This is a genomic window from Clostridium budayi (assembly GCF_055396605.1).
On record NZ_AP042456.1, the window covers coordinates 355,001 to 412,671 of the forward strand.

At 30.9% G+C, this 57,671-nt stretch carries 47 protein-coding genes, 5 tRNA genes and 6 rRNA genes (2 of these 58 running past the window's edge); 51 read left to right on the forward strand and 7 right to left on the reverse strand.

All coding sequences use genetic code 11. The features are described 5' to 3' along the window. From ACZ5TJ_RS01660 to ACZ5TJ_RS01700, 9 genes are all read left to right on the forward strand, one after another. Window positions 1-2,295, forward strand: a 23S ribosomal RNA gene (locus tag ACZ5TJ_RS01660); it begins 614 nt to the left of the window's first position. Between the two features lie 55 nt (window positions 2,296-2,350). Continuing rightward, a 5S ribosomal RNA gene (gene rrf / locus ACZ5TJ_RS01665) occupies window positions 2,351-2,467 on the forward strand. Window positions 2,468-2,474: 7 nt separating this feature from the next. After that, window positions 2,475-2,551: transfer RNA gene (locus ACZ5TJ_RS01670), tRNA-Ile, on the forward strand. 5 nt (window positions 2,552-2,556) lie between these two features. Further along, a tRNA-Ala gene (locus ACZ5TJ_RS01675) sits at window positions 2,557-2,632 on the forward strand. A gap of 115 nt (window positions 2,633-2,747) precedes the next feature. Then, window positions 2,748-2,975 (forward strand): DUF1659 domain-containing protein, encoded by a 228-nt coding sequence (locus tag ACZ5TJ_RS01680; protein ID WP_045725346.1) that lies wholly within the window; start codon window positions 2,748-2,750, stop codon window positions 2,973-2,975. A gap of 47 nt (window positions 2,976-3,022) precedes the next feature. Beyond that, entirely contained in the window at window positions 3,023-3,244 is a 222-nt protein-coding gene (locus ACZ5TJ_RS01685; RefSeq protein ID WP_464200880.1) for a DUF2922 domain-containing protein, read from the forward strand. A gap of 352 nt (window positions 3,245-3,596) precedes the next feature. Continuing rightward, the gene (locus ACZ5TJ_RS01690) at window positions 3,597-3,740 is read left to right on the forward strand and encodes a hypothetical protein (protein WP_464200881.1); all 144 of its coding nucleotides are present in this window, start codon (window positions 3,597-3,599) and stop codon (window positions 3,738-3,740) included. A gap of 160 nt (window positions 3,741-3,900) precedes the next feature. Next, on the forward strand, window positions 3,901-4,347 hold the full coding sequence (locus tag ACZ5TJ_RS01695) for a hypothetical protein (protein WP_464200882.1): 447 nt from the start codon (window positions 3,901-3,903) through the stop codon (window positions 4,345-4,347). A 75-nt stretch (window positions 4,348-4,422) separates the two neighbouring features. Continuing rightward, window positions 4,423-4,878 carry a VanZ family protein gene (locus ACZ5TJ_RS01700; RefSeq protein ID WP_464200883.1) on the forward strand — a complete coding sequence of 152 codons (456 nt, stop codon included), beginning with the start codon at window positions 4,423-4,425 and terminating at the stop codon, window positions 4,876-4,878. Window positions 4,879-4,912: 34 nt separating this feature from the next. Here ACZ5TJ_RS01700 and ACZ5TJ_RS01705 read toward each other — a convergent pair whose 3' ends face one another. Next, window positions 4,913-6,286, reverse strand: coding sequence for a DUF2334 domain-containing protein (locus ACZ5TJ_RS01705; RefSeq protein ID WP_464200884.1), 1,374 nt, complete (start codon window positions 6,284-6,286; stop codon window positions 4,913-4,915). A 271-nt stretch (window positions 6,287-6,557) separates the two neighbouring features. Between ACZ5TJ_RS01705 and ACZ5TJ_RS01710 the strand changes: the two genes are divergently transcribed. The 13 genes from ACZ5TJ_RS01710 to ACZ5TJ_RS01770 all read left to right on the forward strand — a co-directional run bounded on the left by ACZ5TJ_RS01710 (window position 6,558) and on the right by ACZ5TJ_RS01770 (window position 23,833). Beyond that, entirely contained in the window at window positions 6,558-8,093 is a 1,536-nt protein-coding gene (locus ACZ5TJ_RS01710; protein WP_464200885.1) for an AbgT family transporter, read from the forward strand. A 197-nt stretch (window positions 8,094-8,290) separates the two neighbouring features. Beyond that, the gene (gene tnpA, locus ACZ5TJ_RS01715) at window positions 8,291-8,746 is read left to right on the forward strand and encodes an IS200/IS605 family transposase (protein ID WP_464198428.1); all 456 of its coding nucleotides are present in this window, start codon (window positions 8,291-8,293) and stop codon (window positions 8,744-8,746) included. A 282-nt stretch (window positions 8,747-9,028) separates the two neighbouring features. Next, entirely contained in the window at window positions 9,029-10,468 is a 1,440-nt protein-coding gene (locus ACZ5TJ_RS01720) for a glycosyltransferase family 39 protein (protein WP_464200887.1), read from the forward strand. A gap of 129 nt (window positions 10,469-10,597) precedes the next feature. Then, the gene (locus ACZ5TJ_RS01725) at window positions 10,598-12,424 is read left to right on the forward strand and encodes an LTA synthase family protein (protein ID WP_464200889.1); all 1,827 of its coding nucleotides are present in this window, start codon (window positions 10,598-10,600) and stop codon (window positions 12,422-12,424) included. A 21-nt stretch (window positions 12,425-12,445) separates the two neighbouring features. Beyond that, complete coding sequence (locus ACZ5TJ_RS01730; RefSeq protein ID WP_464200891.1) at window positions 12,446-14,287, forward strand: LTA synthase family protein; 1,842 nt, start codon at window positions 12,446-12,448, stop codon at window positions 14,285-14,287. A gap of 475 nt (window positions 14,288-14,762) precedes the next feature. Then, entirely contained in the window at window positions 14,763-15,839 is a 1,077-nt protein-coding gene (locus tag ACZ5TJ_RS01735) for a phosphodiester glycosidase family protein (RefSeq protein ID WP_464200893.1), read from the forward strand. A gap of 14 nt (window positions 15,840-15,853) precedes the next feature. Beyond that, window positions 15,854-16,861, forward strand: a complete 1,008-nt coding sequence (locus ACZ5TJ_RS01740) for a hypothetical protein (RefSeq protein ID WP_464200895.1) — start codon at window positions 15,854-15,856, stop codon at window positions 16,859-16,861. Window positions 16,862-16,995: 134 nt separating this feature from the next. Further along, complete coding sequence (locus ACZ5TJ_RS01745) at window positions 16,996-17,721, forward strand: glycerophosphodiester phosphodiesterase (RefSeq protein WP_464200896.1); 726 nt, start codon at window positions 16,996-16,998, stop codon at window positions 17,719-17,721. 134 nt (window positions 17,722-17,855) lie between these two features. Continuing rightward, window positions 17,856-19,934 (forward strand): elongation factor G, encoded by a 2,079-nt coding sequence (gene fusA, locus ACZ5TJ_RS01750; protein WP_464200897.1) that lies wholly within the window; start codon window positions 17,856-17,858, stop codon window positions 19,932-19,934. Window positions 19,935-20,088: 154 nt separating this feature from the next. Next, window positions 20,089-20,325, forward strand: a complete 237-nt coding sequence (locus tag ACZ5TJ_RS01755) for a hypothetical protein (protein ID WP_464200898.1) — start codon at window positions 20,089-20,091, stop codon at window positions 20,323-20,325. Between the two features lie 126 nt (window positions 20,326-20,451). Then, window positions 20,452-21,402, forward strand: a complete 951-nt coding sequence (locus ACZ5TJ_RS01760) for an ROK family protein (RefSeq protein WP_464200899.1) — start codon at window positions 20,452-20,454, stop codon at window positions 21,400-21,402. Window positions 21,403-21,608: 206 nt separating this feature from the next. Continuing rightward, window positions 21,609-22,232, forward strand: a complete 624-nt coding sequence (locus tag ACZ5TJ_RS01765) for a histidine phosphatase family protein (RefSeq protein ID WP_464200901.1) — start codon at window positions 21,609-21,611, stop codon at window positions 22,230-22,232. A 371-nt stretch (window positions 22,233-22,603) separates the two neighbouring features. Next, window positions 22,604-23,833, forward strand: coding sequence for a competence/damage-inducible protein A (locus tag ACZ5TJ_RS01770; RefSeq protein WP_464200902.1), 1,230 nt, complete (start codon window positions 22,604-22,606; stop codon window positions 23,831-23,833). A gap of 304 nt (window positions 23,834-24,137) precedes the next feature. On the opposite strand, the gene ACZ5TJ_RS01775 is transcribed toward ACZ5TJ_RS01770, so the two are convergent. Next, window positions 24,138-25,160 carry an IS6 family transposase gene (locus ACZ5TJ_RS01775; protein ID WP_464198879.1) on the reverse strand — a complete coding sequence of 341 codons (1,023 nt, stop codon included), beginning with the start codon at window positions 25,158-25,160 and terminating at the stop codon, window positions 24,138-24,140. 122 nt (window positions 25,161-25,282) lie between these two features. On the opposite strand from ACZ5TJ_RS01775, the gene ACZ5TJ_RS01780 reads away from it, so the two are divergent. The 7 genes from ACZ5TJ_RS01780 (at window position 25,283) to pyk (ending at window position 33,244) form a co-directional block, all read left to right on the forward strand. Continuing rightward, window positions 25,283-26,224: a CPBP family intramembrane glutamic endopeptidase gene (locus ACZ5TJ_RS01780; protein ID WP_464200903.1), complete on the forward strand. Its 942-nt coding sequence runs from the start codon at window positions 25,283-25,285 to the stop codon at window positions 26,222-26,224. A 240-nt stretch (window positions 26,225-26,464) separates the two neighbouring features. Continuing rightward, window positions 26,465-27,136 carry a response regulator transcription factor gene (locus ACZ5TJ_RS01785; RefSeq protein ID WP_464200904.1) on the forward strand — a complete coding sequence of 224 codons (672 nt, stop codon included), beginning with the start codon at window positions 26,465-26,467 and terminating at the stop codon, window positions 27,134-27,136. Then, on the forward strand, window positions 27,126-28,541 hold the full coding sequence (locus ACZ5TJ_RS01790; RefSeq protein ID WP_464200905.1) for a histidine kinase dimerization/phospho-acceptor domain-containing protein: 1,416 nt from the start codon (window positions 27,126-27,128) through the stop codon (window positions 28,539-28,541). The genes ACZ5TJ_RS01785 and ACZ5TJ_RS01790 overlap by 11 nt, the downstream gene beginning before the upstream one ends. Beyond that, window positions 28,531-29,301, forward strand: a complete 771-nt coding sequence (locus tag ACZ5TJ_RS01795) for a DUF3919 family protein (RefSeq protein ID WP_464200906.1) — start codon at window positions 28,531-28,533, stop codon at window positions 29,299-29,301. The genes ACZ5TJ_RS01790 and ACZ5TJ_RS01795 overlap by 11 nt, the downstream gene beginning before the upstream one ends. Then, entirely contained in the window at window positions 29,291-30,259 is a 969-nt protein-coding gene (locus tag ACZ5TJ_RS01800) for an extracellular solute-binding protein (protein ID WP_464200907.1), read from the forward strand. The genes ACZ5TJ_RS01795 and ACZ5TJ_RS01800 overlap by 11 nt, the downstream gene beginning before the upstream one ends. A 119-nt stretch (window positions 30,260-30,378) precedes the next feature. Continuing rightward, a complete protein-coding gene (pgtP, locus tag ACZ5TJ_RS01805; RefSeq protein WP_464200909.1) occupies window positions 30,379-31,704 on the forward strand; it encodes a phosphoglycerate transporter protein PgtP in 1,326 nt (441 codons plus the stop codon). Between the two features lie 124 nt (window positions 31,705-31,828). Next, window positions 31,829-33,244: a pyruvate kinase gene (gene pyk, locus ACZ5TJ_RS01810; RefSeq protein ID WP_464200910.1), complete on the forward strand. Its 1,416-nt coding sequence runs from the start codon at window positions 31,829-31,831 to the stop codon at window positions 33,242-33,244. A gap of 265 nt (window positions 33,245-33,509) precedes the next feature. Here pyk and ACZ5TJ_RS01815 read toward each other — a convergent pair whose 3' ends face one another. Together ACZ5TJ_RS01815 and ACZ5TJ_RS01820 are read right to left on the reverse strand one after the other, a co-directional pair. Further along, on the reverse strand, window positions 33,510-33,950 hold the full coding sequence (locus ACZ5TJ_RS01815; protein WP_464200911.1) for a hypothetical protein: 441 nt from the start codon (window positions 33,948-33,950) through the stop codon (window positions 33,510-33,512). Window positions 33,951-34,005: 55 nt separating this feature from the next. Beyond that, window positions 34,006-34,737, reverse strand: coding sequence for an NAD-dependent protein deacylase (locus tag ACZ5TJ_RS01820; protein WP_464200912.1), 732 nt, complete (start codon window positions 34,735-34,737; stop codon window positions 34,006-34,008). 508 nt (window positions 34,738-35,245) lie between these two features. Between ACZ5TJ_RS01820 and ACZ5TJ_RS01825 the strand changes: the two genes are divergently transcribed. The 7 genes from ACZ5TJ_RS01825 (at window position 35,246) to ACZ5TJ_RS01855 (ending at window position 38,073) form a co-directional block, all read left to right on the forward strand. Continuing rightward, window positions 35,246-35,779: a flavodoxin domain-containing protein gene (locus ACZ5TJ_RS01825; protein ID WP_464200914.1), complete on the forward strand. Its 534-nt coding sequence runs from the start codon at window positions 35,246-35,248 to the stop codon at window positions 35,777-35,779. A 143-nt stretch (window positions 35,780-35,922) separates the two neighbouring features. Further along, window positions 35,923-36,417 carry a hypothetical protein gene (locus tag ACZ5TJ_RS01830; RefSeq protein ID WP_464200915.1) on the forward strand — a complete coding sequence of 165 codons (495 nt, stop codon included), beginning with the start codon at window positions 35,923-35,925 and terminating at the stop codon, window positions 36,415-36,417. 176 nt (window positions 36,418-36,593) lie between these two features. Continuing rightward, window positions 36,594-36,710, forward strand: a 5S ribosomal RNA gene (rrf, locus tag ACZ5TJ_RS01835). Between the two features lie 6 nt (window positions 36,711-36,716). Continuing rightward, window positions 36,717-36,792 (forward strand) — tRNA-Phe (locus tag ACZ5TJ_RS01840). A 56-nt stretch (window positions 36,793-36,848) separates the two neighbouring features. Beyond that, entirely contained in the window at window positions 36,849-37,463 is a 615-nt protein-coding gene (locus tag ACZ5TJ_RS01845) for a copper homeostasis protein CutC (protein ID WP_464202251.1), read from the forward strand. 140 nt (window positions 37,464-37,603) lie between these two features. Beyond that, window positions 37,604-37,801, forward strand: coding sequence for a hypothetical protein (locus tag ACZ5TJ_RS01850; RefSeq protein ID WP_464200916.1), 198 nt, complete (start codon window positions 37,604-37,606; stop codon window positions 37,799-37,801). 71 nt (window positions 37,802-37,872) lie between these two features. Continuing rightward, a complete protein-coding gene (locus tag ACZ5TJ_RS01855; RefSeq protein WP_464200917.1) occupies window positions 37,873-38,073 on the forward strand; it encodes a hypothetical protein in 201 nt (66 codons plus the stop codon). Window positions 38,074-38,166: 93 nt separating this feature from the next. Here ACZ5TJ_RS01855 and ACZ5TJ_RS01860 read toward each other — a convergent pair whose 3' ends face one another. Beyond that, the gene (locus tag ACZ5TJ_RS01860) at window positions 38,167-38,844 is read right to left on the reverse strand and encodes a uracil-DNA glycosylase (protein ID WP_045725367.1); all 678 of its coding nucleotides are present in this window, start codon (window positions 38,842-38,844) and stop codon (window positions 38,167-38,169) included. Between the two features lie 513 nt (window positions 38,845-39,357). Between ACZ5TJ_RS01860 and ACZ5TJ_RS01865 the strand changes: the two genes are divergently transcribed. The 6 genes from ACZ5TJ_RS01865 to ACZ5TJ_RS01890 all read left to right on the forward strand — a co-directional run bounded on the left by ACZ5TJ_RS01865 (window position 39,358) and on the right by ACZ5TJ_RS01890 (window position 45,389). Further along, window positions 39,358-40,872: ribosomal RNA gene (locus ACZ5TJ_RS01865) — 16S ribosomal RNA — on the forward strand. Window positions 40,873-41,124: 252 nt separating this feature from the next. Next, window positions 41,125-44,033 (forward strand): 23S ribosomal RNA (locus tag ACZ5TJ_RS01870). 55 nt (window positions 44,034-44,088) lie between these two features. After that, window positions 44,089-44,205 (forward strand): 5S ribosomal RNA (gene rrf, locus ACZ5TJ_RS01875). The 16S, 23S and 5S rRNA genes sit together here with 2 tRNA genes alongside, the layout of an rRNA operon. Window positions 44,206-44,211: 6 nt before the next feature. Next, a tRNA-Phe gene (locus ACZ5TJ_RS01880) sits at window positions 44,212-44,287 on the forward strand. 5 nt (window positions 44,288-44,292) lie between these two features. Beyond that, window positions 44,293-44,368 (forward strand) — tRNA-Ala (locus tag ACZ5TJ_RS01885). Between the two features lie 274 nt (window positions 44,369-44,642). Further along, window positions 44,643-45,389 (forward strand): peptidylprolyl isomerase, encoded by a 747-nt coding sequence (locus tag ACZ5TJ_RS01890; protein ID WP_464200919.1) that lies wholly within the window; start codon window positions 44,643-44,645, stop codon window positions 45,387-45,389. Between the two features lie 53 nt (window positions 45,390-45,442). Here ACZ5TJ_RS01890 and ACZ5TJ_RS01895 read toward each other — a convergent pair whose 3' ends face one another. Then, entirely contained in the window at window positions 45,443-46,108 is a 666-nt protein-coding gene (locus ACZ5TJ_RS01895; protein ID WP_464200921.1) for an HAD family hydrolase, read from the reverse strand. A gap of 74 nt (window positions 46,109-46,182) precedes the next feature. After that, a complete protein-coding gene (locus ACZ5TJ_RS01900) occupies window positions 46,183-47,529 on the reverse strand; it encodes a [Fe-Fe] hydrogenase large subunit C-terminal domain-containing protein (RefSeq protein WP_464200922.1) in 1,347 nt (448 codons plus the stop codon). A gap of 552 nt (window positions 47,530-48,081) precedes the next feature. Here ACZ5TJ_RS01900 and ACZ5TJ_RS01905 point away from each other — a divergent pair. The 9 genes from ACZ5TJ_RS01905 to cutD all read left to right on the forward strand — a co-directional run. Continuing rightward, entirely contained in the window at window positions 48,082-49,227 is a 1,146-nt protein-coding gene (locus ACZ5TJ_RS01905; RefSeq protein WP_464200923.1) for a 1-propanol dehydrogenase PduQ, read from the forward strand. A 192-nt stretch (window positions 49,228-49,419) separates the two neighbouring features. After that, complete coding sequence (locus ACZ5TJ_RS01910) at window positions 49,420-50,244, forward strand: MerR family transcriptional regulator (RefSeq protein WP_464200925.1); 825 nt, start codon at window positions 49,420-49,422, stop codon at window positions 50,242-50,244. A 446-nt stretch (window positions 50,245-50,690) separates the two neighbouring features. After that, window positions 50,691-51,743, forward strand: coding sequence for a hypothetical protein (locus ACZ5TJ_RS01915; RefSeq protein ID WP_464202253.1), 1,053 nt, complete (start codon window positions 50,691-50,693; stop codon window positions 51,741-51,743). A 5-nt stretch (window positions 51,744-51,748) separates the two neighbouring features. Beyond that, window positions 51,749-52,015 (forward strand): hypothetical protein, encoded by a 267-nt coding sequence (locus ACZ5TJ_RS01920; protein ID WP_464200927.1) that lies wholly within the window; start codon window positions 51,749-51,751, stop codon window positions 52,013-52,015. A 22-nt stretch (window positions 52,016-52,037) separates the two neighbouring features. Then, the gene (locus tag ACZ5TJ_RS01925) at window positions 52,038-52,334 is read left to right on the forward strand and encodes a BMC domain-containing protein (RefSeq protein WP_039311910.1); all 297 of its coding nucleotides are present in this window, start codon (window positions 52,038-52,040) and stop codon (window positions 52,332-52,334) included. 16 nt (window positions 52,335-52,350) lie between these two features. Beyond that, on the forward strand, window positions 52,351-52,650 hold the full coding sequence (locus ACZ5TJ_RS01930; RefSeq protein WP_045725032.1) for a BMC domain-containing protein: 300 nt from the start codon (window positions 52,351-52,353) through the stop codon (window positions 52,648-52,650). Between the two features lie 27 nt (window positions 52,651-52,677). Then, window positions 52,678-54,165 (forward strand): aldehyde dehydrogenase family protein, encoded by a 1,488-nt coding sequence (locus tag ACZ5TJ_RS01935; protein ID WP_464200930.1) that lies wholly within the window; start codon window positions 52,678-52,680, stop codon window positions 54,163-54,165. Window positions 54,166-54,184: 19 nt separating this feature from the next. Beyond that, window positions 54,185-56,731 carry a choline trimethylamine-lyase gene (cutC, locus tag ACZ5TJ_RS01940; protein ID WP_464200931.1) on the forward strand — a complete coding sequence of 849 codons (2,547 nt, stop codon included), beginning with the start codon at window positions 54,185-54,187 and terminating at the stop codon, window positions 56,729-56,731. A 65-nt stretch (window positions 56,732-56,796) separates the two neighbouring features. Continuing rightward, window positions 56,797-57,671, forward strand: partial view of a choline TMA-lyase-activating enzyme gene (gene cutD, locus ACZ5TJ_RS01945; protein ID WP_464200933.1) — the 5' portion only. The gene runs 79 nt beyond the window's last position; 875 of the gene's 954 nt are visible here — the first part of the coding sequence; the start codon lies at window positions 56,797-56,799; the stop codon falls past the right edge of the window.

The window sequence follows — 57,671 nt, forward strand, 5'->3', positions numbered from 1 at the left end:
CCAACGAGTTACGGTATGTAGCAAGGTTAAGTACTTAAGGTACGGAGCCGAAGGGAAACCAAGTCTTAATAGGGCGACTAGTTGCATGCCGTAGACCCGAAACCGGGTGACCTATCCATGGCCAGGTTGAAGCGAGGGTAAAACCTCGTGGAGGACCGAACCACGTTGCTGTTGAAAAAGCATGGGATGAGCTGTGGATAGCGGAGAAATTCCAATCGAACTCGGAGATAGCTGGTTCTCCTCGAAATAGCTTTAGGGCTAGCGTCGGACATGTGAGTAGTGGAGGTAGAGCACTGAATGGGCTAGGGGGCATAGCGCTTACCGAACCTTATCAAACTCCGAATGCCACATACTTTTAATCCGGCAGTCAGACTGTGAGTGATAAGATCCATGGTCAAAAGGGAAACAGCCCAGATCGTCAGCTAAGGTCCCAAAGTGTAAGTTAAGTGGGAAAGGATGTGGGATTTCTAAGACAACTAGGATGTTGGCTTAGAAGCAGCCACTCATTGAAAGAGTGCGTAATAGCTCACTAGTCGAGAGATCCTGCGCCGAAAATGTAACGGGGCTAAACTTACCACCGAAGCTACGGGTTCACACTTAGTGTGAGCGGTAGAGGAGCGTTGTAATCGGGCTGAAGTCGTACCGTAAGGAGCGGTGGACTGATTACAAGTGAGAATGTTGGCATCAGTAGCGAGATGTAGGTGAGAATCCTACAGGCCGAATATCTAAGGTTTCCTCAGGAAGGTTCGTCCGCTGAGGGTTAGTCGGGACCTAAGCCGAGGCCGAAAGGCGTAGGTGATGGACAATCGGTTGATATTCCGATACCACTATAATCGTTATTATCGATGGTGTGACGGAGAAGGATAGGATGTGCTAACTATTGGATGTTAGTCTAAGCGTTTAGGGAGTTAGAGTAGGCAAATCCGCTTTAACAATCCTGAGGCGTGATGGGGAAGGTTCCACGGAACCGAAGTATCTGATTCCATGCTTCCAAGAAAAGCATCTAGAGAGAGAAGTAGTGCCCGTACCGCAAACCGACACAGGTAGATGAGGAGAGAATCCTAAGGCCGGCGGAAGAATTGCAGTTAAGGAACTAGGCAAATTGACCCCGTAACTTCGGGAGAAGGGGTGCCTACGAGAGTAGGTCGCAGAGAATAGGCCCAAGCAACTGTTTAGCAAAAACACAGGTCTCTGCTAAAGCGAAAGCTGATGTATAGGGGCTGACGCCTGCCCGGTGCTGGAAGGTTAAGGGGAACACTTAGCGTAAGCGAAGGTGTGAACTTAAGCCCCAGTAAACGGCGGCCGTAACTATAACGGTCCTAAGGTAGCGAAATTCCTTGTCAGGTAAGTTCTGACCCGCACGAATGGCGTAATGACTTGGGCACTGTCTCAACTGCAAATCCGGCGAAGTTGTAGTGCGAGTGAAGATGCTCGCTACCCGCGATTGGACGGAAAGACCCCGTAGAGCTTTACTGTAGCTTAGCATTGAATTTCGGTATTATCTGTACAGGATAGGTGGGAGACTGGGAAATTAGGACGTCAGTCCTAATGGAGTCGTCCTTGGGATACCACCCTGATATTACTGGAATTCTAACTGGACGCCATGAATCTGGTGACAGGACATTGTTAGGTGGGCAGTTTGACTGGGGCGGTCGCCTCCTAAAAAGTAACGGAGGCGCCCAAAGGTTCCCTCAGAACGGTCGGAAATCGTTCGTAGAGTGCAAAGGCAGAAGGGAGCCTGACTGCGACACCCACAAGTGGAGCAGGGACGAAAGTCGGGCTTAGTGATCCGGTGGTACCTCGTGGGAGGGCCATCGCTCAACGGATAAAAGCTACCTCGGGGATAACAGGCTGATCTCCCCCAAGAGTTCACATCGACGGGGAGGTTTGGCACCTCGATGTCGGCTCGTCGCATCCTGGGGCTGAAGTAGGTCCCAAGGGTTGGGCTGTTCGCCCATTAAAGCGGCACGCGAGCTGGGTTCAGAACGTCGTGAGACAGTTCGGTCCCTATCCGTCGCGGGCGTAGGAAATTTGAGAGGAGCTGTCCTTAGTACGAGAGGACCGGGATGGACTGACCTCTGGTGTACCAGTTGTTCTGCCAAGAGCATAGCTGGGTAGCTAAGTCGGGAAGGGATAAACGCTGAAAGCATCTAAGCGTGAAGCCCACCTCAAGATGAGATTTCCCATAGCATAAGCTAGTAAGACCCCTTGAAGAACACAAGGTTGATAGGTCAGAGGTGTAAGCATGGTAACATGTTCAGCTGACTGATACTAATAGGTCGAGGGCTTGACCAATAAAAACAGACGATCAACAAAAATTCATATGCAATTTTCAGAGAACACTCTGATATCTGGTGATGATGGCATAGAGGAAACACTCCTTCCCATTCCGAACAGGAAAGTTAAGCTCTATAGCGCTGATGGTACTTCATGGGTGACCGTGCGGGAGAGTAAGACGTTGCCAGGTCCAATGAGGATCTTTAGCTCAGTTGGTTAGAGCAACCGGCTCATAACCGGTAGGTCCGGGGTTCGAGTCCCTGAAGGTCCACCATTTTTGGGGGTATAGCTCAGTTGGGAGAGCACCTGCCTTGCACGCAGGGGGTCAAGAGTTCGAATCTCTTTATCTCCACCATATTGAAAGCTATGAACATTAGTTCATAGCTTTTTTTGTATTATTAGATATATGTAAATTAAATTTTCACTTTTTTTGCTTAATGCATATATGTTAAGTGAAAGGGGATGATAAGATGATTACAAAAACAGTCAATGAGGTGAATTTAAGTATTACTTATAATAAAGGAAAGGATGATAAAGGAAAAGACATTATTAAGAGCCAAAGATTTAAAAATGTTAATTTAAACTTAGGAGAAGATGTTTTATATGAGATGGGAAAATCTTTATCAGATCTTATAAATTATGGAGTAATATCTATTGATAAAGAAGAAAATAGCATTCTTTCAAAAGATAGCGAATAATATTTAAATTTGTGTATGGGGAATAAATAAAAAGGGGGAATTAGTTTATGATAGAAAAGTCATTAGTAATGAGTTTTGCAAATGAATTAGATAAGAAGTTTACTATTACAGTTAAAGATATTAAAGAAAATGTGGAGGAATCTACTATAAATTCTATAATGGAATATATAATATCAAATAATATATTTACTACAAGTGGTGGATCATTAGTTAGCAAAGTATCTGCTAATATAATTAGTAAGGAAGTTACTAATTTTGAAGTAAAATAATAAAATATAAATTTAAGGAGCTACTATAAAAGTAGCTCCTTTTAAGCATAAAATTAATAGAGCTTAACAATCTATTTAAAATATATAGTATTATTTAAAAAGAATAAAAAATATATAGAAATAAGAAACTTGATGCCTATAAAATGTAATAAAATGAAAAAATATTACTAAAGTTAATAGTATACAAGCCATTAATTATTATTATATAATTAATATATGTACAAATAATCGAAAGTGATGTTTACGTTTTCTATGGCAGAACATAAAAGACTATTCATACATATAATATAGATATCAAAACGTTAAAACAAAACATTAGTACCTTTAAAGAATAAGATAGGGAGTGTTTTTTGTGACCAAAATAGAAGAATTAAATGAATACCTTAAGCGTTTAAAACTTGAGAAACGAGAACTTATTTTAGCAGGAAAGAAGACATCAATTATAGATATTAAAATAAAAGAAGTTGAAGATGAAATAAAGACTATTCAGATTTAAATATGGCTTATATAAATTTAATATATGAACATTAAATAGGAATCTAATATATGGAGTTAGATTTCTATTTTTTATATAAGCATTTTATTATTTCCTTACGAATATATATTATATATGTAGAATATATTTTATTTAGTAATATACTTAGGGGGCTGATAAAATGATTAGAACTGTTGTGTGTCATAAAGAAGGATGTAGTGGGAATAAATTTTATATTGAAACGATAGAAAACAAAATTAAGGCTACTTGTAAGGAATGTAATAGTGAATATTTATATGATGTTGGAGATGATAATGGATATGAGTTAGTAGCATCATGTACATCTTGTAAAAATGATAGTTTTAAGTTATTTAGAGATATTAATAAAAAAAAGATATATGCAAAATGTGCTGAGTGTGGAAATCCTCCAGAAAGAATATTTGTAGATCCAGATGGAATTCAAATATCATATGAAACAAAATTACTTCAAGAAATAAAGGATGAACTTACAGGAGTTAATCAAAGGTTATGTAATTTAGATATAAAGGTTGAAAATGTTGATCGTGGACAAAGCATATTAGAAGAATCATTAGCATATGTAAATAAATATATAGTTGAAGAAAGATAGTAATTGATAAATTTACATCCATAAATAAAATATAGTATAATATTTTTATTATTATGGATGGGAGAAAATTTATAAATGTGCAATAAAAATAAGAAAATATTAGCTTGGGCTCTTATGATTTTATGGATGATATTTATTTTTTATATGTCAAATCAACCAGCTAATATTTCAAATGAACAAAGTGATACAGTTTTAAATTTATTAAAGACCTTAGGATTAAATATAAGTGATAAGTATGTTGATATAGCAATAACTATAATTAGAAAGGGAGCACATTTTACAGAGTATCTAATATTAAGCTTACTATACTTTAATGTTTTAAGATTCTATATAAGTAAGAAGAAGTCTTTAATATACTCAGTAATACTTGTATTTTTCTATGCATCAACTGATGAATTTCACCAAACATTTATAGAAGGTAGAGCAGGAAGGTTTACTGATGTTCTCATAGATACATCAGGAGGTACATTTGGATCACTAATAGTACTAACTTTTAATAATATAAGAAATAGACGGTTAAGAAATAAATAAAAAGATAGTTCCTAAATATAGGAACTATCTTTTTTTATTTAAAATCAGTAACATGAATAGTTGAATATCCATTTTTATTTAAAGCTTCTACAATAGGCTTTATTAAGGAACCACTAGAGAAAGTAGAATTAAAAGTATTATCTTTAGTATTAAAATCTATATATTCAAGCTCTAATGTTGGATGATAGAAAAGTGATGCTAAGAAATATGGTGGTGGATTATCTATCCTCTTAACCATTGGTTTAACATCTCTATCTTTAACATAGCCTAAAGGTGCTGGTATAAATACATTCCCTTTATCAGTTTCTTTAAGGGCAGTATAATATAGAACACTGTATGGTTCATATAAATATTTAAAATATTCACCTATAATATCTTTTTGTAATCTTGTTGCTTGATAGTGAGGACTTTCAAAAAAGTTAACTGGTATATTAAGACTATCAGCAGTTTTAAGAGCATTTTCAATTACAGTTCTAGTTTCTTTTTCTGTAGGGTTAAATTTGCTTGATAACTCAGTACCAGAAAGGCTAACATCATTGCCTGATTGATGAGTGTATCCGTGAAGTCCTATTTCACCACCACTATTTATCATATAATCTAATAGGTTAACAAAACCAACGTTGTTGATACAGTTGTTTTTTAATAAATCATTATCAAAATTTTCTCTAGGATTAATATATCTTGGAACCCAAGCCACATGGAATTTAATATCGTTATTAAATAAATAATCTCCTAAAGCTTTTAATTTTGTTTGGTTTTCATCCTCATATAATGCACCACCAGATGAAAAGTCTTCTAATCTAATTAATGCGGCAGGACCATCTTTAAGTCTTTCACTTGAATTTTTTATACGATTATAGTTTGATCTCAATAATTCTATTGAATTGTTTTTAAAATTAAATACGGATGTTAATGAGAATATATATTCTATGTCTGAGATACTAATATAATATTCATCATTATATTTTGGAAGCCATCCTCTTAAATTATATTTATTATTATTAATTAAAGCTTCTTTTTCGGATAATTTAATTGTAATATCACCTTTCTTTAATAGAAGAGGATTATTATCAATTTTTGAGTATCCTAGTTTAGTTGAAATATAATTAAGTGGAATATAATACCTTTGAGCTCTTAATAATACGTCTACATTAGATGGTAACTCTTTTCCAAGTAAGTATATTTTAACTCCATTTACTTTAGTTAATTTATGGTTATTCAAATTAACATTAGAAGTATATATACTTTTAAAATCTCTTGGTTTTATTTTACTTTCAACTTGTCCGTTCTTTACATATGTATTTCCTTGGAAGAAGCTAAAGTAAAAAGCTATTCCATAAGCTGCAAGTAAAACTACTATAGCTATAAGAATATATTTAATTTTTTTTCCTAATTTTTTTATTTTCATAATTCCCTCCCTTTATATATAGATATATATATTTTAACATAATAAAAAATTAAAGACCTTTATATTGACATAAAATAAGGAAATATTAAGGTTAATAAAGGATTACTAAAATAAGATTAAATGTTAAAAAAGTTAACAAAAACACACTAATTATTAATAAATAGTTTCTAAAGACTTGAAATGTTCATAAATCCAGTATATAATGTTCATATGTAAAAGACAAATGTATTTATTGAATGTACGAAAGTTTATTATACGAAGGGGGATATTTATGGAAAAAAATATTAAAAAGAAAGGCTTTCTAAGTTTTATAGAAAGAGTGGGAAATGCTTTGCCGCATCCTGCAACAATATTTGTAATTTTATGTGCGTTTATTATAGTATTATCAGCCATACTTGCAAGTATGGGAGTAAGTGTTACATATACAGGTTTAGATAGGCAAACAAATGAAATAAAAGAAATAACAACTTCTGTTACATCACTTTTAACACCAGAAGGTATTAGATACATGTTTGAAAGTGCAGTTACTAATTTTACAAGCTTTGCACCGCTTGGAACTGTATTAGTTGCTTTACTTGGGGTTGGGGTTGCAGAAGGAACAGGACTTATTGGAACATTATTAAAGAAATTAGTTATAAGCACTCCAAAGAGATTAATAACTGTAGTTGTTGTATTTGCTGGAGTTGTTTCAAATATAGCATCTGATGCAGGTTATGTTATTCTTATACCACTTGGTGCTGTTGTATTTTTAGGATTTAAAAGACATCCACTTGCAGGTATTGCAGCAGCATTTGCTGGTGTATCAGGTGGATTTAGTGCAAACTTAATATTTGGACCAACAGATGCGCTTTTAACAGGAATAACTCAAGAAGCTGCACAAATGGTACAACCAGGTTATGAAGTGTCTATAGCTTCAAACTGGTATTTCTTAATAGCATCAACTGTTTTAATAACAATTGTAGGTACTATTGTAACTGAAAAGATAGTTGAACCAAGACTTGGGGAATATAAAGGTAAAACTGAAGTAAATACATTAGAAGAAGTAACTGAAAATGAAAAAAGAGGATTAAAATTTGCATTAATAGCATTAATAGCGTTTATAGTTGTTATGGCATTACTTGTTGTTCCAGAAGGAGCACCACTTAGAAATCCGGAAACAGGAGAAATATTAAAATCACCATTTATGAATTCAATGGTTGCAATTATTGCTATGGCATTCTTTGTACCTGGAGTAGCTTATGGTATTGGAAGTAAAGAAATTAAAAGTGATAAAGATATAGTGCATTTAATGGGTAAGAGTATGTCATCAATGGGAGGATACATAGTATTAGTATTCTTCGCAGCTCAGTTCGTTGCATACTTTAGTCATAGTAATATAGGTACTATAATAGCAGTTAATGGTGCAAACTTCTTAAAGAATGCAGGAATAGGGGGAATACCTTTAATCCTAGGATTTATTGCAGTATCTGCATTTATCAACTTATTCATGGGATCTGCATCAGCAAAATGGGCTATTATGGCACCAGTATTTGTACCAATGTTAATGGGAATGCAATATTCACCAGAATTAGTTCAAATGGCATATAGAATTGGTGATTCAACAACTAATATAATTTCACCACTTATGACATACTTTGCACTTATAGTTGCATTTGCTGAAGTTTATGATGAAGAATCAGGAATAGGAACTCTTATTTCCACAATGGTTCCTTATTCAATAGCATTTTTAATATCATGGAGTATATTATTAATAATATGGTACGTATTAGGTTTACCACTTGGACCTGGTGCTGCATTAATGCTGTAATAGTAAAAGCAAGAAGCTTAAAGCTTCTTGCTTTTATTTTTATTATTGGCTTTAAGCCTGTTGAGTGCGCAATAGCGTACGAAACATTAAACCACCTGCTATGCGGGTGCGGAAGCGGTTTGTTATACAAAAAAATCACCTTTCCGATATAATGTAGTTGTTCAGGCTACGATATAATGAAAGGAAAGGTGATTTTAATGGCTAATAAAACTAATAGTTTATCTCACACAAAATGGATGTGTAAATATCACATTGTGTTCACTCCAAAGTATAGACGAAAAGTTATATATAATCAATACAAGGCAAGTGTTAGAGATATAATAAAACAACTGTGTGCATACAAAGGAGTAGAAATAATAGAAGGACATTTAATGCCGGACCATGTACATATACTTGTGAGCATCCCTCCAAAGATAAGTGTTTCAAGTTTTATGGGATATTTAAAAGGTAAAAGCGCACTAATGTTGTTTGATAAGCATGCAAATTTAAAGTACAAGTTTGGAAATAGACATTTCTGGGCAGAAGGATACTATGTAAGTACGGTTGGATTAAATGAAGCAACAATAAAGAAATATATTCAAGAGCAAGAAAAACATGATATAGCGATAGATAAGTTAAGTGTAAGAGAGTATGAAGACCCTTTTAAGGGTTAAAAAGTAATACGTCACCCCTTTAGGGGTAGCAAAAGCGGCAAAGGCAAGTAGCTTGAACAAAGTGAAAGCTAGCGCCTTTAGACGCTAGCCGGTAACACTTGGGCTTATAGCCCCAGAGCAAACCACCCGTTGGACGGGTGGTTATGATTTATTTACTAGAGAAAATAAAGAATAATATAAGAAGTATTTATAAGAAGAAAATTGATAAATAATATGATACAATTATATTTGTTAAATTATGTAGATAATTATGGAAGTATAAATTCAGGAGGAATAAAATACATGGAAATTAAAAAGTTTAAAAATGGTTTTACCACCTTTGTGGGTGCAGCGTTAAAGCCATTGATTCTTATTTTAGTCCTTACGGCAATAGGAAGTGTTAAAGCATATTATAAAGGAATAGATTTATCTGCTTTTATTGCAATTATATTTGCTTTAAGTACTATTGTTTTAGGGTACTTATTACTAAAGAATAAGACTTTAACTAACAAAAGTAAATTAATAATTATTTTACTTTGGTCATTTATAGTAAGAGTACTGTGGCTAATAAATATAAATACAGTACCTGTTTCAGATTTTAATACAATGTATGAGAGTGCAAAATCTGTACTTCAAGGTAATTATGATATGATGTGGGGAACAGGATATATAGCTAGATTTCCTCATTTAACTGTTATGACAATGTATATGGCATTAATGCTAAAGATCTTTCCTAATGCACTTTTAGCTATGAAAATAGTTAATTTAATATTAGGAGTAGTTACAGTTTACTTAATATATTTAATATCAAGAGAAATATTTGAAGATAAAAAATATGCTTTAGTTGGAGCCTTAATTTCTTCAATATTCCCACCTTTTATATCATACACAGGAGTATTTTGTACGGAGAATATAGCAATACCATTTTATTTAGCTAGTATATATATTTTCCTTTTAGCATGTAAGAAAAAAGTTAAACCTTATATGTTTGTTCTATCAGGTGCACTTTTATCAATAGGTAATTTATTTAGAATGGTAGCTGTTATAACAGTAGTTGCTTTTGTTATGTATATAATAATTTATACTGACAATAAGGTAAAAGAGAAATTAAAAAATATATTAATGATCATAATATCATTTATACTTATACTTGTAATTGCAAGTTCAACATTAAGAGCATTTAAAATAACCGAAAATAATCTATGGAAGGGTAGAGAACCTGCAATAACTATTATATTAAAAGGAACAAATGTTGAGCATGGTGGAAGATGGAACTTAGATGATGCAGCGATTCCAGAAAAATATAATTTTGATTATGATGCTATAGAGAAAGCATGCAAAGATAAGATATATGAAAGATTAACTACAACACCAATTAGTAAACTTGCAAGTTTTTATTTAAGTAAGTATGCAGTACAATGGAGTGAAGGAGACCTTAGTGGTATCTTCTGGTCACAACTTAATGTTTCAGATGATGGAATAATAGTGAAATTTGATGCTGGTGGAAAGATTATCGAACAAGTTATTTATGCAATAATCTTAATGCTAGTATTTATAGGTTTATTTAATAAGAAGAGATATAAAGAACATTCAGAAATAAATCTTTTCTATATAATTTTCTGTGGTTATGGATTATTTTATTTAGCTACAGAAATGCAATCTAGATATTCATATATAGTATGTTGGTTATTTATTATATTAGCTATATCTGGATTTGAAAAAATAAAAAAATTTAAAAACTAAAAATGGACAAAGATACTATATAGTAATATGAGGGATTAAAAGCGTACTTATATTACTATATATTCATGTTTTTATTAAAGGTTTTCAAAGAGCTAATAAAAAATTTATATAAAAGATGGAGATGAGGGAATGAAACTAAAGAATATTTTAAATAAGGAGAGAATTTATAGTAATGCTACTTTTATTAAATTAATATTTTTTGTAATTTTTATACTGAAAACTATTATATTTTTAAAAGTTGGAACATCAGAAGGGGGAAGAAGTTTTGATGGATGGAGCATTCCTAATAATATATATACAATAATTGAGTATTTATCATTACTTGCAATTTTAATATTTCCATCATTTATATGTAAGGGGAAAAATCAATTAAGATATTTATTAATTGTAGATTGTTTATACTCTATATTACTTATAGCAGACCTTTGGTACTATAGAACAAGTGGATATTATTTAGGAGTCAGAGATATATTATATAAAGGTTTATTTAATCCATTTGATAATAGTCTTATACAGCCTGATATTTTAGATTTATTATTTATAATTGATATTCCAGTAATAATTTTTATGCTTAAAAAATTAACTTATAATAAAAGTTATAATAGAAGACCTATTATAGGGATCTTAGGAATTGTAATCTGTGTTGCAGCTTCATATTCAGTTCGTTATAATGTTGATATAAAAAATATAACAAAAGGTAAAGTTAAAATTATGGGATCAAATTCTCATACACAAAGAGAGATGATTAATGCATCACCAATTGGTTATCATATTTATGAAGCTAAGACTGCAATAGAGAAAAAGTTCAAAAAGCCAAATGAATCTCAGATGAAGAAGGCAGATGAATGGTTAAAGTGGAATAAAGAAAATTTACCTGATAATAAATACAAAGGTATTTTTAAAGGAAAAAACGTAATATTTCTTCAAGTTGAATCTTTAGAAAACTTTGTTATAAATAAAAAGGTTAAGAATCAAGAAATAACACCTAATCTTAATGAATTAATTAAGCATTCTTTATATTTCGATAATATTTACGAACAAAATAATGGAGGAAATAGTATAGATTGTGATATGATGGCTAATACAAGCTTATTAACTCTTGGTAAATCAATTACATTTATAACAAATCCAGAAGTACAATACGAATCATTACCAAGAATATTATCACAAAATGGTTATTATACAGTATCAAATCATGCTGAAAACGGTGGTGATTGGAAGTGGGCTGAAGCTCATAAAAATGCATTAGGCTTTGATAAAATTTTGGGTAAATACTCATATAATATAGATGAAAAAGTTGGATTTGGTCTTTCTGATAGATCATTCTTAAAACAATACTTAGGCAAATTAAAAACTTTTAAAGAGCCATTTTATTCAACAATTGCTACATTATCAAGTCATGGTCCTTTTGATATTCAAGAAAAATATAGAGAGCTTAAATTACCTAAAGAAGTAGACAAGAGTTATTTAGGTGGATACTTCCAAAGTGTTCATTACACAGATAAAGAGATAGGTAAATTTATAAAAGGCCTTAAAGAATCAGGACTTTTAAAAGATACATTACTTGTAATCTATGGAGATCATACTGGAGTTCATAAGTATTATAATAAACAAATACAAAATGTACCCCTTGAAGGCGATTGGTGGAAAAAACAAGATCACAAGATACCTTTAATAATCTATGGAGAAAATATTAAACCTAAAACTATAAGCAATTATGGTGGACAAATAGATATAGAACCAACTGTATTATATCTTTTAGGAATAAATACAAATAACAAATATTTTATGGGAAGAAATCTACTAAATACTAAAAGAAACGCTACTGTATTAAAAGGAAGTAAAGTAATTGGTAATCCAACTGAAGAAGATAGAAAAAGACTAAAAGAGGCTTATAAAATAGCAGAGTATATTATAAATAATGACTACTTTGTAAATAGAGGTCTTGTAAACTAATAAAATAGGAGAATTAATTTTATGAAACTTAATAAGATGATTACTAGATTATGGGAAAAAGCGCCTGGTAAAATCCTTAAATTTGGTATATTTATATACCTTATTATAAAAACTATATGTTTTATGCTAATAGGGTCATCAGTAACTGGTAGAACGCTAATTGGATGGGGACTAAGTATAGATGTAGAACTTATATTAGCACATTTAGCATTTCTAGCAATAATAGTTATACCAGCTTTTTTCTTTAAGGGAAAAAGACAAGTCACATACTTAATAATAGCAGATGCATTATATACGTTATTATTAGTAGCAGACCTTTGGTATTATAGGGCTAATAGGAATTTTTTAGGGTTTAGACATATTTTCTTTAGAGAGACTTTTAATCCACTACACCAAAGTTTAATAAATCCAGATAAGCTAGATATACTATTTATAATTGATATACCAATTCTTATAATAATAAGAAATAAAGCTAAATTTATAAACAATTATAAAAAGAATTTAAAAATAGCTATAGGCGGATTAGTAGCCTGTGTAGCTATAATATATGGTACTCACTACCTTATAGATGTTAAAGATGTTACAAAAGGTAGAGTAGCATTTATGAAAACTGAGTGGTCACCATTTGCTATAATGAATAATACATCACCCATTGGATATTATGTATTTGATGGTGTAAGAACTTTTGAAAAGAAAAATATGAAACCTAATGAAGAAGAGATGAAAGAAGCTGACAAATGGCTTGAATGGAATAATAAAAAGTTACCTGATAATAAATATAAAGGTATGTTCAAAGGTAAAAATGTAATATTCCTTCAAATAGAATCATTAGAAAACTTTGTGATAAATAAAAAGGTATATGGACAAGAAATAACGCCTAATTTAAATAGGTTAATTAATAAATCACTATATTTTGATAACTTCTATGAGCAAAATAACGGTGGTAACAGTATTGATTGTGACATGATGGCTAACTCAGGAATGCTTACATTAGGAGATAGTATTACATTTTTAACTCATGCTGATGTTAAATATGAAGCATTGCCAAGAATATTAAATAGAAATGGATACACAACAGTTTCAACTCATGGAGAAAGAGCTGGAGATTGGAATTGGTCAGAAGCTCATTCAAATGCATTAGGATATTCTAACATGTGGGATCTTATGTCATATGATGCATCTGAGATGTTTGGAATGGGTATATCAGATAGATCATTCCTTACTCAATATGCAGAAAAATTAAAAACATTAAAACAACCATTTTTCTCAAGTATACCAACGTTATCAAGTCATGGACCATTTGATCTTCCAGAAAAATATAGGAAGCTTAAATTGCCAGAAGAAATTGATAAAAATAAGTTAGGTGGATACTTCCAAAGTGTTCATTATGCAGATGAACAAATAGGTATGTTCATAGATAAGTTAGAGAAAGAAGGGCTTATGGATAATACAGTTCTACTTATATATGGAGATCATGCTGGAGTTCATAAATATTATGATGATGAAATTCAAGATTTACCTTTAGAAGGTGATTGGTGGAAGCCATATGATCACAAAATTCCATTAATTATATATGGAAAAGGTGAGAATGGAAAAAGTATTAAAGGTGAAGTTATAAGTAAAGCTGGAGGACAAAGCGATATAACACCAACAGTTTTATATCTATTAGGAATAAATACTAATGCTAAGTTTATGGGAAGAAATCTTTTAAATACAGATAGAGATGCAACTGTAATAAAAGGTAATTTAGTAATTGGAAATCCTAAAAATGAAGAGGAAAAGAATAACTTGGAAAATGCATACAAAATAGCAGAATATATTATAAAAAATAAATATTTTGAAAATAGGGGATTAATAAACTAAAATATTAATAATATAGAATAAATGAAGCAAAGTAGTTTGCTTCATTTTTTATCTAAAAATATCGAAAAATAGTGTCTAAATATACAAGAATAAAGAAAATGCATACAAAATGAAAAAATTTTAACAAAAAATTTCTTAATATTATTAAATTGTATTGGAATAATAAGTAATAAAGTCTTACTAATGGAAAAGTGATTATAAATTTATAAAATAACTAATTTTAAAATGCCTAGACGTAAGTAATATAGCCACTTTAAAAGTAATTTATATATTGGAAAAATAGAGCGATTATATACACTAATTGATAAATTTACCACGAAAAAGTAAGAAATATGTAATTAAATCTTAATACAAAATTAAGCTAAATAGAGAAAGATATGTAATTTTATGCAATGGAATGTGTTTATAAATGTCTAAAAATAATATATAATATAAAAATGAATTTTTTTATTTTATTCTTTATAGGAGAGTTTAGATGAGTAGAAGAGAAGATACGCGAAGAGACAACATCGAAAGAGAAAGTACTCTTAGAGAAAATAAGAACAGAAATATAAAACGTAATAGAAAGAAAAAAAAGAAGTGGAAAACACTTATATGCTTTATAGTTTTTGAATTAATATTTACTATTGTTACAGCGCCTTTTATACTTCTATACGGACCTTTTGAAAATGCAAAGAGGATATATGTAGGTTCAGCGATGACTACATTAAATCATCAATATTTAGCTACATGGTTTTTATCTAAAGAAAAAATTAACGAGATATTAAACTCAGGTGGCGATAATAGTAATTTAGATTTAAAAAATAATGATTCTGTAGTCCAAGTAAGTGGTAAAAATGACAATACTATAGAATTATTTAAATTTGAAAATGCAAAATATAACGGAAAAATGCTTGTAATTAAAGATCCAAAGAGAGTTCAAGTAGCTTATACAAGTAACCTTTATAAAAAAGGAGAAACAACTTCAGAAATGGCTGAAAAAAATAATGCAGTAGCAGCTATTAATGGAGGATCATTTGTTGATACTTCAAGTAATTCAAATTGGACAGGCAATGGTGGAACACCAACTGGAGTTATAATATCTAATGGCAAGCTTGTATTTTCTGATTTGAAATCAGATAATGCTAAAACAGAATGTATGGCAATAACAAACGAAGGAAAAATGCTTGCAGGTAAATATTCAATAAATGAACTTAAAGCCTTAAATGTAAAAGAGGCAGTAAGTTTTAAACCTGTGCTTATAAAAGATGGAGCACCAACTCCTTTAGATGGTGGAAATGGCGCTTGGGGTATTGCACCAAGAACTGCAATAGGACAAAGAGCCGATGGATCTATAGTAATGATGGTCATAGATGGAAGAGATTTAGTTTCAGGAATGGGTTGTACAATGACAGAGCTTCAAACACTTATGCTTACAAAAGGACAATGTGTTACAGCTATAAACCTAGATGGAGGTAAATCAACTACTATGTACCTAAATGGTGAAGTTATAAACAAAGTTTCTAACGGACTAGGCGAAAGATATATCGCTTCATCAATTATAGTTAAATAAAAAAGGAGAGCCATATGAAAAAAGTAAAAATTATTATAGCTTGGATGTTAGTATCAGTTATACTTCAGTGTGCTGGACTTTTTTTCCTAGATAAATTTTATTTTAAAGATAATACTGACGTTGAAATGGAGCAAGTTTCTATAGAAAAAGTAGAAGAAAAACCGGAAGTTCATGTAAGTATTCCAGAGGATGCAAAAGATGTTAAAGTATCATATGATGGTAGATATGTAACATATAAAGATGGATATGATATGAATATGTATGATACAACTACTGGAGAAAGTAAAACTTTTGATGATGTAGAAGATAGACAAATTTTAAAATTAACTTGGCTTGCAGATAGAGACAAGCTTTTAACATTAGAAAGAGATGGCTACCAAATAGCACTTTATAATTATGATCCTGAAAAGGGAACAAATGATAAGATGGTAGATATATGTCAATATAGTAGTCAATATAAGACTTTTGACATAAAGGTTTCAACAATTACAGGGGTTACCTATGTTAGAGTCAACAATATGGTTTATAGAGTTGATATAAATCAAAGCCAAGCAGTTTCAGTACCTATAGTTGTAAGAAATTTAGGTAGTTTAGCATTAATGCCAACTAAAGATAGATTAGTATATATGGCTAAGAATGGACAAATAGTACACATAACTCAACCTAAAGAAAGAATTGCAATTCCATCAGGCGGAGATCCTAAAATACTTGGAGTAGATTCAGAAGGAATTGCCTATATTGGTGAGGGCAATGGAGTAACTGTAAGCAAAATAATTAAAAAGGATTTAGATGATCCAAATATTAAAAGTAGTACTATAAAGCTTACAGAACCAGTAAAATACAATGAAATATTTATTGGTGAAAATGGGGAAATATTTGTAAATTATAATTCAAAGCATTTAGTTAAAGAATTAAAATCAGGACAAGAAACTAAATATGAAGGTAAATTTATTTCAATTTACAATAAAGGTGTAGCTACTTTAGTAGATAACAAATATTATAAAACTAAATTTGGTAAGTAAGATAAGGAGTGCTTTTAAAGCACTCCCTTATTTTATATAGAAAATGCACAATTATAAAAATATATGTGGATATAGAAAATGTATAAAAGCTAAAAATAATAAATATAAGGTTATATAGTATAGGAGGAGTTATTATGAAAAAAATATTAAATATAGCACATAGAGGATTTAGTGGAGTATATCCAGAAAATACTATGTTAGCTTTTGAAAAGGCTATAGAGGTTGGTTGCGATGGAATAGAAACAGATGTACAACTTACTAAAGATGGTGTAGCAGTTATATGTCATGATGAAGAAGTTGATAGAACAACAAATTCTACAGGACGTATTTGTGATTATACATATGATGAACTTATGAAATTAGATGCTGGTATAAAATTTGGAGAACAATTTAAAGGATTAAAAATACCAACACTTAGAGAATTTTTAGAATTTGTAAAAGACAAAGATATTATGATAAATATAGAAATTAAAAATAGCATAATTCATTACGAAGGAATTGAAAAAATTACTTATGATTTAATTGAAGAATATAATCTTCAAGATAGGGTAATAGTATCAACATTTAATCATTACTCAGTAAGAAAATGTATAAGATTAAATAGAAAAATTAAGACAGGGGTACTCTATGGGGATTGTATCTTTGAACCATATAATTATGTTCAAATGGTGGGAGCAAATGCACTTCACCCAGAATTTAATAGTATTACAGAAGAAATAGTAGAAAAAGCTCACGATAACAACTTAGAAGTAAATGTTTATACAGTTAATAATAAGGAAGATATAAAAAATATGATTGATTTAAGAGTAGATGGTATAATAACAAATTATCCTAACATATTGAAAGATCTATTAAAATAATTAATTTCTTATTATACATATTAGATAGAGTTATAGGAGATAAATTTTCCTATTGTAGTTTTTTTATTCTAAATTGTTTTAACATTTCATAGAAATTACTATGAGAGTTTTTGAAATGGAAGTGAGCAATTTAAATGAAAAAATATAGTATATATAATTTAAGAAATATTGGGTTTATAGGTCACGGATCAACAGGCAAAACATCTCTAGTTGAAGCATTATTATATAATGCAAACGTAATCACGAGGCTTGGTAAAATAGAAGAAGGAACAACAGTAAGTGATTATGATGATGAAGAAAAGAAACGAAAAATTTCTATTGGAGCATCAATAGCACCGTTAGAATGGAATGATACTAAAATAAACTTGGTTGATATGCCAGGATACTTTGATTTTGAATATGAATCAATACAAGGTATGAGAGCAGTTGATATTGCAACTATTGTTGTTTGTTCAGTATCTGGAGTACAAGTCGGAACAGAAAAAGCATTTGATTACTGTAATAAAATAAAATTGCCAAGAGCATTCTTTATTAATAAGTTAGATAGAGAAAATTCTAACTTTGATAAAACTCTTAATGAACTTAAAGAAAGATTTGGAATAAGTGTTGTTCCAATACAATATCCGATAGGAAAAGAAAGTGATTTCAAAGGTGTAATTAATGTAATATCAAATAAAGCTAGAATATATAACGAGAAAACAAAGAAAATGGAAATTGCAGAAGTTCCAGAAGAATATATAGATAAGGTTAAAGAATGTAAGGAAATGATAATGGAAGCAGTTGCAGAAACTGATGAAGAACTTTTAGATAAATATTTTAGTGAAGGAGTATTAAGTGATGATGAAATATATAAAGGTTTAATAAATGGATGTTCAATGGGAGATATAGCACCTGTAATGTGTGGAAGTGCACTTAAATGTATAGGTATGAATTGTATTCTAGAAGATATTGTAGAATGTTTCCCATCACCAGAACTTTCAATAGCACAAAAAGCTATAAATAAAGATAATGAACCTGAATATGTTTGTTTATCAGAAGAAAATAAGTTTTCTGCATTTGTATTTAAAACTATAGCAGACCCATTCGTTGGAAAGATGTCGCTTTTTAGAGTTATTACAGGAAAACTTACAGACGATACGACAGTTTTAAATGTAAATAAAAATAAGAAAGAAAAACTTTCAAATATATTCTTTATAAGAGGAAAAAATCAAATACCAACTAATGAAATAATTGCAGGAGATATTGGCGGGGTATCTAAGCTTCAGTTTACTGAAACAGGGGATACATTAGCAGATAGTGGCTTTAATCTTGCTTATGATAAGTTAAACTTTAAAGAACCAACTATATCAATGGCAATACTTCCAAAGACAAAAGGTGACGAAGATAAAATATCTGGTGCTTTAAATAAATTATTAGACGAAGATAAAGCTTTTAAAGTAACTAGAGATATTGAAAATGCAGAACTTATAATATCAGGGTGTGGAGAAACTCACTTAGAAGTTATTGCAAATAAAATAAAAAATAAATTTGGTGCTGAAGTAATATTAAGAGAACCAAAAGTGCCATATAGAGAAACTATAAAAGGAAGTGCTGATGTTAGAGGAAAGCATAAAAAGCAATCAGGGGGACATGGCCAATATGGAGACGTAAAAATTAAATTTGAAAGAAGATATGATGGCAATAATGATTTAGAATTTATTGATCAAGTAGTTGGTGGGGTTGTGCCTAGAAACTTTATACCAGCAGTTGAAAAGGGACTTAAAGATTGTATAAAGCATGGTGTTCTTGCTGGATACCCAGTTATAGAACTTAAAGCAACCCTTCATGATGGTTCATATCATCCTGTAGATTCATCTGAAATGGCATTTAAAATAGCTACAGCAATAGCATATAAAAAAGGACTTGAAGAAGCAAATCCAGTATTATTAGAGCCTATAATGAAAGTTGAAATAATTATTCCGAGTGAATATATGGGAGAAGTAATTGCAGATATAAATAAGAAGCGTGGAAGAGTAATTGGAATGGAACCTATATCAAATAAACAAAAAGTTATTTGTGAAGTTCCACTTGCAGAAATGTTTAAATATACAACTGATTTAAGATCTATAACTCAAGCTAGAGGTGAATATAAAATGACTTTTTCAAAATATGAGGAAGTTCCAAAGCTTGAAGCTTCAAAAGTTATAGAAAAAACTAATAAGGAAAAAGAATAATAAGGCATATCAATAAAAGGCATAATTTTAAAAATGAAAATTATGCCTTTAAAATTATTGAAATTTCTACAAAAAAGTATAATAATTTATAAAAAATTACACATAATAACTATGAAATAATTCATATTTTACTTTGATTGGAGGAATCAAACTTATGTCTGATTATAGAATGGATATACAAGGAAGTATTGGGCTAAGTGAATATAGTAATATTTATGATTATTTATGTATAGTAGGTAAGAATGATAAATTTACAATATCAATAAATGAAGAAAATAATGATAACATTGATGCAATTAATTCAATGTTAAAAGATAACAACTTTATAATAGATAAAAATGGGTATGATAAGAATGGTAAATACTACATAAATGCTCACAGATATGGATAAAATTTTAAATACAATTAAAAAAACTTCAATAAGGACTTTATTAATTCTATAAATATATTAAAATAGAATAGTAAGTCCTATTTTTATATGGAATTATATAAGACAAATACATAAATGGAGGTTTATATGAATAAGTACGTAGTTGGTGTTGATTTAGGTGGTACTAAAATAAGTACTGCACTTGCAGATTTTGAAGGAAATGTTTTAGCACAAAGCATAATTCCAACAAATGCACACGAAGGTGAAGAGAGAGTTCTTGAGAGAATAATAAATACTATTCAATCTGTAATAAAAGAAGGAGAAGCTAATCTTGAGGATATTAAAGCGATAGGTATAGGCTCTCCAGGACCATTAGATTCACAAAAGGGAATTATTATAAAAACTCCAAACTTACCATTTACTAATTTCAATTTAGTAAAACCATTAGAAGTTAAATTCGGAGTACCTGTATTCTTAGATAACGATGCAAATGTTGCAGCAATCGGAGAATATATGTTAGGTGCAGGCCGTGGAAAGAAAAACATGGTTTACTTCACAGTAAGTACTGGTGTAGGTGGAGGAGCTATCGTAGATGGAAACATCTATAGAGGAAACACATCTAATGCACTAGAAATAGGTCACACAACAGTAGCACCATTTGGACCAAGATGTGGTTGTGGTAATGTTGGTTGTCTAGAAGCAGTATCATCAGGTACAGCTATAGGTAAAAGAGGTAGAGAAGCTGTTGCAACTAAAGTAGAAACTTCTTTAAAAGAATATGAAAATGTAACTTCATACGAAGTATTCAAAGAAGCTGAAAAAGGCGATGCTGTTGCTAAGGATATAATAGAAGAGGCATTAAGCTACTTAGGAATTGGTATTGCAAACGCTATATCTATATTCGACCCAGAAATGGTAGTTATAGGTGGCGGAGTTTCAAAAGCTGGAGATATAGTTTTTGAAAGAGTACGTGAAGTTGTTAAGAAGAGATGTTTTAAATCAATGGCAGACGCTTGTGAAATAGTACCAGCAGGTCTTGGAACAGACGCAGGTGTTATAGGTGCAGTTGCATTAGCACTTTTAGAATTAAGTAAGTAATTAAATATACTATTCATATAAAAGTTGACTTCTGCTTATTAAACAGAAGTCAACTTTTTATAATAAAAAATACTACCAACTAAATAGTCTTAAATTTCAAGTAAGTTTAATATACGTTAAACTTTACGAATTTACTTTAAAAATGTATAGTTAAGAGATAAAATTAATTAGGAAACTTTATATGGGAAAAGGAGAAGGGAAACATTATGACAACTATTTATTTAACAAGACATGGTCAAACTGAATGGAATATTGAAAAAAGACTTCAAGGACATGGTAATTCACCTTTAACTGAATACGGGATAGATAGAGCTAAAGAATTATCAAAAAGAATTGAAGAACTTGATATAGATTGTATATATACTAGTCCTATAGAAAGAGCTTACAAAACAGCAGTTATATTAAGAGGTAATAAAAATGTTGAAGTAAGATCACATGAAGGACTTAAAGAAATGAACTTTGGTGATTATGAAGGAAGAATAACTGAAGAAGTTATGAAAGAAAATCCAGATTGGGATATAACAGCTATTATGAAGGGTAACTTAGATATGAGAGCTCCAAATGGGGAAACATTAAGAGAAGTTAGAGAAAGAGTTAAAAAAGCTATGGAAGAAATAATCTCAGAAAACGAAGGCAAAACAATATTAGTAGTAGCTCATGGTATAACTTTAAAAGCAATAATGTCATTCTTTAAAGATGAAGAAGTAGAAAATGAAGTAATGGGACAAGCGACACTTACAAAAGTAATTAAAGACGGGGATGCTTTTAAAATAGAATTTAAAAATGATGGAAGTCATTTTACAGAGATACAGGAAAAACAAGGTTGGTAAATTAATTTAGGAATAAAAGACTTTATTATTGCATATAGTAAATATGTAATTAAGTAAATAAAGTTTTTAATTAGGGAAGTAGAATAAATTCTCTTCTCTCATACATATTTATAAGATACTTAACCTTCATAATTAAGTATTTCGTAAAATACCCATGCAATAAACTCTGTGTAGTGAGAGGAAGGATTTTTTATATATACTATCCCTAGGTTTCCTTTGTACCTAGGGATAGGAACATAAAAAATTTAGTTGTGACTTTGAATGATTAGGATGGAGATAATAACTTTTTAAGTTTTTCTCCATCCTTATTATTATTTAAAGAAGTAGTATATAATAAAATATATAACTATAAAGAAGTAAGAAGGGATATTATGAAGTGTGAAATATTATCAGTAGGTACTGAGATCCTTTTAGGAGACATACTAAATACAAATTCAAGATACTTATCAAAGGAACTTGCAAACTTAGGTATAGATGTTTATTATCATCAAGTTGTCGGGGATAATAGAGAAAGAATACTTAGTGCATTAAAGAAAGCTTTTAGTAGAAGTGATATTATTATAACTACAGGAGGACTTGGACCAACTAAAGATGATATGACTAAGGAATTAGTTGCTGAATTTTTAGGTATGGACATGTATCTTAATGAGGAAAGTTTAAAGAAAATAGAAGGTTACTTTAAAAAGATGGGAAGAGTCCCTGTAAAAAGTAATGAAAAGCAAGCATACTTTCCAAAAGAAGCAATAATTTTAGAAAATAATAATGGAACTGCACCAGGAGCTATTTTTGAAAAGGATGGGAAGGCAATAATAGTACTGCCAGGACCTCCAAAGGAAATGGGACCTATGTTTAATGAATCTGTTAGAAAATATCTAGAAAATTTAACTGGATATACAATAGTTTCAGAAGTAATTAGAGTATTTGGAATTGGAGAAAGTGAAGCTGAAAATAAGCTTCAAGATTTAATTGATAATGGACAAAATCCAACTATAGCACCTTATGCAAAAGAAGGTGAAGTAACTTTTAGAATAACTGCAAAAGGAAAAGATGAAGAAGATGCTAGAAAGTTAATAAAACCATTAAAAGAAGAAGTTTATAATAGACTTGGAAATTTAATATATAATACGGGAGATATAAGTATTCAAGAAACTGTTGGAGAAATATTAGTTAATAAAAATATGACTATAGGTGTTTCTGAATCTTGTACAGGCGGATTAGTTTCAGCTAAATTAATAGAATACCCTGGAATATCAAGTGTGTTTTTAGAAGGGGCTGTTACTTACTCAAATGAAGCTAAAATGAGAACATTAAATGTTAAAAAAGATACATTAGAAAAGTTTGGTGCAGTAAGTGAACAAACTGCAAGAGAAATGGCAGAAGGAATTGCAAAAAGATGTGGTTCTAGAATAGGTGTTTCTACAACAGGAATAGCAGGTCCTGGTGGTGGAACAGAAGAAAAGCCTGTTGGACTTGTATATATAGGGGTATATATAGATGGAGAAACTAAAGTAGAAAGACACGTATTTTCAGGTAATAGAAATGCAGTTAGAAATAAAGCTAGTATGACTGCTTTAAATATGGTAAGAAAAAGTTTATTATAAATATGAAAAATCCCCCTATGTTTTAAAATAAACATAAGAGGGATTATTCCTGTATATAAATAAAATGGGGGAGAGGCGATTAATTAATGAAGCAATTAGCCTCAGTAAGTATTATCCCCAAGGAATGTAAAAATATACTTATAGAAATAAAGAATCTGTTAAGTTGTTATGAAAAAATAGCTTAATAAATCATAGATTTTCTCGTTCTTTGAAAATTATATAAGTTTGACTATATTTGCGCATGGCAAATAAACCTGCAAAATATAATTTTTCAAGCAGGTTAATCAAAGATATTCTTAATAAATTAAGCAGCTATAAACCAAGATTGCCTAGATAAATTATCACTAGAGAAGCCAGCGACTTCAGCGGGAGTAAGGTTATTTAACGACCCATGAATTCTTATAAAATTATAGTGAAATATAAACATAAAAATAAGATTATTAGCTTTTTCAAATGAGTTAAATCCTTTTTTGGACTTATACCAAGCTTTAAAAGTCTTATTAAAAGATTCTATAAGATTATTATTTATATCACTAGACATTGGCTTAACTGGTACATGTTTTGTTTCCGGTAATAGCGTAGCTATCGCTTCGTTATAAGCTGGCCATCTATCTGTAATTAGGTTAGAGGGTGAACCATATTTTTTAGCTTCATTGATCAGAGAAAAAGCAGAGCTTTCATTTCTATATCTACTTAAATGAAAAGATATTATAAATCGCGTTTCAGAGTCTATAACTAACCATAAATAATGTTTTACTCCGTTAATAAAAACAACAGTCTCATCAGCGTGCCAATCGTCAGATTGCAAATCTACTTGTTGTTTAAAGTTATCTGCTTTGAGTTTAAAGTATGGAGCAAATTTATTGCTCCAGTTAGCGATAGTTACATGAGACACTTTTATATTAAAGGTGTTCATAAGAAATTGAGATATAGCTCTAGTTGATGTATTGTTCAAGTAATATAATGTTAGTGCTGTAATAATAATTTGTAATGGGAATCGCATTCCTTTCATAGAAAGGGCCCCGGTAATAGCTTCGCTAGATGGTGAATCAATATTAAAATTATGATGTTGCACAATAATATGATTACATTTTTTATTATTACATTTATATCTATTATAGTGTTTGTAAGAATGATGTAAATAAGTTCCTTTATCACACTTTGGACACTTAGGATACTTCATTTTAGGAACTCCATCACCATCGCTAGCGATGAATTGGCGCTTACATTTTTTACATTGATATTTTTGATTAGCCTGTTTGTCAAAACCAAATTTATATAGTTTATTAGAGTGACAACGAGGGCATCTAATATTTGTTTTGTTCATTGTTTTCTCTCTCCTTTTCTAGGGGGTAATTTAGTCTTTGCAAACTTATTGTATTTCCTAAGGTTGAGAGAATCAATGTTCATATAACTTAACAGATCGGAAATAAAAAAAGGGAGGGAATTATGAAAAAAGTTTTAAAGGGGAATATCTATTTTTTAATAGTATTAATATTAGAAATTGTAGCACCATTTATACTAAACACAGTATATAGTTTAATAGGTCTTAGAGATATTAGAATTGTATTATTTCTAAATCACATGATACTTTTTATAATACCAGCAATCATATATGTTATTGTTACTAAATGTAATATTAAGGAGACATTTAAGTTTAATAGGTTACCATTTAAAGATTTAATTCTTGTTATAATATTAGCCTTATTTTGTATTCCTATAATGAATTTCTTTGGACTTCTAAGTGCAATGTTTTTTGAAAATAATATAGGAAATTTAATGACTTCTATATCAAGTACTCCATATATAATACTTATGTTACTTATTGCTGTTATGCCAGCTATAACTGAAGAAATAACTTTAAGAGGGATAGTTTTATCAGGTTATGATGGAAAGGGAAAGTTTAAATCAGCTTTAGTAATAGGGGTATTCTTTGGTATATTCCATTTAGATGCTCAGCAATTTTTATATGCTGCAGTTTTAGGATTTATCCTAGCTTATGTAGTTAGAGCAACTGGCAGTATATTTTCATCTATGATAATGCATTTTATACTAAATGGATCATCAATTACAATACAGAAAATAACTTCACTAACTAGTTCAAACTTAATAGAACAATCAACTGATATTTCAGTACAAGCATTACCTTTTAATGAGAAAATTGTATTACTTCAGGCAAGTTTAGCAATGACTATATTTGCTAGTCTTATAGTATTTATAATAATTCAAAAATTAAATAATAGAGGAAAAGCAAGAGGAGTTAAAGATATTCCACTTGGAAATTATAATGTAAATGGAGAACTTGTTGAAAGCAAAGAAAGAATAATAGATATTCCATTTATATTAATAGTAGTTATTTATATATTAACTATGTTGTTATTATCTAGGTAGTATAAGAGGAAGAGGCTGTCTTAAAATAGACAGCCTTTTTTTATTATACTTTATGAACATTTTTCTTATCCTGCTTATTTTATATTTTTTGATACTCTATTTAAAAAAGAAATATTAATATGTATAACGCAAAATTAACAATAGAATTGTTTATAAATAATTTGTAAACATTTAACTTGAAATATATTTTTTTTATGACTTTATTGCATAATTATAATGAAGCTAATAGGAGGTTGTATTATGAAGGTATTAGTAGTAGATGATGAAGAAAGTATATTAAGAATGTTAAATATTACATTAGAAGTTGCAGGGTATGATGTTTTTTTAGCTAAAGATGCTGTTAGTGCATTAGATATAATTTTAGAAAAATCACCTGACGTAATAGTATTAGATGCCATGCTTCCGGATATAAGTGGTTTTAATCTTATACCAAAAATTAAAAAAATTAAAGATATACCGATTATTATGTTAACAGCTAAATGTGATATTAATGATAAGCTGCTAGGTCTTAAGTTAGGTGCTGATGATTATATTACAAAACCATTTAATAGCACAGAACTTATACTTAGAATAAATGTAGTAAAGAAACGTATTATTAAAAATATAGATTCAGATAATGAAATAATAGAAGTAGGTAATATTAAACTTCTTATAGATGAAAAAAAAGCTCTAGTTAATGGTGAAGAAATTAATTTAACTTATAAGGAGTTCCAACTTTTATATTATCTTTGCAAAAACAAAGGAAAAGTTTTTTCAAGAGATGAGCTTTTAATAAAGGTTTGGGGTTATGATTTTAAAGGTACGACTAGAACTGTTGATATGTTAGTTCAAAGGATTAGAAAGAAGTTAGGAGGAGAGCAAAATTACATAAAAACTATATATGGATTAGGTTATAAGATAGATGATAAATAAATTTATAAAACTAAATATAAAAAGAAAAACAATACTTATGAGTGCTATTATAATAATCCCCATAATAATTGTTATGTTTTTTCTAACTATAATAATATTAAATTATAACCTTTTAAAAAGTTCTATAAATTCTCTTATTGTAGAGAGCAAGTCTGCTCAAATTTATGCTCAAAATATTATAAATGAAAATAAAGAAGAGGATATAGATACTATAATTAAGGATTATTCCCCATTTATATGTAATGAACTTAAGGAAATGTTTAATTTAAGAGTACAGTTTTTTGATAATACTGGATCTTTAGTTTACGATACTGACAATGGGAAAGATATTTCAAGGTATTATGATGATATAGTGGAAGGCGTTAGTGGAAATAAATCTTATATAGTTAAAAAAGAAGAGGGAATACCTTATATATTTATATCTTCGCCTTTATTTTTTAAAGGTGAAGTTTGTGGTGCTATAAGATTTGTGTATAAAGATATAGAAACTTTTGATGTTGTTAGAAATTCTTTTTATGTTGTGCTTGCAGTTGCAATGATGTTTATAATTCTTGGAATGTTCCTATTTAATACATTTGCAAAAAAAATAACTACGCCACTTGAAGAACTTACTTATTATTCAGGAGAAATATCTAAAGGTAATTATGATAAGAAGGTAAATATAAAAAGTGGAGATGAAATTGAAGTATTAGCAGATACCTTTAATGAAATGAGTGAAAACATAAAAATATATATAAGTGAGATAAAAAAATCATATAGAAATCAAAAAGAGTTTTTTGATGATATATCTCATGAATTTAGAACTCCTTTAACTTCTATAATTGGGTTTTCAGATATTATTCCAAAGCTAGAAGATAAGGGTAAAATAGATGAAAGTTCTAGGTATATAAAAAAAGAAGGGGAAAGGCTATTAGATTTAGTTAATGAAATATTAGCTATTGCTAAAAATGAAAATGAATCATTTCAAATAAAAAATGAATTTATAAATATAAAGAAAATTATAGAAGAAGTTATAGTATTACTTAGTAATAGGATAAATAATTATCATATAATACTTGAAGACAATTCGATTATTAATTTTGTTTATTGTGATTACAATAAAACTAAACAAGTGTTTTTAAATATTTTAGATAATGCAATTAAATATAGTGGGTGCGAAGTTATAACAATTTCCTCAGAAAAATTTAATGACAGATATGAAGTTATCATTAAAGACGATGGTGTAGGTTTTGACACTACTAACCCTATAAGTGAAAATAGTACTGGATTTGGTCTGAAAATTTGTAAAAATATAATGAAAAATCAAAATGGAGATTTTAAAATAGAAAGTAAGACTTATGTAGGAACTATTTGTAGAGTTATATTTTATAAACATAATAAAATAAAGGAGCAATATGAAAAATAATATTAAAATAACAATAGTAAGCGCAATTTTGATTTGTTTAATTATAAGTATATATATTTTTATAAGTTATAGTGAAAACTTTGATAAAGTTACTGTAGTTGAAAGAAAGGAGGATGCTTTAAAGTCTATAAATACATCTATTCCAAAAGAAATAGTTATAAGTACAAAGTTTTATAGGGAAACAGTCATAACAAGCAAGCTTAAGATAGATGAAATTTTAGAGTCTATAAATTCTATAATGAATTCAGAAAATAAAAATGATGATATATTAGAAAAGGATAGTTCAGCTTATACTGTTAAAGGAAAGATATATTACAACAACAAAGTAGATGAATTCACATTAAATAATGTGTTGAAGTTTAATGGGAAAGAATTTAAGGCAAGCTCATATAAAATAAATACTTTACATAGAAAGCTATTCAATTACTTTAATACTTATAAACATATTATAGATATATTAAATACAGATAATTCAAGTGTTTATTTATTAAGTGAGGGAAGAGAGGAGTTAATTAATAAAAATAAGCTTATAAGTAAACTTAAAAATTTAAAATCAATGACTGATATAGATAAGCTTAATAACACTAGTATAAAAGATAAAAAAAGATATACATTAAAAATAAAAATAAATAATAATATAGAAAATAAGACAAATAACTTAGTTTTTATTGATGTATATGAAAATTATATAGTAGTTCAATTTTTAGCAGATGATAATGGCGAGAAAATATATATGGAGGGAAGTATAGGTGAAGTTTAATAAATTTAAATTAATAATTATTATAATTATACTCTCTATTGCCGTGATTTTCTTAATTAACAATAAAAACAAAGACAAAAATCTTAAGGATAATCACTTAGTAGTTTATTCTTGCTTAAGAGCAGAGGAAACTAAATCTATTTTAGAGCTATTTAAAAAGCAAACAGGTTGTTCTTATGAATATATACAACTTCCAACAGAAGAAGCTGTAAATAGGATTGAAGACGAAAAAGAAGAACCTAAAGCAGATTTGTTTTTAAGTGGTACTAGCTCTAGTTTAATAAGGCTTGCAAAATCTAAAGCCATTGTAAATTATGTAGCAGAAGAAGATAAAAATATAGCTAGTGATTTAAAAGATCCTTATGAAAGATGGATTGCGTTTGAATTTCATCCCTTTGCAATAGTAGTAAATAAAGATAGTAAAATAGATATACCAAAAAGTTTTGAAGATTTAGGAGATAAAAAATATAAAGGTAAAATAATAATGCCAAATCCATTAACATCTGGAACAGGATATAGTTTTATTAATTATATATATAATGGTAAGAATCCTAAAGAATCAGAAGAATTAATAAAAGATATAAATTCTAATGTACACCTTTTAACAACTAGAGGTTACAACGTAGTTCAAAATGTTGCATCAGGGGAGTATCCTATAGGAATAGCATATTTAAGTAATATAAATTTAATGAAAAGAACAGTTAGCAATATAGAAGCTGTAGTTCCTAAAGATACAGGAATAGATATTCATGGTGTAGGTATAATAAATAAAAGAAATGTTTCTAAAGCATCAAAAGCCTTTGTTAATTTTATAATTTCTAAAGAAACTCAAGAAGAACTTGAAAATATTTCAGCAGCTATACCAGCTATCAAGTATAGCGAATATAATAGCATTTACAAATTTAAAATATTAGATGATTCCTCTAAAGGAATTGACATATGGAAACGTATAAAATAGATAAAAACATCACAAATATTACAATTCTAATATATTTGTGATGTTTTTCTGTTATTTTAAGATATTAAGATAAACGTGTAGAAAAGATTAAGTGAAAATCTAATGAGGAGGTTAAATTTATGATAAGTTTTTTAAAACCTGCAAAACCTATTGCACGTTTACCAGAAGAGAAAATTAAAAAGACGTATACTAAGTATCGTATTGAAATGTTTGTTTTAATTATGGTAGGGTACATGCTTTATTATATAGTTAGAAAAAACTTTAATGTTGCTTCACCATTATTAGTAGAACAACTTCATTTCACAAAAACAGAAGTCGGATTTATAAGTAGTTCATTTGCAGTATCATACGGATTAAGTAAATTTGCATTAGGGACTTTAGCAGACAGATCAAATATAAAAAGATTTTTATGTGTAGGTCTTATAGGATCGGCACTTATTAACTTTGGACTTGCATTTTCAAAATCAATTTGGTTATTTGCACTTTTAATGGTTCTTAATGGAGTATTCCAAGCTATGGGAGCACCGGCATGTCACATAGTTATAGGTAAATGGTTCTATAAAAAAGAACGTGGACTTAAGATGAGTACATGGAACACAGCTCATAATCTAGGCGGTGGATTAGTTGGACCTTTAGGAACACTATCATTATTTATATTTGGAGCTAATTGTTATCAAAGTATATTCTTCTTCCCAGCTATAATAGCAATAGTAATAGGTATTGCTATGTTATTTATAGGTGCTGATACTCCACAATCTGTAGGATTACCTTCAGTTCAAGAATACTACGGAGATGAAGTATTAGAAGAAGAAAAAAATGTTGATGCAAACTCTTTAACAGTTAAAGAAATAATATTTAAATATGTACTTACAAATAAATTTATATGGATATTAGCAATAACAAATATATTTATATACTTAGTTAGACAAGGTGTAGTTAACTGGATTCCTATATATTTAACTGAAGCTAAAAACTTTAGCTTAGCTGATGCAAACTGGGCTATGATGATATTTGAATATGCAGCTATTCCATCAACTATATTAATAGGTTGGTTATCAGATGCAGTATTTAAAGGAAATAGAGCACCGCTTGGTATTATATGTATGGTAGGTGTTATAGGTGCAGTTGTTCTTTATTGGAAAACTGATAGTTATCTTTTAACAATGATTTCAATTGCAATAGTAGGTTGTTTAATTTATGGACCTGCAATGCTTATTAATATGAGTTTGGTAGACTTAGTACCAAAATTTGCAGTTGGTTCTGCAGATGGATTTGCAGGATTAACAGCATATCTTATAGGACAAATGAATGCGGATATTTTATTAGGATTCTTTGCTGATAAATTTGGATGGGATGGAGCATTCATGTATATGATAACTGGTGCGATTTGTGCATTAATCGGACTAATAGTATTACAAGTTGCAGTTAAAAGAAGCAACAAATAAAAAATATTTTTAAATTAGATAAAACCATTAATTGCTTAAGTTACTTTAAGTTACACATTATTAGAGTGGAATTTAGCTTTATTAGCTAAATTCCCTTTATAAAAATATGGTAGAGGTGAGAGTTATGCAAAAGTCTAAAATGATTTTTACTATAGGTCCTTCAAGCGATAATGAAGAAACTATAAGAGAGTTTATAAAAAATGGGATGAGTGCAGCAAGATTAAATTTTTCTCATGGAACTCATGAAAGTCACAAAAAGGTTATTGAAAAAATAAGTTCAATAAGAAAAGAGTTAAAAAAGTCAACAGGAGTACTTGCAGATATAAAAGGACCTAAAATAAGGGTTGGAACATTTAGTTCTTCAAAAATAGAATTACATAAAGGTGATGTATTTTCTTTCTCTTGCAGGGATGAATTAATTGGAGATGAAAAAAGATGTTCAATTTCATATAAGGAACTTTATAAAGAAGTAAATCCTTTAGATATTATATTAGTTGATGATGGCTTAATAGAGTTTAGAGTTTTAGAGATAAACAATAAAGATATTGTCTGCGAAGTATTAACTGATGGGATTATTTCAGACCACAAGGGAGTTAATGTTCCTAATATAAAACTTGGACTTCCTGCAATAACCGAAAAAGATAAAAGGGATTTGAAATTTATAGCTGAAAATGAAGTGGATTTTGTAGCAGCATCTTTTGTAAGAAAGCCTTCAGATATTTTAGAATATAAAAAAATACTTAGTTCTTATGGAAGAGAAGATATAAAAGTTATAGCTAAAATAGAAAGCACTGAAGGAATAGAAAATATAGATGAAATTATAGAAATATCTGATGGGATAATGATAGCAAGAGGCGATATGGGAGTTGAAATTCCGGTAGAAAAAGTACCTTTAGTTCAAAAATCTATAATAGAAAAATGCAATATAGCTAATAAAATAGTTATTACAGCAACTCAAATGCTAGATTCTATGATAAGAAATCCAAGACCAACAAGAGCTGAAACTACAGATGTTGCAAATGCAATATTAGATGGAAGCGATGCAGTAATGCTTTCAGGAGAGAGCGCTTCAGGTTTATATCCTATAGATGCGGCAAAAACTATGGGGAAAATAGCAAAAGATGCAGAACAGCATTTAGACTTTTATAAGATTATGAAGAAGTTTAAGGACGAGGAATTAAATAGTTTCAATGAACTTATAAGTTTTTCTGTTATTGAAGCTATTAGTAAATCTGATATAAAAGCTATCGTAGTTAAGATGTCTAACAAAGGGGATAAGGTTAAAAATATTTCAAAATATAGACCAAAGGCTCCAATCATTGCTATAACAAGTGATGAAAAATTAGCAAGATCAATATGCCTTGAGTTTGGGGTTGTTCCAGTTGTAGAGTCTAGAATAACTGATGAAAATTTAGAAGAGTTATCAAGAGAGTTAGTACTTAAAAAAGGGCTTGGTAAAGAGGGAGACTCTATTTTAGTTGTGAGCGAAGGCAAAGATGAACATGGAAATAATAGTACTTTAAAATTTGAAACAATATAGATTAGTTATAGTTATAAAAGCTACATTTCATATATAACTTCTTTTAGAGTGTCGACTTTGTCGACACTCTTTACTTTTATTTATAAAACAAAAAATACTAATATGGTTACGGTGAAATCAACAAGGTATATATATGTCAAATTTAAATCTGAGGCCATGATAATTTTTGAGTGCATGAATTTAAATAAATTAACAAATAAGCCGTAGGAAAGTCAGTTTTTTATATACTGAAGAAACCATATATAATTTAATTATATATGGTTTCTTAATTTTTTGCTAAATCAGAAGAGTCTCCGTAGAAATAAGAAAAACATTCCTTATTAACCCATCCTCTGCAATTGATATTAGTATCTAGTGGTAAGGATATGTAATACCAATTAATATTATTTAAAATTGCCTTATCTAAAATCTTAACCTCCATCTTTACAGTAGTAACTCTTACTATATCAGAATTATACAAAGGTGATAGAAGAACATTCGTATTTTCATTAATGATTCCCATTGTTGAAGAGGGAACTTCAAATATTATTTCAGAAGATTTTCCTTTTTTATAAGTTGAGTTTTTAGGAACTTGCTTTCTTAATCTTTCAATTTGATTATTAGCTATTAATAGTTGTCTTTTAAGCTTAAATAGTTTTCCTTCATAAGACATTATAAGAAAAGCTATTATAGCAGCTATAAGTATTAAAAATATAATATATTTCAAATTAATCTCCTAAGTAAATTAGTATACAATATAATATATTTTTAATATAAAAGAATTATTCAACTACTTGTGATAATACTTCACCTATTTTATCGTTTATGCATAATGTAGCCAGGTGATCATATTGAGTGCTACTCTTATTGATTAATATTAAGTTCTTTCCTCTAAAATATCTAATTAATGAAGCGGCAGGGTAAACAACTAATGATGTACCTCCGATTATTAATGTATCTGCGTTACCTATAGCTTTAATTGATTCATTTAAAACTGTACTATCAAGTGGTTCTTCATATAAAACTACATCTGGTTTAACTATTGAAGAGCACTCTGTACACTTAGGAACTCCAGTAGAAGAAAGTATGAAGTCTAGCGGATAAAATTTATTACAGTTAGTGCAATAGTTTCTGTGAACTGACCCATGAAGTTCATAAACTCTTTTACTTCCAGCCGCTTGGTGTAATCCATCTATATTTTGAGTTACAACAGCTTTTAATTTTCCCATCTTTTCTAATTTAGCAAGTGCTATATGGCCCTTATTTGGTTTAGCATCAGTATAGATCATTTTATTTCTATAGAAATTATAAAACTGTTCCGTATGATCAAAGAAAAAACTATGGCTAAGTATTTGCTCTGGTGAAATGCTTAGTTTATTTTTATCATTATAAAGCCCACCAGAAGACCTAAAGTCTGGAATGCCAGATTCTGTTGACATACCAGCTCCTCCAAAGAACACTATGTTATTACTATTTTTAATAATTTGTGCTAATTGTTGAATTTTATCATCCATAAAAACATCTCCAAACTAAATTTATTAATTTTATTATGTCATAACTAACAATAAAAAAAAAATAAGTTTATAATATATAATATACATTAATTACAAATATTTGAAATTTAGGGGTGTTTATTTGGATTCAAAATATTTATTTGTATTAATTGCTTATTTGTATGTGTTTATAAGATTTATAGTAATATCATTTAAAATTTATAGAAATGCTGAGTCTATTAATTATTTATACTTCTCCCCCATAAGAATAAATAAGGAGAATAAATATACATTGCTTAAATATTCATTATATATGGTAATAATAAATCTTATTATAATAAATATATTGCTATTTAGATTTAATGTATATTTAGTATTAGCTTTAACTGGATTATATTTTCCTATAGTCACAAAAGTAGAACGTATTTATAAAAAAAGAGAGTGATAATGAAAATATACTAAATAAATAATATTGTATTTAGATAATATAATTTATTTAAATGCTATTTGTATAATGGGGGTAATGGAATTGGCCAATATATTAGTAATGTATCAATCAAAATATGGTGCTACCAAAAAATATGCAGAGTGGTTAGCTGAAAAATTATCATGTGATTTAATCAAAACTAAAGATGCCAATATAAATAAAGTTATAAAGTACGATACGATAATATTAGGGGGAGGTATTTATGCATCAGGTATAGCTGGAATATCTTTTCTTAAAAAGCATTATACGAAGTTAAAAGATAAAAAAATAGTAGTTTTTGCAGTTGGAGCATCTCCATATAATGAAGAAGTAATTAAGAGCTTAAAAGAACATAATTTAAGAGATGAGCTTAGAAAAATACCATGTTTCTATTGTAGAGGAGCTTGGAATGAAGAAAAAATGTCTTGGAAAGATAGGACTCTTTGCAATATGCTTAAAAAGGTTGTTTTAAAGAAAGATCCATCTAAGTATGAACCTTGGGAGGAAGCGTTAGTTGAGGCTATTGGTTCAGAGTGTGATTGGACTTCTGAGGAAAATATTAATCCGATTATTGAGTTTATAGAAGCTAATAAGTAGAGGAATAATAATTTTTAAAATAACTTTCTCTATATTGTTTACATATAATGTTTAATTATGTAAAATTTAGTTAAGGGGTATAAGTTAAAATTAATATACTTTTAGAAAGTGTATAAATATAAAATTTAAAGGATGGGGAAGTTATGGGTAAAAATTTATCACAAGAGTATAGGGAGCTTGTAAAAGAAAAGTTATTAAAATTCTCAGAGCAAATGATAAGCGAATTTAAAGAATTAGATACATATGATTTTTGTAAAGAGATTAGAGTACTTGGATTTGAAATACATTATATGTGTGATATAACTATGTATTGTATGCTTGACATTTCTGAGGAGGCAGAATGCAATTGTGATGAGGAACATTTCTGTGACATTAAAAATTTCGCAGAAGGATTAGATGCTGAAATTCAAAGTATAAATGATGAAAAGTATGATTATGAAGTGAATCAATGTGAAATAGTAGCAGAAGAAACTTTAAGATGGATGTCTGAGTGTTTAGAAAAAGCAAATCTTAAAAATATAACATTACCTATGTATGGAAGTGTACATGATAATAATAAACTATATAATTTAAGAGAGAATAGATATTTTACAAATGAAGATTATGATTTATATTCAGAATATGAAGAGTTTGAATAAGTGAGTTCTAAGAGTAATTAGATTAAAAATATACAAGAGATTAATATAAGATCTTGTATATTTTTTTCATCTATATATTAAATCCTATTATATAAATTATAAAAGTTAAAAAATATATGAAAAATACAAAAAAAGTGTTTGACAGTTAAAAAAAGATTTACTATAATAATCTTGTATCTAGTGATTATGGCATAGAGGAAACACGCCTTTCCATTCCGAACAGGAAAGTTAAGCTCTATAGCGCTGATGGTACTTCACGGGTGACTGTGCGGGAGAGTAAGACGTTGCTAGGTTTATACGGCTCGATAGCTCAGTTGGTAGAGCAGCGGATTGAAGATCCGCGTGTCGTAGGTTCGATTCCTACTCGAGCCACCAAGAAAGCACTAACTTTTGTTAGTGCTTTTATTTTTTTTATAAATTAAATGAGGTGTATAGAGATGTTATTAGAGGTATGTGTAGGCAATTATTTAGAAGCAGTAGCTGCATTTAAAAATGGAGGAAATAGAATTGAACTTTGTGATAACCTTCAAGAAGGGGGTACAACTCCAAGTTATGGAACTATAAAAAAAGCTGTAGAAAATATTAGTATTCCTGTAAACGTAATAATAAGACCTAGAGGTGGAGATTTTAATTATTCAGATGAAGAATTTGAAATAATGAAAGAAGATATAGAAATATGTAAAAAGCTTAAAGTAAATGGAATAGTATTTGGTGTATTAAATGAAGATAAAACTGTAGATATATATAGAAATAAAATTCTTAAAGAATGTGCAGGAGATCTTAAAACAACATTCCATATGGCTTTTGATGAAATAGAAGATAAAAAAGCTGCTATAGATATATTAGTAGATCTTGGAATAGACAGAATACTTACTAGAGGCGGAGAAATCGGTGCACCAAACAATGTAGAAATATTAAAAGAGTTAATTGAATATGCAGGTGATAGAATAATAGTTATGCCTGGTGGTGGAATTAATTCTAATAATAGAGAAGAAATAGAAAAATTAACTGGTGCAAAAGAATTGCATGGTACAAAAATTGTATAAATAATAAATAAAAAGATTTGGTTATAATTATAACCAAATCTTTTTATTTATCTAATTGATATTTAAGTTTTGCTTAAGAAAATTTTAAGAAGTATTGTTTATACTTATAAGTAAGAATTTGGTATAAGAAAGTGGTGAGCATGTTGGATAAAATTTTTTTAAGTGATAAAGAATATGAAATAATATCTAAAGGGATAGTTTTTGGAGTACTATTAGGTACATTAATAGGAATGTTATATGGAGAAATAATTTTATTCTTTTCTCTAGGAGGAGTCCTTGGAATAATTTTGACAACAATACATACACTTATTAAAAGAAATAATAAAAAGGTAATTTGAATAAAGCGATTCATATTTTTATATAATGCATAATATTATATTAAGAAAATATTTTTACTGGGGATGTAAAAATGAACTTTATAATAGTTATGACCATAATAATTTTAATCGCAACATTAATTGGGAAGTTATCATTTAGAGAAGAAGATATTAAAAAAGAAATTGAGAGTCCTCTTTATGATATGGAAACCCTATTAATAATTAAGAAATATGGATTAATAACTGATGATCAGTATAAACAAATGTTGAGCAATGTAAATAAAACTATATAGCATGACATTATTAGGTATAGATTTATATATACCTTATTCCTCTAAAAATAAAATGGATGATTAATAAAAGTATTAATCGTCCATTTTATTTTTTTATATATTTTCAATCTGCCAATCTATTGGAGTTTTGTTTATACTTTTTAAAAATTCATTTGTTTTAGAAAAAGGTTTGCTTCCAAAGAATCCTCTTGAAGCTGAAAGAGGACTTGGATGAACAGATTGTATTATATAATGTTTTGGATTTGTAATAAGAGCCTTCTTTTTGATTGCATTATTACCCCAAAGTATAAATACAATAGGATCCTCTCTATCATTTAAAACGGAAATAATCTTGTCTGTAAAAATAGACCAACCAATTCTTTGGTGAGAATTTGCCTTATGAGCTTCAACTGTAAGTGTTGTGTTTAATAAAAGCACACCTTGATCTGCCCATTTTTTTAAGTAGCCATTGTTTGGGATGAAACATCCTAAATCATCATGTAATTCCTTATATATGTTTACAAGAGAAGGTGGTATTTTATTTCCAGGTTTTACAGAAAAGCTAAGTCCATGTGCTTGATTTGGTCCATGATATGGATCTTGACCAAGTATTACAACTTTGACATCTTTATAAGGGGTAAAGTGTAATGCATTAAAAATATCATACATATCTGGATAAATAGTTTTAGTTTTATACTCATTTAAAAGAAAGTTATGTATTTTTCTATAATAATCTTTTTGGAATTCATCATCTAAGAAGTTTTTCCAATCATTTTTTAGAATATTTGACATAAAATCACCTCTTTATAAAAGTATAGCATACAAATAAGGGCAAAAAAGGGGGAATAATAGTCTAAATATTTAAAAAAATAAGAGAAACATTACCTAGAGTGTCAATATAAATAATTTTAAGTAATAATGAATAAAATAGAGAAAATAAAAGATAATACAAATATATAAAAAATATTATCTGTGATATAGTTGTTAATTATGTTAAGATAATACACGTCGCTGATGCAAAACAAAAAGTTCGACAAGTTATTTTAAATAAAAAACTTGTTGACAAAGAGAACATCAGATGATAAGATAAAAAACGTCGCAAAGAGCGGTGATAACACTTTAAAAACTTAGAAAAAAGTTTTTAAAAAAGTGTTGACACGAAAGTCTCTAAGTGATAAGATAATCAAGTCGTTTGAGTGCGACAGAGAAAAAATTGGTCTTTGAAAATTGAACAGAATATATAGAATACATTTAAACCAGCAATTCTTTTATAAAGTAAGTTTTATGAGTTAAAAGATTAAACTTTTTATTGAGAGTTTGATCCTGGCTCAGGACGAACGCTGGCGGCGTGCCTAACACATGCAAGTCGAGCGATGAAGTTTCCTTCGGGAAACGGATTAGCGGCGGACGGGTGAGTAACACGTGGGTAACCTGCCTCATAGAGGGGAATAGCCTCCCGAAAGGGAGATTAATACCGCATAACATTGCAGTTTCGCATGAAACAGCAATTAAAGGAGCAATCCGCTATGAGATGGACCCGCGGCGCATTAGCTAGTTGGTAAGGTAATGGCTTACCAAGGCGACGATGCGTAGCCGACCTGAGAGGGTGATCGGCCACATTGGGACTGAGACACGGCCCAGACTCCTACGGGAGGCAGCAGTGGGGAATATTGCACAATGGGGGAAACCCTGATGCAGCAACGCCGCGTGAGTGATGACGGTCTTCGGATTGTAAAGCTCTGTCTTTGGGGACGATAATGACGGTACCCAAGGAGGAAGCCACGGCTAACTACGTGCCAGCAGCCGCGGTAATACGTAGGTGGCGAGCGTTGTCCGGATTTACTGGGCGTAAAGGGAGCGTAGGCGGATTTTTAAGTGGGATGTGAAATACCCGGGCTCAACCTGGGTGCTGCATTCCAAACTGGGAATCTAGAGTGCAGGAGGGGAGAGTGGAATTCCTAGTGTAGCGGTGAAATGCGTAGAGATTAGGAAGAACACCAGTGGCGAAGGCGACTCTCTGGACTGTAACTGACGCTGAGGCTCGAAAGCGTGGGGAGCGAACAGGATTAGATACCCTGGTAGTCCACGCCGTAAACGATGAATACTAGGTGTAGGGGTTTCAACACCTCTGTGCCGCCGCTAACGCATTAAGTATTCCGCCTGGGGAGTACGGTCGCAAGATTAAAACTCAAAGGAATTGACGGGGGCCCGCACAAGTAGCGGAGCATGTGGTTTAATTCGAAGCAACGCGAAGAACCTTACCTAGACTTGACATCCTCTGCATTACCCTTAATCGGGGAAGTTCCTTCGGGAACAGAGTGACAGGTGGTGCATGGTTGTCGTCAGCTCGTGTCGTGAGATGTTGGGTTAAGTCCCGCAACGAGCGCAACCCCTATTGTTAGTTGCTACCATTAAGTTGAGCACTCTAGCGAGACTGCCTGGGTTAACCAGGAGGAAGGTGGGGATGACGTCAAATCATCATGCCCCTTATGTCTAGGGCTACACACGTGCTACAATGGCAAGTACAGAGAGATGCAATACCGCGAGGTGGAGCTAAACTTCAAAACTTGTCTCAGTTCGGATTGTAGGCTGAAACTCGCCTACATGAAGCTGGAGTTACTAGTAATCGCGAATCAGCATGTCGCGGTGAATACGTTCCCGGGCCTTGTACACACCGCCCGTCACACCATGAGAGTTGGCAATACCCAAAGTTCGTGAGCTAACGCGTAAGCGAGGCAGCGACCTAAGGTAGGGTCAGCGATTGGGGTGAAGTCGTAACAAGGTAGCCGTAGGAGAACCTGCGGCTGGATCACCTCCTTTCTATGGAGAATTCAGTTAACAAGATGATTAACTGGTAAATAAAAAATTCGAAATTCGGGTTTCTTCTTTAAAAGAAGGTTTAAAAAATTCTGTTCAATTTTGAGAAACCAAGTTTCTCAAAATAAAATGTTCTTTGAAAATTGCATATGAATATAAATTGTTGATACAACAAGCCAAGAAAAAATGTATTTTTACAAATACTATTCTTTGTTAGATCTGAATTGTAATAATTTTGATATAAATGACTAAATAGGTCAAGCTACAAAGGGCGCATGGTGAATGCCTTGGCATCAGGAGCCGATGAAGGACGTGATAAGCTGCGATAAGCTTCGGGTAGGCGCACATAGCCAGAGATCCGGAGATTTCCGAATGAGGAAACTCACATGGGTTAACCCCATGTATCATATAGTGAATACATAGCTATATGAGGGTAACCTAGGGAACTGAAACATCTAAGTACCTAGAGGAAGAGAAAGAAAAATCGATTTTCTTAGTAGCGGCGAGCGAAAAGGAAAGAGCCCAAACCAAAGATTTATCTTTGGGGTTGCGGACAGAACATTAACTTAGGAAGCTATTGTAACCGAAGATAACTGGAAAGTTAAACCGTAGAGTGTAATAGTCACGTAGGTGAAACGAGAAAGCCTAAAGTTCTGATCCAGAGTACCACGAGACACGTGAAACCTTGTGGGAAGCAGGGAGGACCACCTCCCAAGGCTAAATACTACCTGATGACCGATAGTGAAGCAGTACCGTGAGGGAAAGGTGAAAAGAACCCCGGGAGGGGAGTGAAATAGAACCTGAAACCGTGTGTCTACAACCGATCAAAGCCCCTTATGAGGGTGATGATGTGCTTTTTGTAGAACGAGCCAACGAGTTACGGTATGTAGCAAGGTTAAGTACTTAAGGTACGGAGCCGAAGGGAAACCAAGTCTTAATAGGGCGACTAGTTGCATGCCGTAGACCCGAAACCGGGTGACCTATCCATGGCCAGGTTGAAGCGAGGGTAAAACCTCGTGGAGGACCGAACCACGTTGCTGTTGAAAAAGCATGGGATGAGCTGTGGATAGCGGAGAAATTCCAATCGAACTCGGAGATAGCTGGTTCTCCTCGAAATAGCTTTAGGGCTAGCGTCGGACATGTGAGTAGTGGAGGTAGAGCACTGAATGGGCTAGGGGGCATAGCGCTTACCGAACCTTATCAAACTCCGAATGCCACATACTTTTAATCCGGCAGTCAGACTGTGAGTGATAAGATCCATGGTCAAAAGGGAAACAGCCCAGATCGTCAGCTAAGGTCCCAAAGTGTAAGTTAAGTGGGAAAGGATGTGGGATTTCTAAGACAACTAGGATGTTGGCTTAGAAGCAGCCACTCATTGAAAGAGTGCGTAATAGCTCACTAGTCGAGAGATCCTGCGCCGAAAATGTAACGGGGCTAAACTTACCACCGAAGCTACGGGTTCACACTTAGTGTGAGCGGTAGAGGAGCGTTGTAATCGGGCTGAAGTCGTACCGTAAGGAGCGGTGGACTGATTACAAGTGAGAATGTTGGCATCAGTAGCGAGATGTAGGTGAGAATCCTACAGGCCGAATATCTAAGGTTTCCTCAGGAAGGTTCGTCCGCTGAGGGTTAGTCGGGACCTAAGCCGAGGCCGAAAGGCGTAGGTGATGGACAATCGGTTGATATTCCGATACCACTATAATCGTTATTATCGATGGTGTGACGGAGAAGGATAGGATGTGCTAACTATTGGATGTTAGTCTAAGCGTTTAGGGAGTTAGAGTAGGCAAATCCGCTTTAACAATCCTGAGGCGTGATGGGGAAGGTTCCACGGAACCGAAGTATCTGATTCCATGCTTCCAAGAAAAGCATCTAGAGAGAGAAGTAGTGCCCGTACCGCAAACCGACACAGGTAGATGAGGAGAGAATCCTAAGGCCGGCGGAAGAATTGCAGTTAAGGAACTAGGCAAATTGACCCCGTAACTTCGGGAGAAGGGGTGCCTACGAGAGTAGGTCGCAGAGAATAGGCCCAAGCAACTGTTTAGCAAAAACACAGGTCTCTGCTAAAGCGAAAGCTGATGTATAGGGGCTGACGCCTGCCCGGTGCTGGAAGGTTAAGGGGAACACTTAGCGTAAGCGAAGGTGTGAACTTAAGCCCCAGTAAACGGCGGCCGTAACTATAACGGTCCTAAGGTAGCGAAATTCCTTGTCAGGTAAGTTCTGACCCGCACGAATGGCGTAATGACTTGGGCACTGTCTCAACTGCAAATCCGGCGAAGTTGTAGTGCGAGTGAAGATGCTCGCTACCCGCGATTGGACGGAAAGACCCCGTAGAGCTTTACTGTAGCTTAGCATTGAATTTCGGTATTATCTGTACAGGATAGGTGGGAGACTGGGAAATTAGGACGTCAGTCCTAATGGAGTCGTCCTTGGGATACCACCCTGATATTACTGGAATTCTAACTGGACGCCATGAATCTGGTGACAGGACATTGTTAGGTGGGCAGTTTGACTGGGGCGGTCGCCTCCTAAAAAGTAACGGAGGCGCCCAAAGGTTCCCTCAGAACGGTCGGAAATCGTTCGTAGAGTGCAAAGGCAGAAGGGAGCCTGACTGCGACACTCACAAGTGGAGCAGGGACGAAAGTCGGGCTTAGTGATCCGGTGGTACCTCGTGGGAGGGCCATCGCTCAACGGATAAAAGCTACCTCGGGGATAACAGGCTGATCTCCCCCAAGAGTTCACATCGACGGGGAGGTTTGGCACCTCGATGTCGGCTCGTCGCATCCTGGGGCTGAAGTAGGTCCCAAGGGTTGGGCTGTTCGCCCATTAAAGCGGCACGCGAGCTGGGTTCAGAACGTCGTGAGACAGTTCGGTCCCTATCCGTCGCGGGCGTAGGAAATTTGAGAGGAGCTGTCCTTAGTACGAGAGGACCGGGATGGACTGACCTCTGGTGTACCAGTTGTTCTGCCAAGAGCATAGCTGGGTAGCTAAGTCGGGAAGGGATAAACGCTGAAAGCATCTAAGCGTGAAGCCCACCTCAAGATGAGATTTCCCATAGCATAAGCTAGTAAGACCCCTTGAAGAACACAAGGTTGATAGGTCAGAGGTGTAAGCATGGTAACATGTTCAGCTGACTGATACTAATAGGTCGAGGGCTTGACCAATAAAAACAGACGATCAACAAAAATTCATATGCAATTTTCAGAGAACACTCTGATATCTGGTGATGATGGCATAGAGGAAACACTCCTTCCCATTCCGAACAGGAAAGTTAAGCTCTATAGCGCTGATGGTACTTCATGGGTGACCGTGCGGGAGAGTAAGACGTTGCCAGGTACATACGGCTCGATAGCTCAGTTGGTAGAGCAGCGGATTGAAGATCCGCGTGTCGTAGGTTCGATTCCTACTCGAGCCACCATATATGGGGGTATAGCTCAGTTGGGAGAGCACCTGCCTTGCACGCAGGGGGTCAAGAGTTCGAATCTCTTTATCTCCACCATTTAAAGATGTTCGTTAATGAACATCTTTTTTTATTTTTAATATATAAGAATTTAAAAAAGAATACACATAATATTTTATTTTTCTAAAAATAATCCACAGTTTTAATAGTTTTATGTGTATTTAAGTCACAAAAATAATAAAAAGTGTGGATAATTTTAAAATAAAGTTATAAGTATTACAATTATTGTTTAATTTGTATTATTTAGATTGTTATTATATATATAAATTGATAGAATAGATATATACAATACAAGAGAGAAGGAGATTTTAATATGGAAAATAAAGTATTAGCAACAGTTGGTTCATATGAAATAACTGAAAAAGAATTAAATGAAATAATTTCAAAATATCCAGCAGACAGAAAAATGATGTTTGAAAGCGAGCAAGGTAAGAAACAATTATTAGAACAAATGATTCAATTTGAATTATTAAATCAATTCGGAAAAGAATTAAAATTAGAAGAAACAAATGAATATAAAGAAACAGTTGCTCGTTTATCAAAAGAAATATTAACTCAAATGACAATAAGCAAAGTTTTAGCAGATATAACTGTAACTGATGAAGAAGCTAAGAAGTACTATGATGAACATCAAGAACAATTCACAGAACAACCTACAGTATCAGCTAAACATATATTAGTTGAAAGTGAAGAAGAAGCTAACAAGATAAAGAATGAAATAGAAGATGGAACTATGACTTTTGAAGAAGCTGCTTCAAAATACTCAAGCTGTCCATCAAAAGAACAAGGTGGAAATCTTGGAGCATTTGGTAGAGGAATGATGGTTCCAGAATTTGAAGAAGCTGCATTTGCTGCTGAAATTGGAAAATTAACTAATCCAGTTAAAACTCAATTCGGATACCACTTAATATTAATTGATGAAAAGAACGAAGGTAAAGTAAAAGCATTTGACGAAGTTAAAGATGCTGTTGTTCAACAATTAATCCAAGAAAGACAACAAAGAAAATACTTAGATGTATTAAAAGAATTAGAAGCTAAATTCACAGTTGTTAGAAAATAGTTTTATATATATGAAAGACTACACTTATACAAGTGTAGTCTTTTTCTATAAAGTTATATAGCTATATCATCTTGTGGAATTAAAACTCTAAAATCATTTATAAATCCATCAGAATTTTTAATTATTTCATCTTTATCTAAGACACTACATTCATCCTCAACAGCTATAACTTTCATTCCTGCCTTTTTTGCACCTTTAACAGCAGGTAATATATCTTCAAAAACAATACATTCCTCTGGCTTAACATTAAGTTTTTTAGCTGCAAGCAAATATACGTCTGGTTCATGTTTTCCAATGCTAACTTCATCTGTTATTGTAATAGCATCAAAATAATCGTAAATTTTATTAAACTTTAAAGAAGCTTCTAATAATTCAGTTGAGTTACTAGTAGCTAGTCCTATTTTAATATTTGATTTTTTTAAGAAGTCTAAAAATTCTACAACACCATCTTTTAAAGTAATATCAGATGAATAATGATTATAAGCCATAGTATTCCAAGTATTTTTAATATCATCTAATGAATCTTCTAATTTAAATCTTTCCTTGAAATAAACAGCTACTTGGTTAAAACTTAAATGGCTAATTTCATCATTTAAATCACTAGGTACAGGAATATTTTTTGAAGTTAAATAATCTATATCTATTTGATCCCAAAGAGACATTGAGTTTATAAGGGTACCATCTAAATCAAAGATTGCAGCTTTTATATTAGTAAGCATATGTAATTTCCTCCTTTTAAGTAAATAAATATAGGATAAATAGTACCATAAAACTACTTATCCTACAAATTATTTTATAAATCTCTATTAAAAATCTTAGTTTTATCTTTATCTAATAAGTCCTCAAGTGAATTTATATCCAATCTATGAAATATTTCATTTAAAATATCACTATGTGTTGCAACTTTAATTGGTGAGGAATATGCAAAATTATTAACAGCGTCTGTTCCTTTAGTTGTATCAATTAATTTCTTTGGTCCACCAACACAGCCACCAATACATCCCATTCCTTCAATGAAGTTAAATTTAGCATCCTTATTAGTAACTTCATTTAATAAAGCCTTACATTCTTTAACTCCACTTGCGCTCTTTTGGAAGAAGACATCTTTTTTATTAGGGAACAATTCACTAACTGCCTCAAATATAGCTGTACTTACACCATTTGCTCTAGCATAAAGTCTACCACCTCTTGAAGTGTATTCTTCTGAAATGGTTTCAGGAAGCTTGCTAGGGTTAATATTAAGAGTATCAAATAAACCTTTCAACTCTTCAAAAGTAAGAACAAGGTCAACATCACCTATTAAATCTTTTTCCCTTGCTTCAGCCTTTTTGGCAATACAAGGTCCTATAAATACTACTTTAACATCAGGATTAAGTTTCTTTAGTACTCTTGCAGCTGCAATCATTGGAGATACAGATGGTGTAACATACTTAACTAAATCGTTATAAACCTTTTTTACCATACCAATCCACATAGGACAGCAACAAGAGGTTATTAATAGATCATCTTTACTAGAAACGTGATGATTAAATTCAGAGGCTTCTTTAATAGTTAGCATATCAGCAGCAAAGGCTACCTCAACCATATCAGTAAATCCTAGTTTTATAAAAGCAGTTCTTAATTGATCCATAGTAACGTCATCACCAAATTGACCAATTATCGCAGGAGCAACTGTAGCAACAACCTTTTTATTACTTTTAAACAAATCAAGTAAAGGTATTAATTCAATTTTATCTAGATAACTTCCACAGTCACAAGCATTTACGCAAATACCACAGTCAGTACATAGATTGCTATCTATATAAGTATTTTTAGATATAGGATCTTTTAAAATAGCATCAAATGGACAAGAGTTTTGACATGCTGTTTTACCATTTTCTTGAGTTGAACAAGAAGAACATTTAGAGATTTTCTCTACCAATTTAGTTTTTACGGAATAATTAGTAATAGCTTTCTTTAAGTTATAAATATAATCACCATCTTCTTTAACAGAAACACCGCATAAAGAAGAGATAATAGATTTAATTTCGTCTTTAGAATATTCTTTAGATGAAAGTAAATTATTGACTTTATCATCAAAAGTATTATCATAATAAGATGATATTAATTCATTTAATATATTTTGATATTTTTTATTCATAGAAGTTCCTCCAATTATATTATTACTATATATATATTATTAATAAATTTGGTAATAATAATACCTATAGAGGAAAAGAATAAAAAGAGAGGAATTTTAAACTATGATATGGTTAGTAATAGGTTATCTAATAGTTGCAGTAGTTACTTTATCATTATGTAAGGCAGCTAGTTTAGATAGGGAATATAGAGAAGAAGAATATAATGAAGATAATAAATAATTGAAAAACTGTTGCAATAAGTAGTGCGACAGTTTTTTATGTAAAAAATAAATATATAAATTCTATGCTTTTATTAAAGGTAAGCTTATGTTAATAAAGATAAGTTTAAATATTTATATTTAATATTTTTACTAGAAATTTTTATAAAAACTGCTAATTAAGTATATAATATTTGATAAATACAATTTGATATTATTTTAAAACTTTAGTTAGTTTTTAATTATTTTATTTTACATATGTAAAAAAAATGATACAATGTAAATATCAATATTGGAAACGTATACTTTAAAATCTTATTTTATCTTTTAATTAATATTAAGGAGAAGATAAAAATGAACGAATTTAGTTTAAAAACTAAAATATATTTTGGAGAAGGATCTTTAAATAAGTTAAGTGAAATATCAAATAAAAATGTACTAATTATATGCGATAAGTTTATGGAAGAAAGCAAAACAGCAGAAAAGATCTCAAATAAATTAAATAATTGTAGAATTTCTATTTTTAGTGATATTGTTCCAGATCCTAGTGTTCAAATAGTTGCTCTAGGAGTTCAAAAGCTTAAAGATTTAAATGCAGATATAATTATTGCTCTAGGCGGAGGTTCATCAATAGATGGAGCTAAAGCTATTAAAAAATACTATAACAATCTCTTTAAAGAGGATTCAAAAACGATAGAATTTTATGCTATACCAACTACAAGTGGGACAGGTTCAGAAGTTACAGAATATGCAGTAATAACTAACAAAGAAGAAAATTTAAAATATGCATTAACTGATAAATCACTTCTACCTGATGTTGCTATTTTAGATGCAGAGCTTACTAAAACAGTGCCTAAATCTATAACAGCAGATACTGGTATGGATGTAATAACTCACGCTATTGAAGCCTATGTTTCAAAAAATTCTAATGATTTCTCAGATGCTTTAGCAGAAAAAGCATTATGTTTAGCCTTTAATAATTTAACATTAGCTTATAATGAACCAGCAAATATAGTTTCTAGAGAGAAACTTCATAATGCATCTTGTCTTGCAGGTATGGCATTTAATGCTTCAGGACTTGGAATAACTCATAGCTTAGCACATGCTATAGGAGGCAAGCTTCATATACCTCATGGAAAAGCTAATGCTATAATACTTCCTTACGTTATGGAGTTTAATGCTAACATTGATAATAATTCATATATGCAAGAATACAATTCAGTTGCATTAAAATATCAAAGACTTGCAAAAATTTTAGATATAAACGCACATAGTACTATTATAGGAGTTAATAACTTAATAAGAAATATAATTAATTTAAAGAGAGATTTATCTATTCCTAAGAATTTAATAGATCTTGGAGTAGATATTAAAGTAGTTAATGATTCTAGAGAAGAAATAATAGATGCAGCCTTAAAAGATGTATGTACTAGTTCAAACCCTAGAGAAGTTTCTAGAAAAGATTTAGAAATATTATTAGATAAAGTAATTGGAATTTAGAATAAATAGGTTAAGCATATATTTTGCTTAACCTATTTATTGTTTTACATATTTTAATATATTTAAATATTTATTAACAAAATTGTTTCAAATAATTACTATTTTTATATTGAATTATTAACATAATAAATATATATTAATAATAGTTAACAATTTTAACTAGAAGTTAATAAAAGGGTGGAGAAATAACATATGAAGGATGAGATGTATTATATTGGTAAAGTGGAAAAGGTTTGCAAAATAAGCAAAAAAACATTAAGGTACTATGATAAACTAGGTGTTTTGTCACCTGATGCTGTACACGATGAAAATGGATATAGATATTATAGTAAAGAAAATATGTTGTCTATTCCAGTAATAAAGTATTATAAGCAAAGTGGTTTTAAACTTGAAGAAATTAAAAATTTAATTTGTAAATCTAAATGTACTGAAATTGAGGAAAATTTTCGAGAGAAAATAAAAGAGCTTGAAGAAGCTGAGAGAAATCTAAATTTAAAAAAGCAATCTATAAGGGATTGGCATTCTTTAGTTAAAGAAGCGAAGATGGTTATTGATAATAATTTAAATGAAGTATCGGCTAAATATTTAAATAAGATTGATATGTTATATTTAGATCAAGAATTTGATTACGATTACATGGATTCAATAATAAATATTGATTTTACTAATTATATCGAGAGTATTGGAAATGCAATTACAGGGCCAGTTATAATACAATTTCCTTCTTACGAAGAAAAGATTAAAGGAAATTGCAAAACTATGAGAATAATTCAGAAAGGCCTTATAAAATGTGAAAAAGAAAAAACTATCGAGTTTGGAGGAGGCTTAGTAGCAGCATGTTACCATATAGGTTCTCATGATAATATTAATGATACTTATAAAAAAATAAAAGACTGGATAAAATTACACAATTATGAATGTGAAGATGAATGCTATGAAAGATATGTAGTGGATTATTGGACAAGTAAAGATAGTAGAAATTTTGTCACAGAAGTTATGATAAAAATAAAAGATTAGATTAAATTTAAAGGTTATATAAAAAGGTTACCCTTAGGTGTAATGTTTTTATATGACTTTTTTTTATTTTTAACCCATAATATTTAGAAAATTATATAAAAATGAGTAAAATATACAAAAAAGAGCGGTTTATTATAAAAAATGATATTTATAAAAATCATAAATTTACTATTGACCTTTGAGTTAAGGGGAGGGATTATAATTAAATTGAAAAGAATAAAGATAAAAATAAGAAGTATACAAAACGTTCCAATAAAAAATAATTTTATAGGTATAATTACACCTAAAAAGTAAACGTTTAAAGACGAAATTATTGCTAAATTTTTAACAAAGCAATCAGTTTATTTATAAATTAATTAATAGGGGAGGAGTTCTTATTTATGTCAGAAGTATCAGTAGGAATTGATTCTAAAGCAAATACTAATGATAAAAGACTTAGTAGAGCTATGGAATTGAAAGCAAAAATGAAGAGCAATTTCTTTAAAAAAGGAGTTGCAATAGCACTATTTTCAGGTATTTCATATGGTCTTTATACTGCATTTTTAACAATGGGAATGAGTAAAGGAGTTTGGGCAGATTGGTATGGAGCAAACACAGCAGGACTTTCAGCTTTTGTTATAGTTTACTTACTTGCTGCACTTGGAAATGCAATTAATGATACTTGTAGTGCTTTTTGGGCAATTGGAAATTCATTAATCCAAGGTAAGTTTAAAGATTTTTTAAGATGTTTATTTTCTAAACCAGGAAAGATAATTATAGGGGCAGCACTTTTAGGAGGACCATTAGCTGGAACAGCTTATGTTGTAGCTCTTCAAATGGCAGGTCCAATTATAGTTCCTATATCAGCTCTTTGTCCTGCAATTGCAGCGATACTTGGAAAAATACTTTATAAGCAAGAAATTACAAAACGTATGGCAGTAGGAATTGCAATATGTGTATTTGCAAGTTTCTTAATAGGAAGTACAGGATTTTCAGGAGGAGTTTCAGGAACTGTATTTTTAGGAATTTTTATAGCAATTGTAGCAGCTTTAGGTTGGGGATTTGAAGGATGTGTTGCTGGATATGCATCAACAATGGTTGATCCACAAATAGGAATCTGCATTCGTCAATTATCATCAGGTATAGCAAATCTTTTCATAGTAGTGCCTATAATGGGACTTTTAGCTGGGGATTTACAAATTTCTAAAAATCTAGCTATTCAAGCATTCACTAGCGGACCTGCAATGATATGGTTTATTTTAAGTGGATTATTAACATTCTTAACATTCATGACTTGGTATAAAGGAAATAGTATGTGTGGTGCAGGACTTGGAACTGCTTGTAACGGTACATATTCATTCTTTGGACCTTTCTTCTGTTACTTAGTTTTAGGAGTGATTTCAGGAATGGATGGATGGTCACTACCAGCAGTAGCTTGGATTGGAGCTATTATAATGATGTTTGGTATCTTAACTATAGCGACAAATCCTTTAGACTTTTTTAGAAAGAAGGAGGCATAAATTTTATGAAACCTTTAAATTATGCTATATTAAAACATTTTACAAAAGTTCATGAAGCTTCAGTATTAGATGTTATGGAAGCTTTAAATGAAGATTACTCAAATTTTAGAACATTTAATAAAGAGTCTATAATTGATGCCTTATTAACAGCAGAAGCTAATGGATTAATCGAAGAAACTAGAGTCGATTTAGATGAAAATGATGAGCTTATTATCTTTTATCATGCAAATGAAGAAAGTAAAGCTGCAATTAATGGATATATAAAAGATTAATTTAAGATGGAGGTATTCATATATGAAGTATTATGGTGATGAAGCTTTAGGGCTTGTAGAAACAATAGGTTTAGTTCCTGCGCTTGAGGCTGCAGATAAGATGCTTAAAGCTGCAAATGTTGAATTAGTTTCATACGAAAACATTGGTTCAACTCTTGTTACTATAATGGTTAAAGGTGATGTTGCTGCTGTAAAAGCTGCTGTTGAAGTTGGAGCAGAAGCTGCAAGAGCTATAGGAAAGCTTACAGCAAAAAATGTTATGCCAAGACCAATTAGAGAAGTTGGAAAAATAGTATCAGTTCATGATATAGATGAATAGAAAGGAAATGGTTAATATGATTAGACGTGAAGCAATAGGATTAATTGAAACGTTTGGATTAGTTTTTGCTTTAGAAGCAGCAGATGCTATGTGCAAAGCAGCAGATGTTGAATTAGTCGGTTATGAAAATGTGGCATCTGGTTATATTTCAGTTATAGTAACAGGAGATGTTGGAGCCTGCAAGGCTGCTGTTGATGCTGGAGTAAGAGCTGTCGAAGAGATGGAAGATGGAAATCTTTATAGTTCAGTAGTTATAGCAAGACCTCATAATGATCTTCAAAAAATTATAGATAAGTATTCTCTAGAAGTACTTTAATAGAGTTTTATAAAAGGGGAGAAGCAAATGAATATTATAGATAATGATTTACTCTCCATGCAAGAAGCTAGAATACTTGTTGAAAATGCAAGAGAAGCTCAAAAAAGTTTAGCTACATTTCAACAAGAAAAGCTAGATGAGATAGTAAACCGTATGATTGAAGTGGTTAAAGAATATGATAGTGAATTAGCTAGATTAGCTTTTGAAGAGACAGATTTAGGAAGAGTAGAAGATAAATTAATAAAAGATAAATTTATAGTTTCTTATCTTAAGAAAAAGTTAGATGGGATGAAATGCGTAGGAATAATAAGGAAAGATGATAGAAATAAAACTATGGATATAGGAGTACCCATAGGAGTAATTACAGCCTTTTGTCCTATGACAAGTCCAGTCTCAACAATAATTTATAATGTAGTTATAGCTATAAAATCAGGTAATGCAATAGTATTTGGACTTCATCCTAAAGCAAAGAATGTTATGAAAAGAACTTTAGACATTCTAATTAGAGCTGCTGAAGGGTATGGACTTCCAGAAGGAGCAATTTCTTATCTAAGTATAGTATCTGAAAGTGGTTTTATGGAGCTTATGAAACACAAAGATACATCATTAGTTATGAACACTGGTGTTAAAGATTTACTAAAAATTTCAGATAAATGTGGAAAACCAGTCATTTATGGTGGAACAGGCAATGGACCAGCGTTTATAGAGAGAACAGCTGACATTAAAAAGGCAGTTAAAGATATTATAGATAGTAAAAGCTTCGACTATGGAGTCGTTTCAGGTGCAGAGCAATCTATAGTTGTGGACAGCCCTATTGCAAAAGAAGTAAAAGATGAGCTTATTAAAAATGGAGCTTATTTCATGAGCGAAGATGAGTCTAAATCTCTTGAAAAAATTATATTTGATAAGCATGGAAATCTTGAAAAAGAGTTTATAGGAAAATCACCAGAATTTATTGGAAAGAGAGCAGGGTTAAATATTGCACCTAATGTAAAGGTTTTAATAACGACTCAAAAGTTCGTATCTCTAAATAATCCTCATTCGAGAGAAAAACTTTGCCCAATACTTTCATTTTATGTAGAAGATGATTGGATGCATGCTTGTGAGAAATGTATAGAATTACTTTTGAGTGAAAGACAAGGTCATACTCTTATAATTCATTCAAAAGATGAGGAAGTAATAAAACAGTTTGCACTTAAAAAACCAGTTGGAAGAATTCTAGTAAATACTTCAGGAGTATTTGGAAGTATGGGAGCTACAACAAACCTTTTCCCATCAATGACACTTGGAAGTGGATCTGTTGGAAAAGGAATGACTTCTGATAATGTATCTCCAATGAACTTAGTATATATAAGAAAAGTTGGTTATGAAGTAAGAGATAAAGATGAGTTTTTAAATTCTATAGGCATTAATAGAGAAGTTCATAATATTATGAAGAAAAATTTAGATGAATCTTCAGATAATATGCAGCTTCTTAAAGATGTTTTAACTAAAATTTTAAAAGAAACTAATTAGAAGAAAAGGAGTAGATAAAATGGATATTCGTGAATTTTCAAATAAATTTATGGAAGCAACTAAAAATATGTCTGAAAATGAACGCCAAGCGTTATTAAAAATGTTTGAAAGCGTGTCAGATGAAATAAAAAAAGATGATCAACCTGTAGTTGCAGAATGTATAGTGTCTTCACATGATGGAAAAGTTCCAGAGGGAATAACTGAGCGTTTAAAGAAACTTAAAGAAAATTATTTAAAGCAAGTTCCTTCAATAACAACTCATAGAGCAAGAGCTATAACTGAAATAGCAAAACAAAATCCAGGAACGCCTAAATCAATATTAAGAGGTAAATGTTTTAAGCATTGCTGTGAAACTGCACCATTAGTAATTCAAGATAATGAGCTTATAGTTGGAGCTCCAAATGGTGCACCAAGAGCAGGAGCATTTTCACCTGATATAGCTTGGAGATGGATGGTAGATGAAATAGATACTATAGGAGAAAGACCACAAGATCCATTCTATATTTCAGAAGAAGATAAAAAATTTATGAGGGAAGAATTATTCCCATTCTGGAAGGGTAAGTCAGTAGATGAATATTGTGAAGATCAATATAGAGAAGCTGGTGTTTGGGAACTTTCAGGAGAATCATTTGTTTCTGATTGCTCATACCACGCAGTAAATGGGGGAGGAGACTCAAACCCAGGATATGATGTTATTTTAATGAAAAAAGGTATGCTTGATATAGTTAAAGAAGCAGAAGAAAAGCTAAAAGATCTTAATTATGCAAATCCAGAAGATATAGATAAGATATATTTCTATAAATCAGTAATTGATACTGCTGAAGGTGTAATGATATATGCAAAACGTATGTCAGAGTATGCAAGAGAGTTAGCTGAAAAAGAGACAGATCCTAAGAGAAAAGCTGAATTATTCAAAATTTCAGAAATAAATGCTAAGGTTCCAGCTCATAAGCCAGAAACTTTCTGGGAAGCTATTCAAGCTGTTTGGACAATAGAATCACTTCTAGTAGTAGAAGAAAATCAAACAGGAATGTCAATTGGACGTGTTGACCAATATATGTATCCATTCTTTAAAGCTGATTTAGAATCAGGAAGAATGAGTGAGTTTGAAGCATTTGAACTTGCAGGATGTATGCTTATTAAGATGTCAGAAATGATGTGGATAACAAGTGAGGGAGGATCTAAGTTCTTTGCTGGATATCAGCCATTCGTAAATATGTGTGTTGGTGGAGTTACAAGAGAAGGTAGAGATGCAACTAATGATTTAACTTATCTATTAATGGATGCAGTTAGACATGTTAAGATTTATCAACCATCATTAGCTTGTCGTATTCATAAGTCATCACCTCAAAAATATCTTAAAAAGATAGTACAAGTTATAAGAGCAGGAATGGGATTCCCAGCATGTCACTTTGATGATGTTCATATAAAGATGATGCTTGCTAAAGGAGTTTCAATTGAAGATGCTAGAGATTACTGTTTAATGGGATGTGTTGAACCACAAAAATCAGGTAGATTATATCAATGGACTTCAACAGGATATACTCAATGGCCAATATGTATAGAATTAGTACTTAATAATGGAGTACCTCTATGGTACGGAAAACAAGTTTGTCCAGATTTAGGAGATGTTGATAGCTTTAAAACTTATGAAGAGTTTGAAGCTGCTGTTAAAGAACAAATCAAATTCATAACTAAGTGGACAAGCGTAGCAACAGTAATATCTCAAAGAGTTCATAGAGAGCTTGCACCAAAACCACTTATGTCAATAATGTATGAAGGATGTATGGAAAAAGGAAGAGGTGTTGAAGCAGGTGGAGCTATGTATAACTTTGGACCAGGAGTTGTATGGAGCGGACTTGCAACTTACATTGATTCAATGGCTGCAATTAAAAAATTAGTATTCGATGAAAAGAAATATACACTAAGAGAAATGAAAGAAGCATTAAAAGCTGATTTTGTTGGATATGAAAAATTAAGAAAAGATTGTTTAGAAGCACCAAAGTACGGTAACGATGATGATTACGCTGACTATATTGGAGCAGATTTAATAAACTTTACTGAAATGGAACATAGAAAATATAAAACATTATATTCAGTTCTAAGCCATGGAACATTATCAATTTCAAATAATACTCCATTTGGACAATTAACAGGAGCCACTGCAAATGGACGTAAAGCTTGGACACCACTTTCAGATGGTATCAGTCCAACTCAAGGGGCAGACTTTAAAGGTCCAACTGCTATTATTAAGTCAGTTTCAAAAATGGCTTGTGACAATATGAATATAGGAATGGTTCATAACTTTAAATTAATGTCAGGTCTTCTTGATACTCCAGAAGGAGAGCAAGGAATTATAACATTATTAAGAAGTGCTTGTGCTCTTCAACTTGGAGAAGTTCAATTTAACTACTTAGATAATAAGACATTAATAGAAGCTCAAAAGAATCCAGAAGCTTATAGAGACTTAATAGTTAGAGTTGCTGGATATAGTGCATACTTTGTAGAGTTATGCAAAGATGTTCAAGATGAGATTATTAGTAGAACTATGTTAACACATTTTTAATAAAACTATAGATTATGTAGTAGTTTCTCTACTACATAATCTTAAGAAAGCTGGAGAGTTTAGATATGAATAATAATACAAATGGAATTATTGAGAGACAGGCAAGAATTTTCAATATACAAAAATACAATATGTATGATGGGCCTGGTATTAGAACTATAGTATTCTTTCAAGGATGTCCTCTTCGTTGCAAATGGTGTGCTAATCCTGAAGGTATGATGAAAAAAAATAGGGTAATGTTTAAGAGTAATCTTTGTGAAAACTGTTTAGAATGTGTAGATGTTTGCCCTGTTGGTATTCATAAAATAAATAGTATTACAAATACTCATGAAATAGACAGAAGTATAGATTGTATTGGATGTAAAAAATGCGAAGAAGCTTGTGTAAAATCAGCAATAAATATAATTGGGGAAAATAAAACAATATCAGAGCTATTAGAAATCATTGAAGAGGATAGAACTTTTTATGAGATGTCTGGTGGTGGAGTTACTTTAGGTGGAGGAGAAGTTTTAATGCAACCTGAAGCAGCTTTAAGTCTTCTTATGGCGTGTAAAAATTCTGGAATTAATACAGCTATAGAAACTTCTGGATATACAAAAACAGAAACTATTTTAAAGATTGCAGAATTTACTGATTTATTCCTATTTGATATTAAACATATAAACTCTGATGAGCATTTTAAATGGACAGGAGTTAGAAATGAGCAGATTTTAGAAAATTTAAAAAATCTTCTTCAAAATAAATTTAATGTCCAAATACGTATGCCTCTTTTGAAAGGTGTAAATGATAGTGAAGAAGCTATAACAAAGGCTATGGAGTTCTTACTTCCATATAAAGAATATAAGAATTTTAAAGGTATAGATTTATTACCATATCATAAGATGGGAGTTAATAAATATAATCAACTTGGAGTTGAATACCCTGTATACGGTGACCCTAG

What these genes read in the sequence shown, in the direction of transcription:
- ACZ5TJ_RS01770 (WP_464200902.1), top strand. Translation starts at nt 22,604, where the DNA reads ATGAAGTGTGAAATATTATCAGTAGGTACTGAGATCCTTTTAGGAGAC.
- ACZ5TJ_RS01765 (WP_464200901.1), top strand. Translation starts at nt 21,609, where the DNA reads ATGACAACTATTTATTTAACAAGACATGGTCAAACTGAATGGAATATT.
- ACZ5TJ_RS01790 (WP_464200905.1), top strand. Translation starts at nt 27,126, where the DNA reads ATGATAAATAAATTTATAAAACTAAATATAAAAAGAAAAACAATACTT.
- ACZ5TJ_RS01725 (WP_464200889.1), top strand. Translation starts at nt 10,598, where the DNA reads ATGAAACTAAAGAATATTTTAAATAAGGAGAGAATTTATAGTAATGCT.
- ACZ5TJ_RS01685 (WP_464200880.1), top strand. Translation starts at nt 3,023, where the DNA reads ATGATAGAAAAGTCATTAGTAATGAGTTTTGCAAATGAATTAGATAAG.
- ACZ5TJ_RS01920 (WP_464200927.1), top strand. Translation starts at nt 51,749, where the DNA reads ATGAAACCTTTAAATTATGCTATATTAAAACATTTTACAAAAGTTCAT.
- ACZ5TJ_RS01905 (WP_464200923.1), top strand. Translation starts at nt 48,082, where the DNA reads ATGAACGAATTTAGTTTAAAAACTAAAATATATTTTGGAGAAGGATCT.
- cutC (WP_464200931.1), top strand. Translation starts at nt 54,185, where the DNA reads ATGGATATTCGTGAATTTTCAAATAAATTTATGGAAGCAACTAAAAAT.
- fusA (WP_464200897.1), top strand. Translation starts at nt 17,856, where the DNA reads ATGAAAAAATATAGTATATATAATTTAAGAAATATTGGGTTTATAGGT.
- ACZ5TJ_RS01850 (WP_464200916.1), top strand. Translation starts at nt 37,604, where the DNA reads ATGTTGGATAAAATTTTTTTAAGTGATAAAGAATATGAAATAATATCT.
- ACZ5TJ_RS01915 (WP_464202253.1), top strand. Translation starts at nt 50,691, where the DNA reads ATGGAATTGAAAGCAAAAATGAAGAGCAATTTCTTTAAAAAAGGAGTT.
- ACZ5TJ_RS01855 (WP_464200917.1), top strand. Translation starts at nt 37,873, where the DNA reads ATGAACTTTATAATAGTTATGACCATAATAATTTTAATCGCAACATTA.
- ACZ5TJ_RS01720 (WP_464200887.1), top strand. Translation starts at nt 9,029, where the DNA reads ATGGAAATTAAAAAGTTTAAAAATGGTTTTACCACCTTTGTGGGTGCA.
- ACZ5TJ_RS01930 (WP_045725032.1), top strand. Translation starts at nt 52,351, where the DNA reads ATGATTAGACGTGAAGCAATAGGATTAATTGAAACGTTTGGATTAGTT.
- pgtP (WP_464200909.1), top strand. Translation starts at nt 30,379, where the DNA reads ATGATAAGTTTTTTAAAACCTGCAAAACCTATTGCACGTTTACCAGAA.
- ACZ5TJ_RS01935 (WP_464200930.1), top strand. Translation starts at nt 52,678, where the DNA reads ATGAATATTATAGATAATGATTTACTCTCCATGCAAGAAGCTAGAATA.
- ACZ5TJ_RS01695 (WP_464200882.1), top strand. Translation starts at nt 3,901, where the DNA reads ATGATTAGAACTGTTGTGTGTCATAAAGAAGGATGTAGTGGGAATAAA.
- ACZ5TJ_RS01890 (WP_464200919.1), top strand. Translation starts at nt 44,643, where the DNA reads ATGGAAAATAAAGTATTAGCAACAGTTGGTTCATATGAAATAACTGAA.
- ACZ5TJ_RS01740 (WP_464200895.1), top strand. Translation starts at nt 15,854, where the DNA reads ATGAAAAAAGTAAAAATTATTATAGCTTGGATGTTAGTATCAGTTATA.
- ACZ5TJ_RS01680 (WP_045725346.1), top strand. Translation starts at nt 2,748, where the DNA reads ATGATTACAAAAACAGTCAATGAGGTGAATTTAAGTATTACTTATAAT.
- tnpA (WP_464198428.1), top strand. Translation starts at nt 8,291, where the DNA reads ATGGCTAATAAAACTAATAGTTTATCTCACACAAAATGGATGTGTAAA.
- ACZ5TJ_RS01785 (WP_464200904.1), top strand. Translation starts at nt 26,465, where the DNA reads ATGAAGGTATTAGTAGTAGATGATGAAGAAAGTATATTAAGAATGTTA.
- ACZ5TJ_RS01820 (WP_464200912.1), bottom strand. Translation starts at nt 34,737, where the DNA reads ATGGATGATAAAATTCAACAATTAGCACAAATTATTAAAAATAGTAAT.
- ACZ5TJ_RS01780 (WP_464200903.1), top strand. Translation starts at nt 25,283, where the DNA reads ATGAAAAAAGTTTTAAAGGGGAATATCTATTTTTTAATAGTATTAATA.
- ACZ5TJ_RS01830 (WP_464200915.1), top strand. Translation starts at nt 35,923, where the DNA reads ATGGGTAAAAATTTATCACAAGAGTATAGGGAGCTTGTAAAAGAAAAG.
- ACZ5TJ_RS01730 (WP_464200891.1), top strand. Translation starts at nt 12,446, where the DNA reads ATGAAACTTAATAAGATGATTACTAGATTATGGGAAAAAGCGCCTGGT.
- pyk (WP_464200910.1), top strand. Translation starts at nt 31,829, where the DNA reads ATGCAAAAGTCTAAAATGATTTTTACTATAGGTCCTTCAAGCGATAAT.
- ACZ5TJ_RS01700 (WP_464200883.1), top strand. Translation starts at nt 4,423, where the DNA reads ATGTGCAATAAAAATAAGAAAATATTAGCTTGGGCTCTTATGATTTTA.
- ACZ5TJ_RS01760 (WP_464200899.1), top strand. Translation starts at nt 20,452, where the DNA reads ATGAATAAGTACGTAGTTGGTGTTGATTTAGGTGGTACTAAAATAAGT.
- ACZ5TJ_RS01900 (WP_464200922.1), bottom strand. Translation starts at nt 47,529, where the DNA reads ATGAATAAAAAATATCAAAATATATTAAATGAATTAATATCATCTTAT.
- ACZ5TJ_RS01735 (WP_464200893.1), top strand. Translation starts at nt 14,763, where the DNA reads ATGAGTAGAAGAGAAGATACGCGAAGAGACAACATCGAAAGAGAAAGT.
- ACZ5TJ_RS01755 (WP_464200898.1), top strand. Translation starts at nt 20,089, where the DNA reads ATGTCTGATTATAGAATGGATATACAAGGAAGTATTGGGCTAAGTGAA.
- ACZ5TJ_RS01775 (WP_464198879.1), bottom strand. Translation starts at nt 25,160, where the DNA reads ATGAACAAAACAAATATTAGATGCCCTCGTTGTCACTCTAATAAACTA.
- ACZ5TJ_RS01895 (WP_464200921.1), bottom strand. Translation starts at nt 46,108, where the DNA reads ATGCTTACTAATATAAAAGCTGCAATCTTTGATTTAGATGGTACCCTT.
- ACZ5TJ_RS01710 (WP_464200885.1), top strand. Translation starts at nt 6,558, where the DNA reads ATGGAAAAAAATATTAAAAAGAAAGGCTTTCTAAGTTTTATAGAAAGA.
- ACZ5TJ_RS01860 (WP_045725367.1), bottom strand. Translation starts at nt 38,844, where the DNA reads ATGTCAAATATTCTAAAAAATGATTGGAAAAACTTCTTAGATGATGAA.
- ACZ5TJ_RS01910 (WP_464200925.1), top strand. Translation starts at nt 49,420, where the DNA reads ATGAAGGATGAGATGTATTATATTGGTAAAGTGGAAAAGGTTTGCAAA.
- ACZ5TJ_RS01745 (WP_464200896.1), top strand. Translation starts at nt 16,996, where the DNA reads ATGAAAAAAATATTAAATATAGCACATAGAGGATTTAGTGGAGTATAT.
- ACZ5TJ_RS01705 (WP_464200884.1), bottom strand. Translation starts at nt 6,286, where the DNA reads ATGAAAATAAAAAAATTAGGAAAAAAAATTAAATATATTCTTATAGCT.
- ACZ5TJ_RS01795 (WP_464200906.1), top strand. Translation starts at nt 28,531, where the DNA reads ATGAAAAATAATATTAAAATAACAATAGTAAGCGCAATTTTGATTTGT.
- ACZ5TJ_RS01925 (WP_039311910.1), top strand. Translation starts at nt 52,038, where the DNA reads ATGAAGTATTATGGTGATGAAGCTTTAGGGCTTGTAGAAACAATAGGT.